Origin of the sequence: Pseudomonas shirazensis (assembly GCF_014268785.2) — a bacterium.
GTDB lineage: Bacteria > Pseudomonadota > Gammaproteobacteria > Pseudomonadales > Pseudomonadaceae > Aquipseudomonas > Aquipseudomonas shirazensis.
The window spans coordinates 840,563-897,363 of the sequence record NZ_JABWRD020000001.1; the positions used below are offsets into that span (position 1 = coordinate 840,563).

Annotated in this window: 49 protein-coding genes, 3 pseudogenes and 2 riboswitches (1 of these 54 cut by a window edge); of the genes and pseudogenes, 24 read left to right on the forward strand and 28 right to left on the reverse strand. The window is 62.5% G+C overall.

Translation table 11 applies throughout. The features are described 5' to 3' along the window. Positions 1-1,406, forward strand: partial view of a S8 family serine peptidase gene (locus HU736_RS03565; RefSeq protein ID WP_186698349.1) — the 3' portion only. 538 nt of this gene lie to the left of the window's left edge; only the last 1,406 of its 1,944 coding nucleotides appear in the window; its start codon lies beyond the left edge, outside the window; its stop codon occupies positions 1,404-1,406. A 50-nt stretch (positions 1,407-1,456) separates the two neighbouring features. Here the strand turns inward: HU736_RS03565 and HU736_RS22105 are convergent, their stop codons facing one another. After that, on the reverse strand, positions 1,457-2,212 hold the full coding sequence (locus tag HU736_RS22105; protein ID WP_371411609.1) for a methyl-accepting chemotaxis protein: 756 nt from the start codon (positions 2,210-2,212) through the stop codon (positions 1,457-1,459). Between the two features lie 102 nt (positions 2,213-2,314). Further along, positions 2,315-3,703, reverse strand: a pseudogene (locus HU736_RS22110) (methyl-accepting chemotaxis protein); the annotation flags it as partial. Positions 3,704-3,827: 124 nt separating this feature from the next. Between HU736_RS22110 and HU736_RS03575 the strand changes: the two are divergent. Then, positions 3,828-5,147 (forward strand): Na+/H+ antiporter family protein, encoded by a 1,320-nt coding sequence (locus HU736_RS03575; protein WP_186698346.1) that lies wholly within the window; start codon positions 3,828-3,830, stop codon positions 5,145-5,147. A 9-nt stretch (positions 5,148-5,156) separates the two neighbouring features. Here the strand turns inward: HU736_RS03575 and HU736_RS03580 are convergent, their stop codons facing one another. Next, entirely contained in the window at positions 5,157-6,164 is a 1,008-nt protein-coding gene (locus tag HU736_RS03580; RefSeq protein WP_186698344.1) for a FecR family protein, read from the reverse strand. Between the two features lie 141 nt (positions 6,165-6,305). Beyond that, a complete protein-coding gene (gene xthA / locus HU736_RS03585) occupies positions 6,306-7,118 on the reverse strand; it encodes an exodeoxyribonuclease III (protein ID WP_186698342.1) in 813 nt (270 codons plus the stop codon). A gap of 161 nt (positions 7,119-7,279) precedes the next feature. Here xthA and HU736_RS03590 point away from each other — a divergent pair, with 161 nt between their 5' ends. Genes HU736_RS03590 through HU736_RS03600 form a run of 3 tightly spaced genes read left to right on the forward strand, consistent with a single transcriptional unit; the run spans position 7,280 to position 13,396 of the window. Beyond that, positions 7,280-7,942, forward strand: coding sequence for a GNAT family N-acetyltransferase (locus HU736_RS03590; RefSeq protein WP_103437172.1), 663 nt, complete (start codon positions 7,280-7,282; stop codon positions 7,940-7,942). Between the two features lie 40 nt (positions 7,943-7,982). Continuing rightward, positions 7,983-9,725 (forward strand): autotransporter assembly complex protein TamA, encoded by a 1,743-nt coding sequence (locus HU736_RS03595; RefSeq protein WP_186698529.1) that lies wholly within the window; start codon positions 7,983-7,985, stop codon positions 9,723-9,725. Beyond that, positions 9,722-13,396, forward strand: a complete 3,675-nt coding sequence (locus HU736_RS03600; RefSeq protein WP_186698340.1) for a translocation/assembly module TamB domain-containing protein — start codon at positions 9,722-9,724, stop codon at positions 13,394-13,396. The genes HU736_RS03595 and HU736_RS03600 overlap by 4 nt, the downstream gene beginning before the upstream one ends. Positions 13,397-13,405: 9 nt before the next feature. On the opposite strand, the gene HU736_RS03605 is transcribed toward HU736_RS03600, so the two are convergent. From HU736_RS03605 to HU736_RS03620, 4 genes are all read right to left on the reverse strand, one after another. Continuing rightward, positions 13,406-13,945: a DUF2589 domain-containing protein gene (locus HU736_RS03605; protein WP_103438763.1), complete on the reverse strand. Its 540-nt coding sequence runs from the start codon at positions 13,943-13,945 to the stop codon at positions 13,406-13,408. A gap of 100 nt (positions 13,946-14,045) precedes the next feature. Beyond that, positions 14,046-14,675: a DUF2589 domain-containing protein gene (locus tag HU736_RS03610; protein ID WP_103437174.1), complete on the reverse strand. Its 630-nt coding sequence runs from the start codon at positions 14,673-14,675 to the stop codon at positions 14,046-14,048. A gap of 21 nt (positions 14,676-14,696) precedes the next feature. Beyond that, positions 14,697-15,086 carry a Mor transcription activator family protein gene (locus tag HU736_RS03615; RefSeq protein WP_103437175.1) on the reverse strand — a complete coding sequence of 130 codons (390 nt, stop codon included), beginning with the start codon at positions 15,084-15,086 and terminating at the stop codon, positions 14,697-14,699. Between the two features lie 271 nt (positions 15,087-15,357). Continuing rightward, complete coding sequence (locus tag HU736_RS03620; RefSeq protein ID WP_186698338.1) at positions 15,358-15,819, reverse strand: hypothetical protein; 462 nt, start codon at positions 15,817-15,819, stop codon at positions 15,358-15,360. 149 nt (positions 15,820-15,968) lie between these two features. Between HU736_RS03620 and HU736_RS03625 the strand changes: the two genes are divergently transcribed. Beyond that, positions 15,969-16,157: a hypothetical protein gene (locus tag HU736_RS03625; protein WP_101318997.1), complete on the forward strand. Its 189-nt coding sequence runs from the start codon at positions 15,969-15,971 to the stop codon at positions 16,155-16,157. Positions 16,158-16,192: 35 nt separating this feature from the next. Here the strand turns inward: HU736_RS03625 and HU736_RS03630 are convergent, their stop codons facing one another. Further along, entirely contained in the window at positions 16,193-16,567 is a 375-nt protein-coding gene (locus HU736_RS03630; RefSeq protein ID WP_186698336.1) for a fe2+ zn2+ uptake regulation protein, read from the reverse strand. A 235-nt stretch (positions 16,568-16,802) separates the two neighbouring features. On the opposite strand from HU736_RS03630, the gene pvdQ reads away from it, so the two are divergent. Continuing rightward, the gene (gene pvdQ, locus HU736_RS03635) at positions 16,803-19,082 is read left to right on the forward strand and encodes a bifunctional acylase PvdQ (RefSeq protein WP_367615288.1); all 2,280 of its coding nucleotides are present in this window, start codon (positions 16,803-16,805) and stop codon (positions 19,080-19,082) included. 78 nt (positions 19,083-19,160) lie between these two features. On the opposite strand, the gene HU736_RS03640 is transcribed toward pvdQ, so the two are convergent. Then, entirely contained in the window at positions 19,161-19,883 is a 723-nt protein-coding gene (locus HU736_RS03640; RefSeq protein ID WP_186698331.1) for a UDP-2,3-diacylglucosamine diphosphatase, read from the reverse strand. Next, a complete protein-coding gene (locus HU736_RS03645) occupies positions 19,880-20,383 on the reverse strand; it encodes a peptidylprolyl isomerase (protein ID WP_103437179.1) in 504 nt (167 codons plus the stop codon). The genes HU736_RS03640 and HU736_RS03645 overlap by 4 nt, the downstream gene beginning before the upstream one ends. 234 nt (positions 20,384-20,617) lie before the next feature. Between HU736_RS03645 and HU736_RS03650 the strand changes: the two genes are divergently transcribed. After that, the gene (locus HU736_RS03650) at positions 20,618-22,321 is read left to right on the forward strand and encodes a glutamine--tRNA ligase/YqeY domain fusion protein (RefSeq protein WP_103437180.1); all 1,704 of its coding nucleotides are present in this window, start codon (positions 20,618-20,620) and stop codon (positions 22,319-22,321) included. A gap of 9 nt (positions 22,322-22,330) precedes the next feature. Continuing rightward, positions 22,331-23,713: a cysteine--tRNA ligase gene (gene cysS, locus HU736_RS03655; RefSeq protein WP_186698329.1), complete on the forward strand. Its 1,383-nt coding sequence runs from the start codon at positions 22,331-22,333 to the stop codon at positions 23,711-23,713. A 36-nt stretch (positions 23,714-23,749) separates the two neighbouring features. On the opposite strand, the gene HU736_RS03660 is transcribed toward cysS, so the two are convergent. The 5 genes from HU736_RS03660 to HU736_RS03680 all read right to left on the reverse strand — a co-directional run bounded on the left by HU736_RS03660 (position 23,750) and on the right by HU736_RS03680 (position 29,219). Next, a complete protein-coding gene (locus tag HU736_RS03660; RefSeq protein ID WP_103437182.1) occupies positions 23,750-25,132 on the reverse strand; it encodes a sensor histidine kinase in 1,383 nt (460 codons plus the stop codon). After that, entirely contained in the window at positions 25,110-25,790 is a 681-nt protein-coding gene (locus HU736_RS03665; RefSeq protein WP_101319013.1) for a response regulator transcription factor, read from the reverse strand. The genes HU736_RS03660 and HU736_RS03665 overlap by 23 nt, the downstream gene beginning before the upstream one ends. A gap of 167 nt (positions 25,791-25,957) precedes the next feature. Next, positions 25,958-26,977, reverse strand: coding sequence for a branched-chain amino acid aminotransferase (locus HU736_RS03670; RefSeq protein ID WP_186698327.1), 1,020 nt, complete (start codon positions 26,975-26,977; stop codon positions 25,958-25,960). 107 nt (positions 26,978-27,084) lie between these two features. Further along, on the reverse strand, positions 27,085-28,665 hold the full coding sequence (locus HU736_RS03675) for an ABC-F family ATP-binding cassette domain-containing protein (protein WP_186698325.1): 1,581 nt from the start codon (positions 28,663-28,665) through the stop codon (positions 27,085-27,087). Positions 28,666-28,853: 188 nt separating this feature from the next. Next, positions 28,854-29,219, reverse strand: a complete 366-nt coding sequence (locus tag HU736_RS03680) for a glyoxalase superfamily protein (RefSeq protein ID WP_101319019.1) — start codon at positions 29,217-29,219, stop codon at positions 28,854-28,856. Positions 29,220-29,501: 282 nt separating this feature from the next. Here HU736_RS03680 and HU736_RS03685 point away from each other — a divergent pair, with 282 nt between their 5' ends. Genes HU736_RS03685 through ureG form a run of 8 tightly spaced genes read left to right on the forward strand, consistent with a single transcriptional unit; the run spans position 29,502 to position 35,051 of the window. Further along, on the forward strand, positions 29,502-30,335 hold the full coding sequence (locus HU736_RS03685; RefSeq protein ID WP_103438765.1) for an urease accessory protein UreD: 834 nt from the start codon (positions 29,502-29,504) through the stop codon (positions 30,333-30,335). A 10-nt stretch (positions 30,336-30,345) separates the two neighbouring features. Beyond that, positions 30,346-30,648, forward strand: coding sequence for an urease subunit gamma (locus tag HU736_RS03690; protein ID WP_101319021.1), 303 nt, complete (start codon positions 30,346-30,348; stop codon positions 30,646-30,648). Between the two features lie 10 nt (positions 30,649-30,658). After that, complete coding sequence (locus HU736_RS03695) at positions 30,659-30,976, forward strand: urease subunit beta (RefSeq protein WP_103437185.1); 318 nt, start codon at positions 30,659-30,661, stop codon at positions 30,974-30,976. After that, complete coding sequence (gene ureC / locus HU736_RS03700; protein WP_150569384.1) at positions 30,973-32,676, forward strand: urease subunit alpha; 1,704 nt, start codon at positions 30,973-30,975, stop codon at positions 32,674-32,676. Before HU736_RS03695 ends, ureC begins: the two co-directional genes overlap by 4 nt. Positions 32,677-32,686: 10 nt before the next feature. Further along, positions 32,687-33,184, forward strand: coding sequence for an urease accessory protein UreE (ureE, locus tag HU736_RS03705; protein WP_150571947.1), 498 nt, complete (start codon positions 32,687-32,689; stop codon positions 33,182-33,184). 12 nt (positions 33,185-33,196) lie between these two features. Then, on the forward strand, positions 33,197-33,742 hold the full coding sequence (locus HU736_RS03710; RefSeq protein WP_101319029.1) for a HupE/UreJ family protein: 546 nt from the start codon (positions 33,197-33,199) through the stop codon (positions 33,740-33,742). After that, positions 33,742-34,416, forward strand: coding sequence for an urease accessory protein UreF (locus HU736_RS03715; RefSeq protein WP_186698323.1), 675 nt, complete (start codon positions 33,742-33,744; stop codon positions 34,414-34,416). Before HU736_RS03710 ends, HU736_RS03715 begins: the two co-directional genes overlap by 1 nt. A gap of 11 nt (positions 34,417-34,427) precedes the next feature. Beyond that, positions 34,428-35,051, forward strand: a complete 624-nt coding sequence (gene ureG, locus HU736_RS03720; protein WP_101319033.1) for an urease accessory protein UreG — start codon at positions 34,428-34,430, stop codon at positions 35,049-35,051. A 96-nt stretch (positions 35,052-35,147) separates the two neighbouring features. Here the strand turns inward: ureG and HU736_RS03725 are convergent, their stop codons facing one another. The 5 genes from HU736_RS03725 to HU736_RS03745 all read right to left on the reverse strand — a co-directional run bounded on the left by HU736_RS03725 (position 35,148) and on the right by HU736_RS03745 (position 40,351). Continuing rightward, positions 35,148-36,929, reverse strand: coding sequence for a coiled-coil domain-containing protein (locus tag HU736_RS03725; protein WP_186698321.1), 1,782 nt, complete (start codon positions 36,927-36,929; stop codon positions 35,148-35,150). After that, on the reverse strand, positions 36,926-37,624 hold the full coding sequence (locus HU736_RS03730) for a hypothetical protein (protein WP_186698319.1): 699 nt from the start codon (positions 37,622-37,624) through the stop codon (positions 36,926-36,928). Before HU736_RS03730 ends, HU736_RS03725 begins: the two co-directional genes overlap by 4 nt. A gap of 303 nt (positions 37,625-37,927) precedes the next feature. Continuing rightward, positions 37,928-38,224, reverse strand: a complete 297-nt coding sequence (locus tag HU736_RS03735; RefSeq protein WP_186698317.1) for a hypothetical protein — start codon at positions 38,222-38,224, stop codon at positions 37,928-37,930. A 125-nt stretch (positions 38,225-38,349) separates the two neighbouring features. Next, entirely contained in the window at positions 38,350-39,702 is a 1,353-nt protein-coding gene (locus HU736_RS03740) for a GntP family permease (RefSeq protein ID WP_103437193.1), read from the reverse strand. A 109-nt stretch (positions 39,703-39,811) separates the two neighbouring features. Beyond that, positions 39,812-40,351, reverse strand: coding sequence for a gluconokinase (locus HU736_RS03745; protein WP_186698315.1), 540 nt, complete (start codon positions 40,349-40,351; stop codon positions 39,812-39,814). A 206-nt stretch (positions 40,352-40,557) separates the two neighbouring features. Between HU736_RS03745 and gntR the strand changes: the two genes are divergently transcribed. The 3 genes and pseudogenes from gntR to HU736_RS22120 form a co-directional block, all read left to right on the forward strand. After that, positions 40,558-41,577, forward strand: coding sequence for an HTH-type transcriptional regulator GntR (gene gntR / locus HU736_RS03750; protein ID WP_186698313.1), 1,020 nt, complete (start codon positions 40,558-40,560; stop codon positions 41,575-41,577). A 159-nt stretch (positions 41,578-41,736) separates the two neighbouring features. After that, positions 41,737-42,453: pseudogene (locus tag HU736_RS22115) on the forward strand (PAS domain-containing protein); the annotation flags it as partial. Between the two features lie 108 nt (positions 42,454-42,561). After that, a pseudogene (locus HU736_RS22120) lies at positions 42,562-42,990 on the forward strand (methyl-accepting chemotaxis protein); the annotation flags it as partial. On the opposite strand, the gene HU736_RS03760 reads toward HU736_RS22120, so the two are convergent. The 7 genes from HU736_RS03760 to HU736_RS03790 all read right to left on the reverse strand — a co-directional run bounded on the left by HU736_RS03760 (position 42,965) and on the right by HU736_RS03790 (position 49,455). Beyond that, positions 42,965-46,222 carry a transporter substrate-binding domain-containing protein gene (locus HU736_RS03760; protein WP_186698308.1) on the reverse strand — a complete coding sequence of 1,086 codons (3,258 nt, stop codon included), beginning with the start codon at positions 46,220-46,222 and terminating at the stop codon, positions 42,965-42,967. The pseudogene HU736_RS22120 and the gene HU736_RS03760 overlap by 26 nt on opposite strands. A gap of 11 nt (positions 46,223-46,233) precedes the next feature. Then, on the reverse strand, positions 46,234-46,848 hold the full coding sequence (locus HU736_RS03765) for a response regulator transcription factor (protein WP_103437197.1): 615 nt from the start codon (positions 46,846-46,848) through the stop codon (positions 46,234-46,236). A gap of 227 nt (positions 46,849-47,075) precedes the next feature. Then, positions 47,076-47,318, reverse strand: coding sequence for a DUF1272 domain-containing protein (locus tag HU736_RS03770; protein WP_103437198.1), 243 nt, complete (start codon positions 47,316-47,318; stop codon positions 47,076-47,078). A 61-nt stretch (positions 47,319-47,379) separates the two neighbouring features. Beyond that, complete coding sequence (cobM, locus tag HU736_RS03775) at positions 47,380-48,135, reverse strand: precorrin-4 C(11)-methyltransferase (protein ID WP_186698306.1); 756 nt, start codon at positions 48,133-48,135, stop codon at positions 47,380-47,382. Positions 48,136-48,165: 30 nt separating this feature from the next. Then, positions 48,166-48,570 (reverse strand): cobalamin biosynthesis protein, encoded by a 405-nt coding sequence (locus HU736_RS03780; protein ID WP_103437200.1) that lies wholly within the window; start codon positions 48,568-48,570, stop codon positions 48,166-48,168. Further along, a complete protein-coding gene (locus HU736_RS03785; protein WP_186698304.1) occupies positions 48,570-49,259 on the reverse strand; it encodes a CbtA family protein in 690 nt (229 codons plus the stop codon). The genes HU736_RS03780 and HU736_RS03785 overlap by 1 nt, the downstream gene beginning before the upstream one ends. Before the next feature lie 10 nt (positions 49,260-49,269). Continuing rightward, positions 49,270-49,455 (reverse strand): CbtB domain-containing protein, encoded by a 186-nt coding sequence (locus tag HU736_RS03790; RefSeq protein WP_186698302.1) that lies wholly within the window; start codon positions 49,453-49,455, stop codon positions 49,270-49,272. A gap of 99 nt (positions 49,456-49,554) precedes the next feature. Beyond that, positions 49,555-49,778: riboswitch (cobalamin riboswitch) on the reverse strand. Positions 49,779-49,895: 117 nt separating this feature from the next. After that, a riboswitch (cobalamin riboswitch) is annotated at positions 49,896-50,092 on the forward strand. A 102-nt stretch (positions 50,093-50,194) separates the two neighbouring features. Here HU736_RS03790 and cobW point away from each other — a divergent pair. From cobW to HU736_RS03810, 4 genes are read left to right on the forward strand one after another with little or no spacing between them, the layout of a single operon-like run. Beyond that, entirely contained in the window at positions 50,195-51,262 is a 1,068-nt protein-coding gene (cobW, locus tag HU736_RS03795; RefSeq protein ID WP_186698300.1) for a cobalamin biosynthesis protein CobW, read from the forward strand. Positions 51,263-51,265: 3 nt separating this feature from the next. Further along, on the forward strand, positions 51,266-55,027 hold the full coding sequence (gene cobN / locus HU736_RS03800; RefSeq protein WP_186698298.1) for a cobaltochelatase subunit CobN: 3,762 nt from the start codon (positions 51,266-51,268) through the stop codon (positions 55,025-55,027). A 1-nt stretch (position 55,028) separates the two neighbouring features. After that, positions 55,029-56,045: a magnesium chelatase ATPase subunit I gene (locus tag HU736_RS03805; RefSeq protein ID WP_186698296.1), complete on the forward strand. Its 1,017-nt coding sequence runs from the start codon at positions 55,029-55,031 to the stop codon at positions 56,043-56,045. Between the two features lie 53 nt (positions 56,046-56,098). Next, positions 56,099-56,713 (forward strand): vWA domain-containing protein, encoded by a 615-nt coding sequence (locus HU736_RS03810; protein WP_103438766.1) that lies wholly within the window; start codon positions 56,099-56,101, stop codon positions 56,711-56,713. Positions 56,714-56,801 lie beyond the last annotated feature (88 nt).

Genomic DNA, 56,801 nt, shown 5'->3' on the forward strand with positions numbered 1-56,801 from the left:
GCAAGGACGGTTTTGCCTCCTTCGTTGCCGATCTTGAGCCGGACAGCCGCTCGAGGCTGGTCCGTCTGTGGCCGAACCTCAAGCAGGTCATCCAGCTGCAGCCGGTGCTGAGCGCTGAAGAGCATGACGACGACGCGCTTGCAGTGCTGCGCGATTACTACCTGCTCGCACAGCCAGCAAGCATGTTCAACGATACCTTCATCGCGCTGCTACGAACCCTGGCGGCGCTGGACTACGTCGAGTCGCTATCCTTCCCGCCCGCCGAGCAGGAACCCGGCAACCTCATTGCCGCGGCGCTCGCTGCGCTAGTGGCGACACTGATCACGGGTGCGGCGGTGAGAGCGGGTGATGACGCTCACGACGATTCGCAACCGACGCCGGACTTCGATGCGCTGCAGACTTACCTGGATGCACCGACCGCCTCGCACAAGGGGATGAACATCCGCAGCGTCTGGAGCAAACAGGTGACCGGCAAGGGCACCCGCGTGCACTTTTCCGATGGGGGCTTGTTCGCCAGACATGAGGACCTGCGCGGGACTGATCGGCTACGCGTGATCAGCGACCAACCCAACGCAGACCCGGCCCACGGTACCGCATCGGTGGGCCTGCTGTTTGCCCAGGCCAATTCGTTCGGCATGAACGGGATCTGCCATGATTGTGAGCTATACCTGTACGACAATCGGGCCATCGACCACCGCAAATACCCCCGCACGCCCGCAGACCTGCTGCGCCAGGTACGCGCAGGCGACATCGTCGCCATCAACAGGCAAAGCGCCAGCATCCATGTACTCAGCACCTTTTTGCCGTCGCTGCACGAGCGCGACTGGTGGGATGTGTGCGAGGCGCTGACCGCGCGCGGCGCGGTCGTGGTCAATGCCGCCGCCAATGGCAGCAATCAGTCGCTGGCGGACAAGGGTACGGCGCTGGGGCACGGTGTCGATCTTGGCCAATGGCCTTACTTCGACGACCATGGCGATGCCTCGACCATTTTGGTAGGGGCCTGCCAGTCGTGGGACGGCAAGCCTCATCAGTACTCCAATTACGGTTACCGCTATCGAATGCTCAACGCGTGGGGTGATAGTGTCGCCACGCTGGGCTACGGCAAGCTACAGGACAAAAAGGGTGACGACCGAGACTACACCAACAGCTACGGTGGCACCTCCAGCGCAACCCCTTTGGTAACGGGTGCCCTGAGCCTGATTCAGTCCTACGCCATGCGCCAGCATCATGTCTATCTGAATGCCGACCAGATGCATTTGCTGGTGATGGCGACAGGTTATCAAGACGCGACCTTGCCTCTGACCGACGTCCTGCCGATGGGCAGAAGGCCGAACGTGGAAGCCGCGTTGGCGTTGCTCGACCGCCTGCTCGGCGGCGGCAGCTTCAGCGCCCACGACGAGCTGTAGCGGTTCGGATCAGCTACGGTCCGGGCTGCGTGATGGGCCAGACGCAGCAGTCAGACTCTGAACTGGTCCATCAATGCTTGCTGCTGGTTGGCCAGTTGATTTAGCGACTGGCTGACCCGCGCCGACTCGTTGGCCTGGCTTGACAGTGACTCGGTTACATCGCGAATGGTCGCGACGTTACTGTTTATCTCTTCCGCCACTGCGCTCTGCTCTTCGGCAGCGGATGCAATCTGCAGGTTCATGTCGGTGATCACCGTGACTGCCTGGCCGATCCGTTGCAGCGCAGTGACCGCCTGACCGACTTGCTCGACGCCGCCCTGGGCCTGGCGGTGGCTACTGTCCATGGCGTCGACTACTTCACGCGTGCCAGCTTGCAGCGCCTCGATCACCTGGCGAGTTTCTTCGACCGATTCCTGTGTGCGCCGGGCCAGATTGCGCACTTCATCAGCGACGACGGCGAAGCCGCGCCCGGCTTCGCCGGCGCGGGCTGCTTCGATCGCCGCGTTTAGGGCGAGCAAGTTGGTCTGTTCGGCGATCGAACGAATCACCTCGAGCACCGAGCCGATTTTTTCGCTGTTGCCGGCCAGCCCTTCGACCTGGGCCATGGCACTGCTCATGTTGGCCGCCAGGCTGTCGATGCTGTCGGTAGTCTGGCCGATCACGGCCAGGCCTTCCCGGGTGGCCAGGTCAGCTTCGCGGGCGGCCTGAGCAGCTTGCGCTGCGCTGCGCGCGACGTCCTGCGCGGTAGCACTCATCTCATGCGAGGCCGTGGCGGCCTGGTCGACCTGGCGGTACTGCTGCTCCATACCGGCGCTGGTCTGGCTGGCGATCGCAGCAGACTGGTCAGCTGTGCCCCGGGCGGCCTGCACCGAACGTTTGACGTCGGCGATGGTTGGCTGCAGCTTGTCGAGGAAGCGGTTGAACCAGCCCGCCAGCTCACCGAGTTCGTCGCGCTTGTCGTACTGCAGGCGGCGGGTCAGGTCACCTTCACCGCTGGCGATATCCTTGAGCATCGCCGCCACGCCCAGAATCGGCCGGGTGACGCCTCGCGCCATCAGCCAGACCAAGAGCAAGCCGGCCAACGCAGCGCCCAGGCCCAGCCCCAGCTCAAGCAAGGTGCCGCTGGTATTGAGTGCGTCGAGCTCGTTCTTCAGCGCTTCGGCAGGGCCGGTCAGGGCGCTTTGCGGCACGTCGAGCAATACGCCCCACGGCTTGCTGCCGGGAATCGGCTGAAACGCTGCCAGCACTTTCAAACGCTGCTCGGCGTGAACAATCTGCAATTTGCCGTCCGCCAGCTTGCGCACCAACTCGGCGCCTTGCGCGGTATCGAGCTGGTCGAAGCGCTGGGCCAGCTTGCTTGAGTCGGCGCTGTAGCCTGCGAGCAGGCCGACCGGGCTGAGGATGCCGACCGTGGTCTGGCCTTGATAAAGGCCGCGGCTGGCTTCTTCGCTCATGGCCTGCAAGCTGCTCAGGTTGATGTCGACCGACAGCGTGGCAATCACCTTGCCCTTGACCGACAGCGGGAAGACGATGCTCGTCATCAACACCTGTTGGCCGTCGATGGCGTAGAAATACGGCTCGACCACGCAGACCTTGCCGGTGCTGCGCGGGCATACCCACCAGGTGTTGGCCGGCTGCCCGCTGGGGCCGGTTTCGATGTTGGCCATGTCCAGTTCAGGCAAGGCCATCGAGGTCAGTTTGCCGGCCTGCGGTTGCGACCAATACAAGGCGAAACGGCCAGTTTCGTTGCTGCCCAACTCGTGCTGATTGGTGAACAGGCTGTCCTTGCCATCCAGCGCATCAGGCTCGAACACCAGCGACAGGCCGAGCAGCTCAGGGTTGGCCAGCAGGGCGCTGCGCACCTGTGCGGTCATGTCTTCGCGCAGGTCGAAGGCATCCAGATAGCGTTTTTCCGCTTGCTCGCGCAAGAACAGCACCTGCCGGGCAAAACCTGCGCCGTACTGGTAGGCATCCATGAACTGGCGACGAATGTTCAGCGCCTGCACTTCACCCTGCGATTCGATGCGCGCTTGAGCTGAATCGGAGAGCATCGTCATGCTGCTGGCCTTTACCAGGTCGGAGCTGTGGTCCATGCGGTACAAGGACAGACCGACCAGTAGCGTGACGATGGCGGCCAGGCACAAGCCGGCGAGCAGGGTGATCTTCCACTGGATGGACAGTTGTCGCAGAGGCATTTTGGGAAAGTCCCTTGTAATAGGTCTGCACTCTGTGTCGGCGACCACAGGATTTTCTTTATTCAAACGTTCAATTGAATTCGGCCTTGGCCGATTTGACATCTGTCGACTCGCCCTTCAGAGTGTGCGCCCTTCGCATTGCACCCCTCTGGACCGGCCGCTGCCTGTGTGCAGCCTGACGCCGGTGCCAATGCCTTCCGTCTGTCGTAACGAGGTAGTCCACACCATGAATGCAGTCATTGCCGCGGTCGGCATCATGCTGATATTGAGCCTGTCCCGCGTGCATGTGGTGATCGCATTGATCATCGGTGCGCTGACCGGCGGCCTGGTCGGCGGCCTGGGTATCGAGGGCACGTTGAAGGCCTTCAATGGTGGGCTGGGCGGCGGCGCTACGGTCGCGTTGTCCTACGCGCTGCTTGGCGCGTTTGCCGTAGCCATTGCCAAATCGGGCCTGGCTCACGCGCTGGCAGATCGGGCCTTGAACATGATCGAGCGCCAGGGCCATAGCGAGGGTGGCAAGGTCAAATGGTTGCTGATCGGCCTGATGCTGGTGGTGGCCGTGTCGTCGCAGAACATTCTGCCCATTCACATTGCCTTCATCCCCCTGTTGGTGCCCCCGCTGTTGTATGTGCTGACCCGACTGCGCATCGATCGGCGGCTGATTGCCTGCGTGATCACCTTTGGCCTGATCACGCCGTACATGTTCCTGCCGGTTGGCTTTGGCAACATCTTCCTCAATCAAATCCTGCTGGCCAATGTCAGCCGCGCCGGGGTCGACGTCAGCGCGGTCAACGTTACCCAGGCGATGGCCATTCCTGCGGCCGGCATGCTCGCCGGGCTGCTCCTGGCAGTGTTCGTCAGCTACCGCAAGAAACGTGACTATGACCTGGCGAAAATCGAACAGGTCGAGCAGGTCAGTGTCAGCTACAACCCCTTGACGCTGATGGTCGCTGGCCTGGCGATCGCGTCAGCGTTCATCATTCAGCTGTGGCTGGATTCGATGATCATCGGCGCCATGGTCGGTTTTCTGATCTTTTCGCTGTCGGGCATCGTGCGCTGGAAAGACACTGATGATCTGTTTACCGAAGGCATGAAGATGATGGCAATGATCGGCTTCATCATGATTGCCGCCTCGGGCTTTGCCGACGTGATGAAGGCAACCGGCGAGGTCAACAGCCTGGTCCAGGCCTCTGCGCAGTGGATCAGCCACAGTAAGGGCGTTGGTGCCTTGCTGATGTTGCTGGTGGGCTTGCTGGTGACTATGGGCATCGGCTCGTCGTTCTCTACCGTTCCCATTCTTGCCGCGATCTTCGTGCCGCTGTGTGTGCAACTGGGCTTCGATCCAGTGGCTACAGTGTGCATCGTCGGCACAGCGGGTGCGTTGGGTGACGCCGGGTCGCCAGCATCGGATTCGACCCTGGGGCCTACTTCGGGCTTGAATGTGGACGGCCAGCATCACCACATCTGGGACACCGTGGTGCCGACCTTCCTCCATTACAACCTGCCACTGCTGGCCTTTGGCTGGCTTGCGGCGATGGTGCTCTGACGCCCTGCGTCAGCCCTTGTTGGTCAACGGTGTGATGCGGTTGAGGACGGTGCTGCCGTCCTTGCTGCGAGTCAGGTAGACCGGCAGCACCTTGGGCAGGTTATCGACCATGCGCTTGACTTCGCGGGTGTTGTACACGCCGCTGACGCGGATTGCGCCGGTGCTGTCATCGGCCAACAGCAGCGGGCGCTCCAGGTAGCGGTTGATCACCGGCAGGGCCTGGGCCAGGCTGAGGTTGTCCAGCACCAGCTTGCCACTGCGCCAGGCCAGGCTGTTGTCGGCGTCATCAGTCTGCGCCAGGGTCGGCTCGAAATCGCCGGCGTGATAACTGGCTTGCATGCCCGGGCCCAGTCGATAGCCGCCATCGTCACCGTGGCTGCTGACCAGTACCGAGCCTTCAACCAGCGTCACCTTGACCTCGTCGTTGTACTTCCAGACGTTGAACTGGGTCCCGGTTACTCGCGTCTGGCCGTTGCCGGCGCGCACGATGAACGGGTGGGCGGTGTCGTGGGTAACCTTGAAAAACGCCTCGCCGCGGGTAAGCGTGACCTGGCGTTGATCTTTGTAGTTGAAGAAGCGCAGTTCGCTGTGCAGGTTGAGCTCGATCTGGCTGCCATCGCTCAGTTGCACCTGGCGCACCTGATCGGTAGCTTCGAAATGCTGGTAGCGATTGGGTAGCCAGCCTTGCTCCCAACCGACCCAGCCAGCCAGCGGCAGGGCCAGCAGGGCAATGGCTGCAGCCGAAGCGAATGGCCGCCAGTGGCGTGGCTGCGCCTTGCGTACAGGGCGGGCGCCGATCTCGACGACAGCCGTGCGGCGTGGCAACAGGTCAGCGGTCTGCCAGATTTCCTGCATTGCGCGGTATTCATCAAAGTGCCGCAGGTCGGCCGCCAGCCACAGATCAAATGCCTCGCGCTCGGCCGCCGTGCAGTCATCGGCATGCAGGCGCATGCACCAATGCGCCGCAGCGTCGGTGATGGCATCGTCCTGGTTGGGGGTCAAGCGGTCCTGATTCATTACGGCTCCCGGTTTTGCGCATTCTACCCCTGCCAAGGGGGTCCCGAGAACCGAGATAATGGCGAATGACTATCAGATACGCGATATTTCGTCAGCTTTGCCTATCTGCGGACGCTGTTCAGCGTCCGCAGCGCTGATTTATCAGGCCAGCTCTAGCCAGATCGGCGCGTGATCGGAAGGTTTTTCCATGCCGCGCAGGTCATAGTCAACACCAGCGTCCTTGAGTCGTGGCAGCAAGCCACTCGAAGCCATGATCAGATCAATGCGCAGACCGCGCTTGGGCTGGTCTTCAAAGCCGCGGCTGCGGTAGTCGAACCAGCTGAAACGGTCGCTGACCTGCGGGTTCAGGTAGCGGAAGCTGTCGACCAGGCCCCAGTCCTTAAGACGCTGCATCCACTCACGCTCCTCTGGCAGGAAACTGCATTTGCCAGTCTTCAGCCAGCGCTTGGCGTTGTCAGCGCCGATGCCAATGTCGCAATCTTCAGGCGAGATGTTGACGTCGCCCATCACGATCAGCGGCTGCTGATTATCGAACTGGCCTTTGAGCAGCACCTGCAGGTCGCTGTAGAAGCGCTGCTTGGCGGGGAACTTGGTGGGATGGTCGCGGCTTTCTCCCTGCGGGAAGTAGCCGTTCATGATGGTGATCGGGGTGCCGTTGGCGTCGGCGAAGGTGCCCCAGATGAAGCGCCGTTGGGCGTCCTCTTCGTCAGTGGCAAAACCTTTGTGCAGTGCCAGCGGCGCCTGGCGCGAGAGCAAGGCGACGCCATAGTGGCCCTTCTGGCCGTGGTAATGGACGTGGTAGCCCAAGGCTTGCACGTCAGCCAAGGGGAACTGCTCGTCACTGACTTTGGTTTCCTGCAGGCCGATAACGTCTGGCTGATGCTTCTCGATCAGCGCCGCCAGCTGATGCGGACGGGCGCGCAGGCCGTTGATGTTGAACGAGACGATCTTCATGGCGAGGCAACCCTGGTAAAACTGCGGATGCTATCGAACATCGGCGCTCATCGCCAGCATGGTGGCGCTGCCTCAGGCCTGTTGACCTGCGCGCAGCGGTGAACCAACCCGCGCTGCCTCGCCTCCAAGGTGTACGTTCACTCCATGAAGGTTTAACTGCAATGCCCGACGATATCCGCGCAACCGCTCGCACCTGTTTGCTCGACAAGGGCTACCGCCGCGAGGTGCGCGCAGTACTGTACGAAGTCTATCGGCAAGAGCCGACCGTTGCCTATCTGTTCGAGGCGCAGCGCCCTGGCTATGAACGGCGCCTGCGCGCCATGATTCGGGCATGGGTCCGCCAGCACTTCTACCTGCAGCTACCGGCAGTGGGCCTGATGGTCGAAGACCGTCTGGCCGGGGTGGCGCTGATCGTGCCGCCACTGCGGCGCCTTGGCGTGGCTGACAGTTGGATGTGGCGCTTGCGCATGATCATCGGCACCGGCCTGCGCTGCACCCGCCGCTACCTGGATTATCAGGCAGCGTTGGTAGGGAGCTTGCCGTCAGATCAGGTACATATGCTGCCACTGCTGGGCGTGCACCCTGACTTCAGGAGTCAGCAGCACGCTGAGCAATTGTTACAGGCTGTTCATGACTGGTGCGCCGAGGAGCCAGGCAGCCATGGTGTGGTGCTGGATACCGGCAATGCGCGTTATCTGGCGTTTTACAAGCTTCAGGGGTATCAGGAGATTGGCGAAATAGCTATAGGTCCAGTCACTGAGCGGGTGTTCTTTCATCCCAATCCTTTGTCATCCAGATCAGTAACAGCGGGACCTGCCAGGTAGACGGCTCCTTTGCGCGCCAAGCTCTGGTAGCATGCGCGGCATGACGTATTCAGGAAGATTGACCTGGGGCCTGATCATCCTGGCCGCCAGCAGCACAGTATGGGCCCAGAGCGAACTGCTGGTGCGGGTCAAACCCGCCAACAAGGCGCTCAAGGCGAATGTCGAAGGCTATATTGGCAGCCTGGGAGACCGTGACGAGGACGCGTTGCTGCGTTTCAGTCGCGGTGCCGAAGAGCAGGCGCGCAAAGCCGCGCAGGCACTTGGCTACTATCAGGCCCAGATCGACACCGAGGTCAAAGCGCCGACCGGGCCTGACCAGCATCCGCAATTGATCATTCGCATTGACCCCGGTGAGCCGGTGCGCTTGCGCAATGTCACTGTGCGCATCGAGGGCCCGGCCACCGAGCTGAAGAGTTTTCGTGTGCCTGATAGCGCCGCGCTGCGCCCAGGCGAACGCCTCAATCATGGTCTGTATGAAGACGCCAAGCGCCTGATCCAGAATCAGGCTTCGCGTTACGGTTTTTTCAAAGGGCGCTTTACCAGCCAGCGCCTGGCCGTAGATCCGCAGGCCGGCGTTGCCGACATCGAACTGGTGTATCAAAGCGGGCCACGCTTCCAGCTTGGCGCCGTGCACTTTGCCGGCGACACGCCGCTGGATCAGGACCTGCTCCAGCGCATGGTGCCGTTCAAGGCCGGTACGCCCTATGATTCCGAGCTCATCGCCGAACTCAACAACGACCTGCAATCAAGCGGCTATTTCGAAGGCGTGCGGGTCGATGCGGCGCCCACCGCTGCGGTGGGCGAACAGATCCCGGTCGAGGTCAGCCTGGATACCCGCAAACCACGCACCATGGGCCTGGGCCTGGGCTTCTCGACCGACGTTGGCCCGCGCGGCAAGGCCAACTGGACACGCCATTGGGTCAACCCGCAGGGTCACAGCTATGGTTGGGAAACCGAACTGTCGGCGCCGCGGCAGAACGTCGGCCTGTGGTATGACATACCGCTGGATCCGCCACTGACCGACAAACTGCGCTTCGCCGGTGGCTACCAGAATGAAGAGATCGCAGGCACCGATACCCTCAGCAAGCTGCTCACCGTTGGCCCTGAATGGCACAGCAAGCTGCCCAGCGGCTGGCAGCGGGTGGTGTCGCTCAAGTATCAGCGCGAAGAGTACAAGCTGGGGGATGACTCCGGTTTGAGCAAGCTGCTGATGCCTGGGGTAAGTTACTCGTACCTGCGCAGTGACAACCGCATCGACCCGCACAATGGTTACCGTCTGCAGTTCGATGTGCAGGTGGCCAAGGAAGGGCTGATGTCTGACACCAACCTGCTACACGGCAACGTCCTGCTCAAGGGCCTGACTACCCTGGGCCAGAATCACCGGCTGCTCGGCCGGCTGCAATTCGGTGGCAGCGCCACCAACAGCTATCAGAGCAAGATTCCACCCTCGTTGCGCTTCTTCGCCGGTGGCGACCAAAGCGTGCGTGGTTACGACTATCAGACCCTGTCTCCGAAAAACAGCGACGGCGACCGTATTGGTGGCCGCTACATGGTGGCCGGTAGCGCCGAATACCAGTATTCGGTGGCCGAGAAGTGGCGTATCGCGACCTTTGTCGATCAAGGCAACTCGTTCAACTCGCTGGATCTGCCCAGCCTGAAAACCGGCGTCGGTGTCGGCGTACGTTGGGTGTCGCCGGTCGGGCCATTGCGCCTGGACCTGGCCAAGGCACTGGACGACGACGGCGGCATCCGCCTGCACTTCTCGATGGGGCCTGAGCTGTGACGCGTGCTTTGAAGTACATATTAATCAGTCTGCTGGGCTTTGCGCTGCTGATCGCACTGAGTCTGAGCCTGCTATTGGGCACGCAAGTCGGTAGCCGCTGGGCGCTGGGCCTGGTGCCAGGGCTGGCGGTCGACGACTTCCAGGGCCAGCTTGGCAGTAACTGGCAGGCCAGTCGCTTGAGTTGGGACGACGGCGCCAGCCGGGTCGAGGTGCAGGCACCGCAGTTGAGCTGGTCGCCGCTGTGCCTGCTGCGGGCCACTCTGTGTATCAAGCGCCTGCAGGCTGAGCGCATCGACATGGCATTTGCCGCCAGTGAAACCGTAGCCGACAACAACCCGCTGCAGTTGCCGACGCTGCGCCTGCCAGTGGCTATCGAACTGGGCGAAGTGAAACTTGGCCAACTGCGCCTGGATGGCAGTGACCTGCTGGGTGACCTGCAGCTTGCGGCGCACTGGAGCAACAATGGCCTGCGCATCGATACCTTGCAGTTGCAACGCGATGACCTGCATGTGAGCGTGCAGGGCGACGTGCAGCCTGAGGGCGACTGGCCAGTGCAACTGACTGGCAGCGTGCAGCTGCCGCCGGTAGAGGGGCAGGCCTGGCAACTGGCGCTGAATGCCACCGGCGAGCTGCAGAAGACACTCAATCTGGACGCAACCAGCACCGGCTACCTGAACGCCCGCCTTACCGGTGAACTCCAGGCTTTGGCGGAGCACCTGCCAGCCAGACTGCGGCTTGAGTCGGCCGCCTTCAAGCCGGTTGCGACGCTGCCGGATACCTTGCAGCTCGAGCAAATCAAGCTGGATGCCGTGGGCAATCTGGACAAGGGCTACCAGCTCTCCGGCTCGGCCAATCTGCCGGCCGAGCAGGGGCCTATAGGTCTGCTGTTGGCGGGCAAGGTCGACGCCAAAGGCGCCCGACTGGATGCTTTGGACCTGAACGCCAGCGACAGCCAACGGCTCAAACTGCAAGCCAATGCCGACTGGCAGCAGGGGCTGATTGCCGATGCCAAAGTCGATTGGCAGGACTTCCCGTGGCTGCGTCTGTATCCGCTTGAAGAAGCGCCGCAAGTGGTGCTCAAACGGTTGACTGCGGATGTACAGTACCGCGATGGCAACTATCAAGGTTCGTTCAAGGGTGATCTGGACGGCCCGGCCGGTGCATTCAATTTGAGTAGCCCGTTCGAGGGCGACTTGAGCCAGGTACGCCTGCCGCAATTACTGCTCAGCGCAGGGCAGGGCAAAGCTGCCGGCAGCGTCATCGTCGGTTTTGCCGAGAAGATCAGTTGGGACGTCGACCTGCAGCTTTCAGCGCTCGATCCAGCCTACTGGCTTGCCGAGCTGCCAGGCACGCTCGCCGGGCCTCTGCGCAGCAAGGGCGAACTGCACAACGAGCGCCTGCAACTGAGCGCCTTGCTCGACCTCAAAGGCCGCTTGCGCGGTCAACCAGCAGTGCTCAAGGCCGAGGCCGAGGGGGCCGGCGACAGCTGGACACTTGGCGCCCTGGCCATCCAATTGGGCGACAACCGCATCAACGGCAGCGGTAGCCTGCAGCAGCGCCTGGCCGGCCGGATCGATCTGGATATGCCGCGCCTTGGCCAGCTGTGGCCCCGCTTGCAGGGCCAGGTCAAAGGTCGCCTCGACCTCGCCGGCACCCTGCAAGCGCCGCAGGGCACTTTGAGTGTGCAGGGGCAGCAACTGGCTCAGGCAGACAACCGTGTACAACGACTTGATCTCGATGCCCGGCTGGACAGCGCCCAGCGCGGCCAACTCACCCTCAAAGCGGGCAATATTCGTCTGGGCGAGACTTCGCTTGGCGATCTGAACATTGCCGGCAAAGGCGATATTCGCCAGCAGGCCGTGACGCTGGCGCTGGCGGGCCCGCAGCTCAAGCTCGACCTGGCTGCCGACGGCCAACTGGCCAAGGGTGACTGGCGTGGTCGTCTTGCCAGCGGTCGGATTCAAGCTGGCGGGCAGGACTGGCAGTTGCAGGCGCCGGCCCGTTTGCAGCGCTTGGCCAACGGTCAGCTGGATTTCGGTGCCCATTGCTGGCGCTCGGGCCAGGCCAGTCTGTGTGGCGAAGACCAGCGCCTGGCGCCGGAGCCGCGACTGCGTTACCACCTCAAGCAGTTCCCGATCGAGAGCCTGGCACAGTGGATGCCAAAGGACTTCGCCTGGCAGGGGCAGCTCAATGCCGATATCAATCTGGATATTCCTGCCGCCGGACCCAAAGGCACGATACGTGTGGATGCCAGTGGCGGCACCTTGCGCGTGCGCGATGGTCAGCGGTGGCTGGATTTCCCGTACCAGGTCCTGCGCCTGGACAGTACGCTCAATCCGCGTCGCATCGACACGGTGCTGAACTTCCGCGGCGAGCGCCTTGGCGAGCTCGCGCTGACAACCCGTCTCGACCCGTTGGGCAAGGACAAGCCGCTGTCTGGCGATTTTCGTCTGAGCGGGCTCGACCTGGCGATCGCGCGGCCATTCGTGCCAATGGTCGAGCGCCTTGCCGGGCAGCTCAACGGCAGCGGCCGTTTGTCTGGCTCTTTGCTTGCACCGCAAGTCAATGGCACTCTGGCCCTCACTGGCGGCGAAGTCAGCGGTGCGCAGCTGCCGGTCAGCCTGCAGGATCTGTCGGTGCAGGCGCTGATTGCAGGGGAACAGGTTCAGTTGCAAGGAGGCTGGCGCAGCGGTACAGCCGGTCGCGCTCAGCTCAGCGGCAACCTGACCTGGGGCCAGGCGCTGGCGATGCAACTGCGCTTGCAGGGTCAGCAACTGCCAGTCACGGTCGAGCCTTATGCCACGTTGGAAGTAGCCCCTGACCTGACCATAAGCCTTGAAGGCGAACAGCTTGCGGTCAAGGGCAAGGTATTGGTACCCAAGGGTGCAATCACCGTACGTGAGCTTCCACCCTCCACGGTCAAAGTGTCCGACGATACGGTCATTATCGGCAATCAGACCGAACAGGGCACGCCGCCAATGGCCATCGCCATGGACGTCAATGTTGAGGTCGGCCAGGACAAACTGTCGTTCAATGGTTTTGGTCTGACGGCCAACTTGCGCGGGCACGTGCACATTGGTGACAACATGGATACCCGTGGCGAACTGAGCCTGGCCGATGGCCGGTATCGCGCCTACGGCCAGCGCCTGACAATCCGCCGTGCACGGCTGTTGTTCGCAGGTCCTATCGATCAGCCCTACCTGGATATCGAAGCGATTCGTCAGGTTGACGATGTGATTGCCGGTATTCGTCTGAGTGGCAGCGCTGAGCAGCCGACCACCCAGGTGTTCGCCGAGCCAGCGATGAGCCAGGAGCAGGCCTTGTCTTATCTGGTACTGGGGCGGCCGCTGGGTGGCTCCGGCGAAGACAACAACATGCTCGCCGAAGCAGCCCTGGGTCTGGGCCTTGCCGGCAGCGCCGGGCTCACTGGCAGCCTGGCGTCCAACCTGGGCATCGAGGACTTCCAGCTCGATACCGAAGGCTCGGGCAACACCACCAGCGTGGTCGCCAGTGGCAATCTGACCGAGCGCCTGAGCCTGCGTTATGGGGTGGGTGTATTCGAGCCGGCCAACACCATCGCTCTGCGGTACAAGCTGAGCAAGAAGGTATATCTGGAGGCGGCCAGTGGCTTGGCCAGCTCGTTGGATATCTTCTACAAACGCGACTTCTGATCGAGAGGGTCAGCGTACGCTGGCCGCCTCGACATATTCGTTGCTGTCTGCTCCAGGTGGCTGCGGGTTGTCGCGCGGCGTGGGTACGATGAGGTTGGTGTATTGCTCGATCAGACGATTGAGCGCCTCAGGCGGCTCGCATGCCTGGAACTGCATGCGGATCTGCACTTCGTCCGGGTCGCGGCCATCGCCGCGGCGTGCTTGTGCTCCAATGCTGACCTTGAAGCGAGCGCACGCATGCGCATCGGCCGCTTCGGCCAGCGCAGTTTTTATCTCTGTGCTCCTTACCCGGACCGAAAGGTCCACCTGCATACGCTCCAGGGCCAGGCCCTTGGGCGCCACCAAGGTAATCAGCGGCACCCTGATCATGTGCTGACCATCCATGGCTACCTCGACCATTTTGGCTTTCATCGGTGCGCCGAGGGCGTCGGGGTCATGATCGAAAAACTGATCGAACAGGGTGATGTACTGCTGGGCGATCAAGCTGTTGGTGGCGGCAGCGGCTTCCTGCAGGCCGCGGGTGATGTCGCGCAGGTCACTGCAGAGCATGGGCGCGGGCGGGGTAGGGGTGTCATCCAAGTTCATCGCTCCTCTAGGCGGCAAGCCCGCCATCAAGGCCGGGCTCTGGATTCACGGCAGGGCGTTGCAGTCATGCCTGCTCGACAGGCGGCAGGGTGTCGTCCTGGGAGATGTCGCCAGGGTTGCGTGCGTTTGCCGAAGGCAGAAGGCTCGGCCTGGTCGCTGCTTCGGTCAAAAAGTCGATCACCCGCATCATCGCCTCCGGTGGATCCTGGCGGCGGACGGTTGTGTTGAACGCGTAGCGGGCGCGGGTATCGGTCTTGCGTACCTGAGTCGACTTCTGGCTGACGCTACCTTTGACTTCAAGCTTGAACGGGCCCCAGCCGAGGCTACCAGTGAGGCTGGCGTCGCGCTCGGTGGAGGTGCTCAGTTCAGCCATCTGGCTGATGGTGATCTCGAACTCGACCCGACCTTCTTCGATAACGATGTTGGGGTGGGTGACGGCGGCCAGCAACGGCACTTTCAGGCTCTTTTGCACTACGCCCTGGTATTCACCGTCTGCGCCGACCAGCGTTTCGTCGTAGTCGATCTGGATCGCGACCGCCTTGCCATTCTGAATGCATACACCCATCAGGAAGTCTGCGTAGGCTTTGCTGGCGCTGATCTGGGCCTGGATCATCGCCTGTAATGGTGCGGAAATCATGCGGTCCATGGGCAGGGCGTTGATGACCGAGCCGACCAGTGTGGGATCAATAGACATTATCAAGCTCCTTGGCTAGCACTAGGGGTGCTCAGCGGGCGTGGTTTCTTGACGGCGAATGTTGCCGATTTGGCGCAGGCTCAACCCGTACTTGTCGGCCAGCAGGCTGCGCGAGAGGCCATCGGCGCTCTCTTGCTGAATCTGCAAGTTGCGCAGTTGGCGCAGGAAGTGGTCGGCCTTGGGAATCTCCAGGGCAACCCCGGCGAAGCGCTTTATCAACGCGTCCAGGGCTGCGCCTGGAAGCACTTCTGCAAGCTTGGTGCGGTCGCGATGCTTGGGAATGTACTTGGGGCGCCCACCATAGGCGCAGGTCAGGTTGTAGGCATTTTCGATGCCGATACACTCAATGAGCGACTGAAGTGAGTGCGGCAGCAAGGCGATATCGATACGGCTGAAGTCTGGCGTTTGCATGTGTGTGGCTCCCTCGTGGGGTAATGGATTGCGCTGTGCGTGACCATGACTGGGTAGAACATGCCGGGGTTTTTGCCCCGTGGCGTGATTCGATTGTCGATGACCCGTGCAGGCAGTCCTAGGCGTCAAGCGAACCGATGTGTGTAGTTCCTGGGTGCGCTTGACGCAGGGATCGAGAGATTGGGGTGTAGGACTATGCAACAGGGCCCGCCTGTACGCCTTGAAACTTCTTGCTCCGCTGCCAGAACAGTTGCCATGGGTAGGGTTGCCCTCAGTCACAGGGATAGCTACTCAGCAGGCTCACGCCAGCCAGGTAGGCGTGGGGCGCGTCGACCATGCTTGCTGGGAGTGCTCGGTAGTCGACCAGCAAACACAGGGCGGTCATTGGATGATCGTTGATGCGTCCTGTCACGGTCGGCGCAAAGTCTTTTCGGTATAACGCTTGCGCGTGTCCGCGCAGGCCTGTCTGGTCGGCGTGGGCCAGCGTTTCCCGGGCGAGGCGGGGAAGCTCGCGTTGCTCCACCAGAAAATGCAGCTGGTCAGCCTCGGGGTTCAGGTAACCGGCGTTGCGCACGCGTTGCCACAGTTGTTGCCACTGGCTTGAGCCGGCACTTTGGGCGAGTTGCCTACCCAGTTGATGCAGGCGATCATCGGACAGCGCTGGCCGCTCGACGGCCAGGGCCGACGCTGCGGCAAACCAGAGAGTGAGGATGCGTAGACAAGTATTCAGCATGGGGGCACCTATGGGCTGGGTTGAACCCCTATGCTTTCAGGAGACGCGGATGTGGCTCAGCAGGAAATACACGCCTGCGCCTGATGCCGTTGTATCATTGCCTCGGCTCCATGTGAGCCCAATGTCTCTGATGTCGCAAGGAACTCCCGATGACACACGTGCAGCGCCTGAAATACTCGATCCTGATCATCCTGGTGGTACTGGGCATGATGCTGGGGCTTTCCTACCTGCAAAAGCAGGGAACGATCACCGAGCAGACGTTCCAGTACTGCGCCATTGCCATTGCAGTGATCGTAGTGGTGATCAACGGTTTGTTGCGGCGCAAGGTCAAACCCTGAATCCAGCGGGCCGGCCATCCTGGCCGGCCGGCGGCTCAGCGTATTTGAGCCGACTCGAGTACGGCGCGTGCCTCTGGGTTGAGGCTGTAGCACTTGTCGCCGCCCAGGCTGATCACGCCCTCGGCGCAAAGTCGCTTGAGCACTTCGCGCACGCTCAGAAACGACAACGGGATGTCGAGCTGTTCAAGCTGCGCATGGATGCCGCGCACACCGACACTGCGACCGTTACGATCAGCGGCATGCAAGGCATCGATCACTTTCAGTCGGATCAGGCTGGTGCGCAGGCCATATGCGCGCAGCAGCTCGCGAATCAGCTCATTGCCAATCCGCTCTTCACTATCGGCAAGTTGCCCAGCGCCGGCATTGGCTGCGCCGTTCGGCTTGGCTGTGGCCTGTTGTGGCTGATACATGTGAATGCTCCTTTTCGTGGGCTGTCCCGAAATCATGGTTCCTCATTGATAAAGACGAACGAGATTGGAAAAACTGCAGTTTTGCCGGAAAAATAAACGGCTGATTCTGTTCAATACGTGTCAGCACGGCTGCAATGCGTAAAATTTTCGTCCAGCTATTCGTCTCAACGGGATGACCTCAGATACTCAAGGAACGCCCGTGAACCTATATTTGCGCCGCCCCGCTCAGTTGAGCGTGGTTGTTGCGTTGGCAGTATTCGGCCTGCTGGCCCAGCCCCGTGAAAGCGCTGCTGCTGCCAGCGCCGAAATCCGTCGCACCAGCTTTGGCGTGCCGCACATCCTGGCCAGCGACGAGCGGGGGCTTGGCTACGGTATCGGCTACGCCTATGCGCAGGACAACCTGTGCCTGCTGGCCAATGAGGTGCTGACGGTCAACGGCGAACGCTCGCGTTATTTCGGCGGCCAAGGCAAAACCGTTGAGCAGCGCAACAACCTCGACAGTGATCTGTTCTTCACCTGGCTCAACACGCCCGCTGCAGTCAGTGCTTTTCTACAGGCTCAGCCGGTGGAGGTGCGCAACCTGCTCGAAGGCTATGCCAGCGGCTTCAATCGCGCGCTTGGCGAGCGGCGGGCGCAAGGCTTGCCGGCGGAGTGCGGCGCGGGTGAGTGGGTGCGACCGTTGACCAGCCTGGATCTGGTCAAGCTGACCCGGCGCTTGTTGGCCGAGGGCGGCGCCGGGCAGTTCGTCGAAGCGCTGGTTGGCGCATCACCACCCAAGCTCGCTGCGCAGCATCAGGCCGCTGACTTCAGGCTGGCGCTCGAGCGCCAGGCACTGTTCGCCATGCAGCGTGGCAGTAACGCGGTAGCGGTGGGCTCGGAGCGCTCCAGCAATGGTCGCGGACTGCTGCTGGCCAATCCGCATTTCCCGTGGATGGGCGGTATGCGTTTTTATCAGATGCAGCTGACCATTCCAGGTCGGTTGAATGTGATGGGGGCGGCGCTGCCGGGCCTGCCTCTGATCAATATCGGCTTCAATCAACATCTGGCCTGGACGCATACGGTCGATACCTCCAAGCACTTCACGCTCTACCGGCTGCAACTGGACCCCAAGGATGCAACCCGTTATTTGCTCGATGGCAAGTCGCTGCCACTGGCGCGGCAATCCCTGCGGGTAACGGTCAAGGGCGAGGATGGCTCACTGCGCGAGGTCGAGCGGCACGTCTACACATCGGAGTTCGGCCCGGTTGTGCAGTGGCCAGGCAAGCTTGACTGGGACAACCGCTACGCCTATAGCCTGCGCGATGCCAATCTGGACAACAGCCGCGTGCTGCAGCAGTGGTATCGGATCAACCGCGCCGACAGCCTTGACGCCCTGAGGGGCTCTGTTGCTGAACTGCAAGGGATTCCTTGGGTCAACACGCTGGCAGTCGATGCCGGCGGGCGGTCGTTGTACCTCAATCAATCGGTTGTACCCTATGTCGATCAGCAGACGCTGGCGCAGTGCAGCGACCCGGCAGCCGGCACCAAGCTGGTGGTACTGGATGGCTCGCGCAGTACGTGCCAGTGGCAAAGCGACCCACAGGCGGCGCAGTCAGGTATCGTTCCGGCGCGACTGTTGCCGAGCCTTGAACGGCGCGACTTTGTGCAGAACTCCAATGACCCGGCGCGGATGAGCAATCCGGCGCAGCCGTTGCTGGGCTTTTCGCCGCTGGTCAGCCGCGATGATCAGCCCCTGAGCATGCGCGGCCGCTTCGCCCTGCAGCGGCTGCAAGGCCGTGGCAAGCTCGGCGTCGCTGAACTGCAAGGCATGGTGTTTGATGATGAGGTCTATCTGGCCAGCCTGCTGCTGCCGGAGCTGCTTGATTGGTGCAGGGGGGGCGGGGCTGACGTAGCCCAGCTGTGCCAAGGCCTCAAAGCCTGGAATGGCAAGGCTGACGTGGATGCCGGCGTGGGTCTGCTGTATTTCGAGCATATCGCCGAAGCGATGGCCGAGCATCCGCAGAGCTGGCGCGTGGCCTATGATCCGGCCGACCCAGAGCACACACCGCGTGGGTTGGCCGTCGAGCAGGCCGCTGTACGCAAGCTGCTGCACCAGGTGGCGCTGGCCGCGCAAGACCAGGTAAACCAAGCCGGGATAAGCGCAGACAGCCGCTGGGGGCAAATCCAACAGGCGGCGGATGGCACCCCGGTGCCAGGCGGACCGCAGGAGCTGGGGGTCTACAACGCCATGTACAGTGTGCCAGTGGGGCAGGGCAAGCGTCTGGTCGTCAGCGGCACCAGTTACCTGCAAATCGTCAGCTTCACCGAGCAAGGGCCGCAGGCTCAGGGCTTGCTGGCGTTTTCGCAGTCCAGCGAAGCGGCCTCGGCGCACCATGCCGACCAAACTCATGCGTTTGCTGCCAAGCAGCTGGCACCGCTTGCGTTCACTGAAGCGCAGATCAAGGCTGACCCGCAGTATCGGCGGTCGGTCATCAGTGAGCGCGACAAGGCTGCGCCGGTCAGCAGCGCAGATTAAGCGATGGGATAGACAAGGCCGCTGTCGCAGATCCCTGCAACAGCGGCCTTGGTGAGTGCTGCAGCCGACGTCGACGACTCAGGTGAAGTCGAACGGCGCCAGCTGGAAACCCTGATCATCTACCTGCAGAGCCCAGCCGCGACGGTCCCAGTCGCCCAGAACAATCCTGCGCGCCGGGCTGCCATCGACCAGCAACTTGTGGATCGCCGGCCGGTGGGTATGCCCGTGGACCAGCGTGCGCACGCCGTGCGCAGCCATCACCCGCGGGACTTCATCGGGTGTGACATCGACAATCTCGGTGTTTTTCATGCGGGTCTGGGTCTTGCTTTCGCTGCGCAGCTTGCGTGCCAGCTTGAGCCGCACGGACAGCGGCAGGTGGCGCAGCACCCACAGCGTCAGCGGGCTACGCAGATAGCGGCGCAGCTTCATGTAGCCGACGTCGCGGGTGCACAGCGTGTCGCCGTGCATCAGCAGTACCGGCTCGCCGCCCAGATCGACCACACTGGGATCGGCGAGCAAGGTGCAGCCAGCGGCAGCACAGAAATCCTCGCCCAAGAGAAAATCGCGGTTGCCGTGCATCAGGTAAATAGCGGTACCGCTGTCGCTCAAGTTACGCAATGCCTGGCAGATCGACTGCTGATACGGGGTCATCGCGTCATCGCCGATCCATGCCTCGAAAAAATCACCGAGGATGTACAGCGCTCTGGCGTGGCGCGCGCGACCTTCGAGCAGGTCAACAAACGCCCGGGTGATCTCCGGGCGTTCTTCTTGCAGGTGCAGATCAGAGATCAGCAGAATCACCCAATGATCTCGGCTTTCTCGATGATCACGTCTTCTTTCGGCACGTCCTGGTGGCCGGCTTTGGAGCCGGTGGCAACGGCTTCGATCTTGTCGACCACGTCCTTGCCTTCGATGACTGCGCCAAATACCGCGTAGCCCCAGCCTTGGGTGTTCTTGCCGCTGTGATTAAGGAAACCGTTGTCGGAGGCGTTGATGAAGAACTGCGCCGAGGCCGAGTGCGGTTCCATGGTGCGGGCCATGGCGATGGTGTACTTGTCGTTCTTCAGGCCGTTGTCGGCTTCGTTCTGAATGCTTGGGCGCTTGTCTTTCTTCTCGCTCATGCCAGGTTCAAAACCGCCGCCCTGGATCATGAAACCTTTGATCACACGGTGGAAAACGGTATTGCTGTAGTGACCGGCTTCGACGTAGGCGAGGAAGTTTGCAACGGTCAGCGGCGCCTTCTCGGCGTTCAGTTCCAGGACGATGTCGCCGTGGTTGGTGGTCAGTTTGACTTGGGACATGCTCAAATTCACTCTTCAAGGCATACAGAAATTGGCTGCGCGCAGCACGCGTACATCAGCTGACGCAGGATTGGCTTGCCGCGACACAGCGCGCGCGGCGCCATTTTGCCCGGGTTGCGATAAATCGCGCCACTTTGTCGGCGCCCGGCTGTCAGCAGCTTGACTGCTTCGGCTATGATAGGCCCTTTGATTCAATCGGCCTACCCGGGCTGAACACCAGCATTCAAGGATCCTATGAGCAAGCCCACTGCCGACAACGCGCCCAACGCCGCTGCCAAAGGCGCTCCCGCCGTCCCTGCAAACTTCCTGCGGCCGATCGTTCAGGCTGACCTGGACTCGGGCAAGCACACGCAGATAGTCACCCGCTTCCCGCCGGAGCCCAACGGTTACCTGCACATTGGCCACGCCAAGTCGATCTGCGTCAACTTCGGCCTGGCCGAAGAGTTCGGCGGTGCCTGTCACCTGCGCTTCGACGACACCAACCCGGCCAAGGAAGACCAGGAGTACATCGACGCGATCCAGAGCGACGTCAAGTGGCTGGGCTTCAACTGGACCGGTCCGGTGCGCTATGCCTCGCAGTACTTCGACCAGTTGCACGACTGGGCGGTCGAGCTGATCAAGTCGGGCAACGCCTATGTTTGCGACCTGACTCCGGAGCAAGCCAAGGAATACCGCGGCAACCTCACCGAGCCTGGCAAGAACAGCCCGTTCCGTGAGCGCAGCGTTGAAGAAAACCTCGACCTGTTCGCGCGCATGAAAGCCGGCGAGTTCGCTGATGGCGAGCGCGTGCTGCGGGCCAAGATCGACATGGCCTCGCCGAACATGAACCTGCGTGACCCGATCCTCTACCGGATCCGCCATGCCCACCATCACCAGACCGGTGACAAGTGGTGCATCTACCCCAACTACGACTTCACCCACGGCCAGTCGGACGCGATCGAGGGCATCACCCACTCGATCTGCACCCTGGAGTTCGAAGGTCATCGCCCGTTGTACGAGTGGTTCCTCGACAACCTGCCAGTGCCGGCGCACCCGCGTCAGTACGAGTTCAGCCGGCTCAATCTGAACTACACCATCACCTCCAAGCGCAAGCTCAAGCAGCTGGTCGACGAGAAACACGTGCAGGGTTGGGATGACCCGCGCATGTCGACCCTGTCGGGCTTCCGTCGTCGTGGTTACACCCCGGCCTCGATCCGCAACTTCTGCGACATGATCGGCACCAACCGCTCGGACGGAGTGGTCGACATGAACATGCTCGAGTTCAGCATCCGCGATGACCTCGACCGCACCGCGCCGCGCGCCATGTGTGTACTGCGGCCGTTGAAGGTAGTGATCACCAACTACCCGCAAGGCCAGGTCGAAAACCTCGAGCTGCCACGCCACCCGAAAGAAGACATGGGCGTGCGCGCGTTGCCCTTCGCCCGTGAGCTTTACATCGACCGTGACGATTTCATGGAAGAGCCGCCAAAAGGCTACAAACGCCTGGAGCCGAACGGCGAAGTGCGTCTGCGCGGCAGCTACGTGATCCGTGCCGACGAAGCGATCAAGGACGCCGATGGCAACATCGTCGAACTGCGCTGCTCGTACGATCCGGACACCCTTGGCAAGAACCCTGAGGGGCGCAAAGTCAAGGGCGTTATTCACTGGGTCCCGGCAGCGGCCAGCGTCGAGTGCGAAGTACGCCTGTACGACCGTCTGTTCCGTTCGCCGAACCCGGAGAAAACCGAAGAGGGCGGCAGCTTCCTGGACAACATCAACCCCGATTCGCTGCAGGTGCTGAGCGGCTGTCGTGCGGAACCTTCGCTGGCCAACGCCCAGCCTGAAGACCGTTTCCAGTTCGAGCGCGAGGGTTACTTCTGCGCCGACCTGAAAGACACCCAGCCGGGCCGCCCGGTGTTCAACCGCACTGTCACCCTGCGTGACTCCTGGGGCAGCTAAGGAATCGCCGTGCTTAACATCTACAACACGCTGAGCAAGACCAAGGAAGCCTTCAAGCCGCTGGATGGCAACAAGGTGCGCATGTATGTCTGCGGCATGACCGTGTACGACTACTGCCACCTCGGCCACGGCCGCAGCATGGTGGCCTTCGACCTGGTCACTCGCTGGCTGCGCAAGAGTGGCTACGAGCTGACTTACGTGCGCAACATTACCGACATCGATGACAAGATCATCAACCGGGCCAATGAAAACGGCGAGACCTTCGATGCGCTGACCGCACGCATGATCGATGCAATGCACGAAGACGAGCGCCGCCTGAACATCTTGCCGCCGGATCAGGAGCCGCGTGCCACCGAGCACATCGCTGGCATGCACGCGATGATCCAGACCCTGATCGACAAGGGTTATGCCTACGCACCGGGTAATGGCGATGTGTACTACCGGGTGGGCAAGTTCGTCGGTTACGGCAAGCTGTCGCGCAAGAAGATCGAAGACCTGCGCATCGGCGCCCGTATCGAAGTTGACGAGGCCAAGCAGGATCCACTCGACTTTGTCCTGTGGAAGGGCGTCAAGCCGGGCGAACCAAGCTGGGATTCGCCATGGGGCCCGGGCCGTCCGGGCTGGCATATCGAGTGCTCGGTGATGTCCACCTGCTGCCTGGGCGAGAGCTTCGACATTCACGGCGGCGGTAGCGACCTCGAGTTCCCGCACCACGAGAACGAGATCGCGCAGAGCGAAGCGGCCACTGGCAAGCAGTACGCCAATGCCTGGATGCACTGCGGCATGATCCGCATCAATGGCGAGAAGATGTCGAAGTCGTTGAACAACTTCTTCACCATCCGTGACGTGCTGGAAAAGTATCACCCGGAAGTGGTCCGCTACCTGTTGGTGGCTAGCCACTACCGCAGCGCGATCAACTACTCGGAAGACAGTCTGCGCGACGCCAAAGGTGCGCTTGAGCGCTTTTACCACGCACTGCGCGGCCTGCCACGGGTCGCTCCTGCGGGCGGTGAGGCATTTGTCGAGCGCTTCAGTGTAGCGATGAACGATGACTTCGGCACCCCCGAAGCCTGTGCCGTGCTATTCGATCTGGTACGCGAGATCAACCGCCTGCGCGACACAGACGTCGAGGCTGCCGCTGGGCTGGCTGCGCGCCTGCGCGAGTTGGGTGAGGTGCTCGGTGTGCTGCAACTGGAGGCTGATGACTTCCTGCGGGCTGGCGCCGAGGGCAAGGTCGACGCCGCTGAAGTGGAGGCGCTGATTCAGGCGCGTCTGCAGGCTCGGACTGACAAGAACTGGGCCGAGTCCGACCGTATCCGTGATCAGCTCACGGCGATGGGTGTGGTGCTTGAGGACAGCAAAGGCGCCACCACCTGGCGCCTGGCTGACTGACCGCAGTGCCGGGGCCGCGCAATGCGGCCCCGGTGTTCAGCTGGCGAGCGGGCAGTGCAGGACCAGCCTGGCGCCGCCCCATTGGCTTTCACCGATTTCCAGGGTGAAGCCGTGCAAGTCAACGATCGCTGCAACTATCGACAGCCCGAGGCCGAAGCCAGGATGGCGATGACCTTCCTCACTCCGATAGAAACGCTTGAGTACGGCGGTGCGTTCCTGTTCCGGGATGCCTGGGCCGCTGTCTTCGATCGCTACATGCACGCCGCTGGCATCCTGACTGGCAGCAATGCGCACCTGGCCACCTTCAGGGGTGAACTTGATCGCGTTGCCGACCAGATTGGCCAGCGCCTCGAACAGCAGCTCGCGATCGCCGTGCAGCACCGACAACTGCGCTGGCTGCTCCAGTTGCAGCTCGATAGTGCGGTCCTCGGCCAGCGGCAGGTAGAAGTCATGCAGCTCGACCAGCAGCGCCTGTGGATCAAGCTGGACGAAGCCGGCGCGGCGCTGGCGGTCCTCCAGTTCACTGATCCGCAACAATCCGCGAAACCGCGCCATCAACGTGTCAGTCTCGCCGATGGCCTGATCCAGCGCCTCGGCCTGGGCAGAATCCTCGCTGCTCTGCTGGCGAATCCGATACAGCTGCGCACGTAGCCGCGTCAGGGGCGTGCGCAGGTCATGGGCAATGTTGTCGCAGACGCCTTTGACTTCATGCATCAGCCGCTCGATGCGGTCGAGCATGGCGTTGACGATGGCCGCCAGCATGTCCAGTTCATCGCGCCGGGCCGACAGTGGCAGGCGGTGGGTCAGGTCGCCGGCAACGATCAGTTCGGCGCTGGCCTGCACCGCGCGGATCCGCTTGAGCGGCCGTCTGCGCAGCAGGTACCAACCGGCAAAGCCTGGTATCAGGGTCAGGGAGATACCCCACAGCAACGCATCCAGGATGATTCGCGTGACCACGAACAACGAACCGTTGTCGCGGAACAGTACCAGCCAGCGACCGTCCTGCACCTTGATCGCAACCGCGTCGCAGGTTTCGTGGATCATGCCCGGGTCGGCGCTGTCCAGGCAGTGCTTGAGCTCATGCACCTTGCCGTCCAGGCGCAGCTCCTTGGGGATGGCGCGGATACGCCCGCCCAGTGGATTGAGCTGTGCGTCGAACAGGCCATAGGCGTCGAAACTGCGCTCTTCGAAAGCCTGGCTGGCGATCAGGGCGTCGTCCAGCTGCTTGCCGCTCATGTGCGCAAACAGATGCTGACGCTGCAGCATGGAATGACGGGTGAGCTTGTTCAGGTAGCTAGAAACCTCGAAATACAGCACCCCCATGAGGATGCTGCTCCAGGCCACGAAGAGAAAGCTGTACAGCGCCAGCAGGCGACTGGTGGACGAGCTCCAGCCTTTAGACGGGTTCAGCAATGGCATAGCCCGAGCCCCGCACGGTTCGAATCAGTGCGCACTGGCCGGGAGCGTCGATCTTCTTGCGCAAGCGGCCGATGTGCACGTCGATCAGGTTGGTACCTGGGTCGAAGTGATAGCCCCACACCTCCTCGAAAATCATCATCCGGGTGATTACCTGGCCGGCGTGGCGCATCAGGTATTCGAGCAGCTTGTATTCGGTGGGCAGCAGGTTCAGCGTTTGCTCGCCGCGACGGGCTTCATGGCTGATCAGGTCCAGCTCGAGGTCCGCCACCTGCAGGCGGGTCTGGGTCATCGGCACGCTGTTACGGCGCAGCAGCACTTCGACCCTGGCAGCCATTTCATCGGAGGCAAACGGCTTGGTCAGGTAATCGTCGCCGCCGGCACGCAAGCCGCGCACGCGTTCGTCAACGTCGGAAAGGGCGCTGATCATCAGGATCGGCGTGGCAATCTTCAGGCTGCGCAGGGTGGTGACGATGGTCAGGCCATCGACTTCGGGCAACATGCGGTCCACGGTGATCAGGTCGTAGCCACCGGCAATGGCCTTGGCCAGGCCTTCGCGGCCATTGTCTGCCCACTCTACATCCAGGCCGTGGCTGGTCAGTTCAGCGACGATTTCCTGGCCGGTGACGGCGTCGTCTTCGATGGTCAGTACGCGGGGCATGCTGGTTCCTGGGCGGCGAATTAAGGTTCGATTGTGCCAAAGAATAGCCAAACGGCGATTTAAGAAAAATTCATCTGGCTAAAAAGCACTACGGGGCAAGCCCACTCTCACCCAACCGCACGCGGTAGTGAGAGCAGACTTGCCCCGCAAGGACCTGGCGTTATCGCTTACGCGACCTTGACGATCCAGCCAGCCGGCGCTTCGACGTCGCCGCTCTGGATGCCGGTCAGCTCGTTGTACAGCTTGGTGGTGACCGGGCCGACTTCGGTTTCACTGTGGAACACATGCAGCTTGCCGTTGTACTGGATGCCACCAATTGGCGTGATCACTGCCGCGGTGCCACAGGCACCGGCCTCGACGAAGCGCTCGAGGTTGTTGATCTGTACGTCGCCTTCGACGACCTTCAGGCCTAGACGCGATTCGGCCAGCTCCATCAGCGACAGGCGGGTGATGCCGGGCAGTACCGAAGCCGACTTCGGCGTGACGAACTCGTTGTTGGCAGTGATGCCAAAGAAGTTGGCCGAACCGACTTCTTCGATCTTCGAGTGGGTCAGCGGGTCGAGGTAGATGCAATCGACGAAGCCGGCTTTCTTCGCCTCATAGCCCGGCTGCAGGCTAGCCGCGTAGTTGCCACCGACTTTGGCGGCACCGGTGCCCTGCGGCGCGGCGCGGTCGAAATCGGAGATCAGGAACTTGTGCGGGGTCATGCCGCCCTTGAAGTACGAACCGACCGGGATCGCGAATACCGAGAAAATAAACTCAGGTGCAGTACGCACGCCGATATTGTCACCGGTACCGATGACGAACGGACGCAGGTACAGAGCGCCCTTGCCGTGTGGCGGCACGAACCGGTCGTTGGCCTTGACTACCTGTTTGCAGGCTTCGATGAACTGCTCGGTCGGCACCCGCGGCATCAGCAGGCGGTCGCAGCTGCGCTGCATACGCAGGGCGTTCTGATCCGGGCGGAACAGGTTGACGGTGCCATCCTTGCAGCGATAGGCCTTGAGGCCCTCAAAACATTGCTGGCCGTAGTGCAGGGCGGTCGAGCCTTCGCTGATGTGCAGCACGTTGTCATCGGTCAGGGTGCCCTTGTCCCACTCGCCATCGCGGAACACGGACAGGAAGCGCTTGTCAGTCTTGATGTAGTCGAAGCCCAGCTTGTCCCAGTTAATGCTCTCGTTACTCATGACACCCTCGATTGTCTTGCAGATGCCCGATCACTCGGGCTGCTGTTATTTGCGCACCACGCCACGATAATACATCCGCCGCAGATCGGAAACGTCCAGTCTCAGATTCATCCAAGCCGTAGCGAATCGTGCAGTTGCAGACGTTGTAGAAAAGCCTGGTCATGGGAGACCACCAGTAGACCACCGCAGAACTGATCGAGCATCCGTTCCAGCGCCAGCAGCGACGGCAGGTCGAGGTGATTGCTCGGTTCGTCCAACAGCAGCAGGTCGACCGACCGCTGGCGGTAGATGAGCGCGGCCAGGGCGGCCTTGAGCCGTTCGCCGCCGCTGAGCAGGGCAGTGGGCATCTCCACCCTTGCCGCGTCCAGGCCCAACTGCGCCAGGCGGGTCCGCACCTCGCTGTGGGCCAGCCCTGGGTTGGCCAGGCGCAGGAAGGCGAGGGCGCTCAGTTCGGCGGGCAGCAGGCTGTAATATTGGTCGAGCAGGGCGACCTCACCGTATACCTGAAAGCCACCTGCGCTGGCCTGGAGCTGGCCCGCCAGCACTTTCAACAGTGTCGATTTGCCGGTCCCGTTGGCGCCGATCACAGCCATGTGCTCACCGCTGCGCAGATGTAGATCGAGCGGCGCCTGGCTGCCCCGGGGCAACTGCAAGCCGCTGACGCTCAGCACCGATTTGCCTTGGCTGCGGCCAGCGTCCGGCACGTGCATGACGATGGGGCGGTTGCGTTCGACCTGCTCGTTGGCCTGGCGCAGTTGCGCGCGCAGCTTGGCCTCGGCTGCCTGGTGTTCGCGCTGCTGTCTACCGGCAGTGGCCTGGCTGCGCTGCTGCTGACGGCCGATAAGGATTTTTGCTTGATTGGCTTTTCTGGCCTGGCGCCCCGCGTCGGCTTGCCGCCGCTCGAGGCTCTCGCGTTGCTGTTGCAGCGCCTGCGTCTGACGGCGCCGTTCGTGCTTGAGGCGATCAAGGGTGTGCAGGGCACACGCCTGCTCATGCGCTTTGGCGTGCTCATAGTGCCGGTAGTCACCGGCGTAGCTGCGCAGGCCTTGCGGGGTCAGCTCGACAATCCGCTGCATGTGCCCAAGCAGGGTGCGATCGTGGCTGATTACCAGCAGGCCTTTGTCCCAGCCCAGCAGCATCTGGTGCAGTTGCTCGCGAGCATCCACGTCGAGGTGGTTGCTCGGCTCATCAAGGATCAGATAATCGGCCTGGCTAACCAGCGCGCCGATCAGCGCCACACGCATCGCCTGGCCCCCGCTCAAGCTCGCTGCATCGCGCTCCAGCTCAAGCTGGCCGAGCCCATGGCGGTCCAGCTGGGCTTGCACTCGCTCGCGGATATCCCAGCGTTCAGCCACTACGTCGAAATCTACCGGGTCAGCGCTGCCTGCTTCTATACGCTGCAGCGCAGCAACGACCGAACCCACCTGCGCCAGCTCTGCCACTGTGCTGCACTGGCTTACAAAATGTTGATGAAGGTAATGCACCCGGCCGCTGCGCAGGCAGCGACCCTCGCTGGGTGCCAGCGAGCCGGCGAGTATCTGCCCGAGCAGGCTCTTGCCCACGCCATTGACACCGACCAGGCCGGTGCGGCGTTGGTCGAAGGATTCACTGATCGGGGCAAACAGCTGCCTGCCATCCGGCAAGGCCAAGGTGACGCCGTCCAGCGTCAGGATCGAGGTATTGGTCATGCACAACTCCACTCATGCCGCGACATCCCCAGTCGAGAGCTGAGGGCTGAAGGCTGGCCGTCGAGGTGACGGCGGCATCAATGGCGCATTGGACCAATACCTGTTTGAAGGGATGAAGGCCAAGCCTAGCGGATGCCCTGGCATGGGTAAAGCCTGAACCCGCCAGGCCGGCTGGCCGAGGGCAACCGTTAGTCTTCGCTCTGCTGGCAGAAGCGCAGGCGGTTGCCGAACGGATCCCAGATCTGCATCTGCAAGCCCCAATCGACGGTTTCGGCCTCGGGGCGGGCATAGCCGTACTGTTTGTCCTGCAGTTCACGCTCCAGCGCGCGCAGGTCGTCGATGCGGGCAAAGATGGTAGAGCCGGGCGAGGCGTCACCGTGGTGTTCCGACAGATGCAGGATCAGCCCATCGCGACGGATTTGTGCGTACAGCGGCAGATCCGGGCTGAACCGGTGCTCCCAATCGAGCGTGAACCCGAGAAAATCGAGATAGAACTCTTTGGCCTTGTCGACCGAGAAGATCCGCAGGATCGGGATGGCAGGGGCTAATTGCATGGTGACTTCCTTGGTCAGCTGAAGGCGCTACTGTAACCCGCTTCGCGTCCTCCAGCACCAAGCTGGCAGCACTGAAACGGGGCCGGGCGACGCCCTCTAAGTGTGCGGCATGCCCCCCGGTGCCCCTTGCCAGAGCGGTTTATGCCTCGCGCCAGGGCTAAGTTGGCCCGCAATCTGCAAAGCATCCCCAAAGCAAAATTGATCGACTGGTCAGACGCGGCGCGCAATGGCGCCACGCTGATCGGCTCAGGGCCGCAGGGCCGTGATTTTCAGGGGGCCAGGATGTCTTTGGCGCAACAGATCGAGCAGCAAGACGACGACAGCGGGTGGAGCGCCTACCTGCAACTGCGCTTTGTGCAACGCGACGGCGTGACCCGCCTTGGTGCGCGCAAGCATTTCGGACCTCTTTTGGTGCAACGACCGTTTTATCCGGAAGGCAGCCCATGCCACGTATACATCCTGCACCCGCCAGGCGGCATCGTCGCCGGCGACCGGCTTGAGCTGGACATCCAGCTGGAAGCCGGCAGCCACGCACTGCTGACCATGCCCGGTGCGAGCAAGTTCTACCGCAGCATCGGCCCGACCGCACGCCTGCATCAGCACTTTCACCTGCAGGCCGGGAGCACCCTGGAATGGCTGCCTCAGGACAGCATCTTCTTTTCCGGCGCCAGGGCGAGCCTGGACAGCCGCTTCACTCTGGAGCCGGGTGCGCGTTTGCTCGCCTGGGAAACGCTATGCCTGGGCCGTCCGGTAATGAACGAGCGCTTCGAGCAAGGCGCGCTGGACAGCCGCCTGCGCGTCGAACTGCCGGGTGATCCGGGCCTGCACGAGCGCCTGCGCATCGAGGGCGGGCGCCTGGACAAGGTCGGCGGGTATCCACTGCTGGCGACCTTTTGCGCCGCGCCCGCTGGTCAGGCGTTGCTGGAGCAGGTCCGCGAGTTGCTCGACAGCCTTGGCAACCCGGTCGGGGCAACCCTGCTGGGCGAGCTGCTGGTGATCCGCCTGCTCGATCACGACAACCAACATCTGCAACACACCCTGCAGCGCCTTTGGCATGTGCTGCGCCCGGCCGTTCTCGGCCTGGCGCCATGCTCGCCGCGCATCTGGGCTACCTGAGAGAGACGCCGTGGAACTGACCCCCAGAGAGAAAGACAAGCTGCTGCTGTTCACTGCCGCATTGCTGGCCGAGCGCCGCCTGGGCCGTGGCCTGAAGCTCAACTACCCGGAAGCCCTGGCGTTGATCAGCGCCGCGGTGATGGAGGGTGCCCGCGATGGCCGTACCGTCGCCGAACTGATGAGCCTTGGCCGTGAGGTGCTGCGGCGCGATCAGGTCATGCCCGGCGTACCGGAAATGATCCATGACGTGCAGGTCGAGGCAACCTTTCCTGACGGCACCAAATTGGTGACCGTTCATGATCCTATCGTCTGAGGAGGCCGGCATGATTCCGGGTGAAATCCAGGTCGCCGCTGGCGACATCGAGCTCAACGTGGGCCGGGCAACGGTCAGCGTCAAGGTTGCCAATCACGGTGACCGGCCGGTACAGGTCGGCTCGCATTACCACTTCTATGAAGTCAACGACGCGCTGGTGTTCGAGCGTGAGCCGACCCTGGGCTTTCGCCTGGATATCCCGGCCGGCACCGCGGTGCGCTTCGAGCCCGGCCAGGCGCGTACCGTGCAGTTGGTGGCCTACGCCGGCAAGCGCGAGATATATGGTTTTCAGGGCAAGGTGATGGGCCCATTGGAGGGCAGGCCATGAGCCGGCTGTCGCGTCGCGCCTATGCCGACATGTTCGGTCCGACCGTGGGCGACCGGGTGCGCCTGGCGGACACGGCGCTGTGGGTCGAGGTCGAGAAAGACTTCACCATCTATGGTGAAGAGGTCAAGTTCGGCGGCGGCAAGGTCATCCGTGACGGCATGGGTCAGGGCCAAATGTTGGCGGCCGAGGCGATGGACCTGGTCCTGACCAACGCACTGATCATCGACCACTGGGGCATCGTCAAGGCAGACATCGGCATCAAACACGGGCGGATTGCCATGATCGGCAAGGCCGGCAACCCGGATGTGCAGCCTGGCGTCACCGTACCGGTCGGCCCTGGCACCGAGGTCATCGCCGCCGAGGGCAAGATCGTCACCGCGGGCGGCATCGACTCGCATATCCACTTCATCTGCCCACAGCAGGTCGAAGAGGCCCTCACCAGTGGCGTCACCACGTTTATCGGCGGCGGGACCGGGCCGGCCACTGGCACCAACGCCACTACCTGCACACCTGGCCCTTGGTACATGGCGCGCATGCTGCAAGCGGCCGACAGCCTGCCGATCAATATCGGCCTGCTCGGCAAGGGCAATGCCTCGCGCCCTGAAGCGCTGCGCGAGCAGATCGCTGCTGGCGCAGTCGGGCTCAAGCTGCATGAAGACTGGGGATCGACTCCGGCTGCGATCGACTGCTGCCTGAGCGTGGCCGAAGAGATGGACATCCAGGTCGCGATCCACACCGACACACTCAATGAGTCGGGCTGTATCGAAGACACTCTTGCCGCCATCGGCGACCGCACCATTCATACCTTCCACACCGAAGGCGCCGGCGGCGGCCATGCCCCGGACATCATCCGCGCAGCAGGGCAGGCCAACGTGCTGCCTTCGTCGACCAATCCGACCTTGCCGTACACCGTCAATACCGTCGACGAACACCTCGACATGCTGATGGTTTGCCATCACCTCGACCCAAGCATTGCCGAAGACGTAGCGTTTGCCGAGTCGCGCATACGCCGTGAGACGATTGCCGCCGAGGACATCCTCCATGACATGGGCGCATTTGCCATGACCTCGTCCGATTCGCAGGCCATGGGCCGAGTTGGCGAAGTGGTCATTCGCACCTGGCAAGTAGCCCATCAGATGAAGCTGCGCCGCGGCCCGCTGGCACCCGACAGCGACTACAGTGACAACTTCCGGGTCAAGCGCTACATCGCCAAGTACACCATCAACCCGGCAGTGACCCACGGCATCGCCCATGAAGTCGGCTCGCTGGAAGTCGGCAAGCTGGCTGACCTGGTGCTTTGGAAGCCTGCGTTCTTCGCGGTCAAACCGGCCTTGGTGATCAAGGGTGGGATGATCGTCACCGCGCCGATGGGCGATATCAACGGCTCGATTCCAACGCCGCAGCCTGTGCACTACCGGCCGATGTTCGGCGCATTGGGCGCCGCTCGCCATGCCACACGCATGACTTTCGTGTCGCAGGCAGCGCTCGATCAGGGCGTGGTCGAGCAGCTCAACCTGCAGAGCCTGATCGGCGTGGCCAAGGGCTGCCGCCAGGTGCGCAAGCGCGACATGGTCCTGAACACGCTGCAACCGCAGATCGAAGTCGATGCACAAACCTATCAGGTGCGTGCCGACGGCGAGCTGTTGGTGTGTGAGCCAGCCAGCGAACTGCCGTTGGCGCAGCGCTATTTTCTGTTTTGAAGGAGCACCCATGATTGTTCTCAACCGGCGCATCAGCGCCGCCGACAGTGCCGAGCAGACGATTACCGGCACCGTGACCCTGAGTGTCGATAGCCGGATCAAGAGCCGCCTGCGGGTTACCCTGGACGATGGCCGTGATGCCGGCCTGATGCTTGAGCGTGGCCACCTGCTGCGTGGCGGCGAGCTACTCGGCGATGCCGACGGCGTGCACCTGGTGCGCGTGCTGGCTGCTGCAGAGTCGGTCTCGACCGTGCGCTGCAGCGACCCGTTGCTGCTGGCGCGGGCAGCCTATCATCTGGGCAACCGCCACGTGCCGTTGCAGATCGATGCCGGCCTGCTGCGTTATCAGCATGACTATGTGCTGGACGACATGGTCCGTGGCCTTGGCCTGCAGGTCACGGTCGAGCAGGCACCGTTCGAGCCTGAAGCCGGCGCTTACCAGAGCGCGCCACACAGCCATGCCCACGGCAATGATCACCCCTTCGTGCGTATGCCCGCTGCCCACTAATAAGGAACCCAGATGAAAAAGACACTCGCCCTTGCCCTACTGTTGGTGGCCGTACCGGCCTTCGCGCACCCCGGTCATGACAGCAGCCCGCTGCACGATGGCCTGCTGCATCCGTTGACCGGCCTTGATCACTTGCTGATGTTGCTCGGTACCGGCGTGCTGGCGGCCTTGACCCGGCGCAACCTGCTGTTGCCGCTGGCAACCCTGGCAGCGATGTTTGCCGGTGCTGTGTTTGGCCATCTGTTCGGTGGTGTGCTGGGCATGGAAAGCATGATCGTCGGCTCGCTATTGGTGGCAGCAGCGGCGTTGCTGGTACCTGGCCGGCAAGTGTTGCTGGCCCTGGCAATGCCGCTGTTCGCGCTGTTCCACGGCTGGGCACATGGCGTTGAAGCAACCCCAAGCGCCTTCTGGCTGTTCAGTGCCGGGTTCGTTACCGTCAGCGGTTTGCTGCTCGCCGCGGGCTTTACCGTCGGTTGCCTGCTACGCCGCCACGCCAAGCTGCAGAAAGCCTGTGGCGGCGGCCTGCTGGCGTCGGCCGCTGTCATGCTGGTCGGCTGATGAGCAGCGACCTGGCGTTGCTGCGTTTACTGCAGCTGGCCAGCCCGGGCTTGCCGGTGGGCGGCTTCACCTACTCGCAAGGCCTGGAATGGGCGGTCGAGGCCGGCTGGGTAAGCACCACCGAAGGTTTCTGCAACTGGCAGCGTGAGCAGTTGCACGACACCCTCGGTTATCTCGACTGGCCGCTGCTGGCCCGCCTGTACCGCGCGTGCGAGCGCGCTGACGTCGAGGCTTTCGGGCGCTGGAGTCAGTTTCTCCTGGCTAATCGCGAGACCGCCGAGCTGCGCCTTGAAGAGCGCCAGCGGGGTTACGCGCTGGCGCGCATTCTTGACGGCTGGCAGCTCGGGCAAGACCTTGCCTGGCGGCCGCAGCTTGAACTCACCCAGCTAGGCGCGATGGCATGGCTCGCCGTGCACTGGGCAATTCCTTTACGCCAGCTGGCGCTGGGGCTCGGCTTTGCCTGGCTGGAAGGCGCGGTCATGGCGGGCGTCAAGCTGGTGCCGTTTGGCCAGCAGGCGGCGCAGACCGTACTGCGCGACCTGGCCGCCGAACTGCCGGCGGTGCTGGACATGGCGCTGGAGCTGGAAGACGAGCAGTTGGGCGGCGGCCTGCCGCTGCTGGCCATCGCCTCGTCGCGTCACGAAACCCAATACACCCGTTTGTTCCGTTCTTGAGGACTGCCAACATGCAAAGCTATCAGCAACCCCTGCGCATCGGTGTCGGTGGCCCGGTCGGCTCCGGCAAGACTGCGCTGCTCGAGGCCCTGTGCAAGGCCATGCGTGATCACTACCAGATCGCCGTGGTCACCAATGACATCTATACCAAGGAAGATCAACGCATTCTTACCGAAGCCGGCGCCCTGGAGCCCGAGCGGATTGTTGGCGTGGAGACCGGCGGCTGTCCGCATACGGCGATCCGCGAAGACGCCTCTATGAACCTGGCTGCGGTGGAGGCACTGGCGCGCAAGTTCGGTAACCTTGAGGTTATCTTCGTCGAGAGCGGCGGTGACAACCTCAGCGCTACTTTCAGCCCCGAGCTGGCCGACCTGACCATTTACGTCATCGATGTTGCCGAGGGCGAGAAGATTCCGCGCAAGGGCGGCCCAGGGATTACCAAATCGGATTTGTTGGTGATCAACAAGACTGACCTGGCGCCCTATGTCGGCGCATCGCTTGAGGTCATGGAGCGTGATACCAATCGCATGCGTCCAGAGCGGCCCTGGACGTTCAGCAACCTGAAAAAGGGCGAAGGGCTGCAAGCGGTGATCGACTTTATCGTCGAGCGCGGCATGCTTGGTGTCAGGGCGTAAGGCACAAGCGACATCAGTCATGGCTGCAGCAACTGGTCGGCCCTCGAGGGGCCGACCAGTAGGGTTGGTTACCAGCGGGCTATCAGCGCTGCGGGATCAAGCGCTCAATTCGTCGCGGTAGCTGGCCAGGTAGGTCAAGCGTTGATGACTGGCCTTCTCACGGTCGTCGATGATCATTTTCAGGGTGAAAGATGCCTGGTCCAGATACGCTGGCAGCTCCTGGCCAGTAATGTACGTGCCTGACAGTTTGTTGAGTTTGCTCCAGCCATCCTTGAAGGTCTGGGCAAATCGGTCCGATACCACGCCAACCGCCAGCCACTGTCCTGCCTGGCTGATAAAGAATTCGTCGGTAGAGCGGACCAACTGGGCCAGGCGATTGGCACGCAGCCGTGCGCTATTGCCGGCGCTCTCATAGCTGGAAACCTGATCCGTCGCCTGGTCGAGGATGACCTGCATGAAATCGGAGAACGATTTGAAAAAGAAGGCCATTTCTTCAACGATTTCCTTGGTCCGTTTGAGCGCGCTCACGCTCAGGTTCAACGATCGAACGGCAAGTTCGATGTTCTGTTTCTCGTTGCGCTGGCCGGCAAGCAGGGCAGTGAGGTTAACCAGCTCGGAAGCTTGCTCACGGCGGGTATTTTCGTATTCCTCGGCTTTACTGAGCATCTGCATCTGCATGTCGCGCAAATTGCCTGCTTGTTTGCGTTGCTCCGCACTCAGCGATGCGGCATGTTCGCCGATGGCTTTGAGCGCCGCCTCCAGTTGTGACAGCTCCTGGCTGAGTTCGCCTTGCCGTGCTGCTACCTTTTCAAGGTCGGCCTGGACATCGCTGATACGGCCATCGAGGGTACCCTTGGCCGGATCAGCGGCGTCGGCGTTGCGCTTGCTCAAGTCATCCAGGTTGGACTTCAACTTGTCACGCTGCTCGTTGAGCAGCGTTTGCTCTGCACGCAGCTCGGAGCGCGCTTTTTTCATCTGGATACCTTTGTGCAGGTCATCGGCCTGGTTCTGCTGGCCAAGCCCCGCTGCGGCCGCCATCGAGGCGCCGCCAATCACGGCCGATGCGCCGCCGGTAGCTCCCATGGCTACCATGGGCAGCAGCGCCCCCAGCATCTGTGCGCCAGTCTTCAAAAGCGACGCCCAGAACGATTTTTGCTCGGCGGTCTTCGCCTGTGAACCGTATTCCTGCGCCAGCTTTTCATAGCGGGCAACCTGTTGCTGCAAGTCGGCGACCAGACCCTCGAGCATCTCGCGCCGAGCATTAGCGATGACGAGTTCGCTCTGCAGCTTGCTATCTGCCTGAATGGTATCGCTTAGCGCGACTTCGCTGCGTGCGGTCGCGTCGGCGGTGTTACGGATGATGACATCGTATCTGTCCGCGATCGTGGTAAGGCTGTCGCGCACGGTAATTGCCGCTTGGGTGACTTCGTTGGCCATGGCCAGCAAATCAGCGGTGACGAATTCCTTGATTTCCTCCGGGTCACCGCCTTCCTTCACGTCAAGCCAGTCGGGTAGGCAGTTGCGCAAGGTAGTGCCGATTCTATTGGCGACGCGAATAGCACTCTTGATGCTTCGCTCACTCTCCTGCTGAGCGGTGATCAAGTCATTCATGATCGAGCCGATCCTGACGCGGATGTCTCCCTGCTCCTGGGGCGTGGTGTTGTAGGCGATGTAGAGCAGGTCGATGGCATGGTCGGTATCGTGCTTGGCCCGACTGGTGTCATAGGTGCCTTCGATCTTCTCGACATAGTTGGCGACCAGCGCAGTCTGCTCGACAGGTAAGCGCAGCGGTGTGGCCCTGCTCAGCGCTTCGATATGGCTGCTTATAGCGCTATCGATACGAGCATTGCGGCTGATGAATGGAATGACTTCGCTCATGGGAATGGCCTTTTTGGTGGGTTATCGGGGCTGCAGTCCACTTCCCAGGAGGTCGGGAAGCGCACGCCTTGGTCGCGTAAAGGCGACCAGGCTTTTTCCAGAAGACGCCGGCCGGCGATCAGGTTGGCTTGAGCAGGCGGCTCAAGCAGGGCAAGGGCATCGGCTTGGCATTTGCGCGGATTGGCTGTGTTTCCAGCGCAGTCGTCGCCGGCAAACAGGAAATCGTCAACGTCGTGGGTAATGCTCTGCCTGGTTTCGCGTGACGAGGCCAACAGCGACTTGACTGCTGCGATCTGGCGCTCGGCCGAGCGGCCGATGGCAATGCTGTATTGGATAGCCGCTATCTCGTTACTGATGCCGCGCAGAGCCTGGTCGTGTTCAGGTCGCCACGGTAGGGATTGGTAGCGCTGGCGTTCCTGTTGCAGCTGTCGCTCCAGACGCCCGCGTGCGGCTTCCAGCTCAGGCAGGCGCCTGATCTCGCCGCCGACACTGTTTTCGATGTGCTGAATACGGCTAATCATCAGTTTTTCCACGCTTTCCAGGTGTCCTGTGCAGACAGCCATGCGTGCCTCCAGCACGGGCTCCAGGCTGGCATGGGCTGCGTTGCCGTAAAGCACTGCACCCAGCGCGAGCAGCACGCACGGCTGAGCAAGCGATGAGTGCAACCTGTGGCACATTCGGAAAGTGATTTTCATTGGGCACCTCGCTACGAATTCCCTTGAACACCCGTCACGGACTGCTGCGAAAACGCGCGACGGTGGTCCTCAGGTGGTGCCGGGATTAAGCCCCGGGCGCCATCTGCGAATAAGCAGGAAAGGCTTTACTTGGAGCTGAGCGCTGAGTTAAGTGAGGAAGCTCAAGCGTGGAGACGAGCCCGAGAGAGCGGAGGAGGGCGGAGGAGGGGTAACGCTTGAGGCCAAGCGTTACCAGGCGAGGGTCATCAGTTGCCTACGATCTTGCCAGCATTCGCCGCTAGCCATCGTCGGGCAAGCGTCATTTCAAGGCTGAGGGTTACTGCTACCAGATCCCTGGCCCTTGCCCACGGGCGCGTCGGGAGTACCCATGCCCGGCAGCTTGTGATCATTGCTCTGGCTGGCAGGAGGACTGTCTGGATCATTGCCTTTCAGGCGAGGGTCAGTGTTGCGTGGCATGGGTGTTTCGATAGGATTGAGTGTGCTGTCTGCACCAGGCTTGGGCGCGCTGTTATGCGGGTCGTCCGGGTAGGTCGGGCCAGTACCCGCGGCCATGGCCAAAGGCGTTGCGAGCACGGCGGCAAGCAGCAGGAAGCGTTTCATGGGCAAGCTCCTTTGCGTGGATAAAGTGCCAGCCTTGCCGCTGAACAGAAGCTGATCACACGGCAAGGCCCTTATCTCACTTGAGCCTGACACCCCACGCTAGGTGCCAGTATCCCGACCAACGGTCAGACGAACTGCGCCAGCAACATGATGAAGATGATGCCGACCACCGACAGGATGGTCTCCATCATGCTCCAGGTCTTGAACGTTTCTGCTACGGTCATGTTGAAGTACTGCTTGACCAGCCAGAAACCGGCGTCGTTGACGTGGGACAGAATCAGCGAACCGGCGCCGGTGGCCAGCACCAGCAGCTCACGGTTGACCCCTGGTACCAACGCGATCACCGGTGCAACGATACCGGCGCCGGTGATGGTCGCTACCGTTGCCGAGCCTGTGGCGATCCGGATGACCGCCGCCACCAACCAGGCCAGCATGATTGGCGATATCTGCGCTTGCACCGCCATCTGGCCGATGACGTTGCCTACGCCAGTGTCCACCAGCATCTGCTTGAAGCCGCCGCCAGCGCCGACAATCAACACGATGGCAGCGGTGGGGGCCAGGCTCTGGTCAAGCATCTTCATGATCTGCTGACGGTTGAAGCCGCGCGCCGCGCCGAAGGTGTAGAACGCCAGCAGCAGCGCCGCGAGCAGGGCGGTGATCGGGTGGCCGATCAGGTCCATCCACTGGCGCACGATGTTTTCAGCGGGCAGCACCACATCAGCAAACGTCTTCAGCAACATCAGCACTACCGGCAACAGCACGGTGATCAGGGTGATGCTGAAGCTTGGCAGGTTGCGCTGGTCGGACTCGCGAGCAATCTGGTCCATCAGCTCTTGCGACGGGTTGCCTGGGATGTAACGCGAGATGAAATTGCCGTACAGCGGGCCGGCGATGATTGCCGTCGGCAGCGCTACCAGCAAACCGTAGAAAATGGTCTTGCCGATGTCGGCGTTGAAAATGCCGATCGCCAGCAGCGGGCCTGGATGCGGCGGGACCAGTCCATGCACGACGGACAGGCCTGCCAACAGCGGAATACCGATCTTGACCAAGGACACCCCGGTGCGCCGAGCTACGATGAACACCAGCGGGATCAGCAGCACAAAGCCGATTTCGAAGAACAGCGGGATGCCCACCAGAAATGCGGCGAACATCATGGCCCAGTGCACCTTCTGTTTGCCGAAGGCGCGGATCAGGGTCTGCGCGATCTGGTCAGCGCCGCCGGAGTCGGCCATCAGCTTGCCGAGCATGGTGCCCAGTGCAAGCACGATGCCGACAAAGCCAAGCACGCCGCCAAAGCCGTCCTGAAACGACTTCATGACCTTGGCAACGGGCATGCCCGAGGTCAGGCCGAGAAAGCCCGCAGCCAGGGTCAGGGCAACAAAAGGATGCACCTTGAAGTGGGTGATCAGCAGGATGAGCCCGATGATGGTCACCAGGGCATCGAGTAGCAGGAACGTATCGGTAGCCAGTCCGAACATGATTAATGAGCCTCGGTTTTGTCTTTGTTGTTAGGCGTAGCGTTATGGAACTTCTGGTGCTTTTTGACGTCGAGACAGCGCTGTCTTTGGTGAGCTGGTAAACCGCCGCTCAGGCGATTCGCGCCAATGTCCGCTCACCGCAGGGCTTTAACCAGTCGTGTACGCTTTCGGCCAGCGCGGCTACTGGCCGGGTAGCGTCCAGCGCCAGGGTGAGTGGCTCGCCACGAGGGGATTCGAGGGCGGCAAACTGGCTTTCGATAAGGCTGGCAGGCATGAAGTGGCCAGGACGGGCCAGCACGCGCTTCTCGGCCTCGGCAGGGGTCAGTTCGAGGAACACGAAGCCCAGCTCAGGCACGGCTTCACGCAATGCATCGCGATAGCGGCGCTTCAACGCAGAGCAGGTCAGGATTGGTCGTTCGCCGGCCTTGAGCGTGGTCTGTAGTTCCTGGCCGAGCAGCACCAGCCAACCGGCACGGTCGGCATCATCGAGCGGCACGCCAGCGCTCATTTTTTCGATATTGGCAGCGGGGTGAAAAGCATCGCCTTCGATCAGCCGACCGCCACTGCGGGCGGCAATGGCAGCGCCGATGCAGCTTTTGCCGCAGCCTGCTACACCCATCACCACGATCGCGGACAGGGGAGAGTTCATCAGTACCTCCTGCAGGTAAGATAGCGCTGTCTCGACATGGACGTCGATGTGTGGGCGCCACCCTCCCGGATGTTATTGGTCTTGTCTAACGCAGTATGATCGCTCGACGCAGGGCAATTGATAAAGATTACATTGCCTGTGTCCTGGGACAGCGCTACCTTAGTGGCCGTTCCCCACCCTTGGCAAGTAGTAAAATTACAACACCCATGTCACGCACCGGCTCCCGCACTACTGGTCGTCCCACCCTGGCAGAAGTTGCCAGGCTCTCCGGCGTTTCACCGATAACGGCCTCGCGGGCGTTGCGCGGGGTCGCCACCGTTGCCCCTGAACTGGCCGAAAAAGTCCTCGCTGCGGCGGCCACCCTGGGTTACATCGCCAACCCGGCAGCCCGCGCGCTGGCCTCGGCGCGCAGCCATTCGGTGGTGGTATTGATCCCATCGCTGTCCAACCAGCTGTTCATCGATACCCTCGAAGCGATCCACGCAGTGATGCGTCCGCGCGGTCTCGAAGTGCTCATCGGCAACTATCACTACGACGTTGATGAAGAAGAGAACCTGATCCGCAACTACCTCGCCTATCAGCCCTGTGGCGTACTGTTGACCGGCTTTGATCGCACCGAAGGTTCGCGCCATTTGCTGGCTGCCAGCCGAGTGCCCTGTGTGCACATGATGGAGCTGGGTGAGCAGGCAGATGCGGTGTCTGTAGGGTTCTCTCAGCAGCAGGCAGGCTACGCTGCCGCCCGCCATTTGATCGAGCGGGGTCGACGGCGGCTGGCGTTCATTGCCGCGCAGCTCGACCCGCGGGTAATGCAGCGCGCCGCAGGCTTTCGCCAGGCGTTGCTTGAGGCCGGATTGCAAGCGCCCGAACTGGAGCTGCTGGCCGCACAGCCCTCGTCAATTGGTCTTGGCGGCGAACTGTTCAGCCGCTTGTTGGCACAGGCGCCAGAGGTCGACGGGGTGTTCTTCTGTAACGATGACCTTGCTCAGGGCGCAGTCCTGCAGGCCCTGCGCCAAGGCATCGCAGTGCCGCAACGGGTGGCCATGGTCGGCTTCAACGACCTGCCAGGTTCTGCGCACATGGTGCCGCCGTTGACCTCGATCCGGACCCCGCGTGCTGCCGTTGGTCGGGCCGCGGCGCAAGCGCTGCTGGCGATGCTTGATGGCAAGCGGGTGAGCGCTACGCGTCAGGATCTGGGCTTTGAGCTGATGGTTCGGGAGAGTACCTGAAGCGGCTGATTGCAAGGTGATATCAGCGGCCTTGCGCCGTTTCGCCGGCGATCTATGCTGAGGGCACCCCGTCCACGCAAGGAGCCCGGCGTCATGTTCGATTACCATCGCAAATCCGATATCGTCGAAATCCAGCGCTGTCATCAGGCCTTGGTGGGGATGGAGGCCAGACTGGCCGCGATCAGTCGGTCGATGGCCATGATCGAGTTCACTGCCGACGGCACTATCATTGCCGCCAACGATAAATTCTGCCAGGCATTGGGCTATAGCGCCCAGGAGATCGCGGGCAAGCATCATCGCCTGTTCTGCGATCCGGAGTACGCCAAAAGCCCGGCTTACCAGCAATTGTGGCAAGCGCTGGGCAGAGGCGAGGCCATCAGCGGTACCTTCGAGCGCGTCGACAAGGCTGGCCGCGAGGTCTGGCTGCAAGCCAGTTACATGCCCGTGCTGGATGAGCAACAGCGCGTCACCAGTGTGATCAAGGTCGCCTCTGACATCACTCAGCGGATCCACGGCGAGCACGAAAGCGAAGCCCTGCTGCAGGCGATCAGCCGATCCATGGCAGTGATCGAATTCACACCACAGGGGAGGGTGCTGACTGCCAATGCCAACTTCTTGCAAACCATGGGCTACCGGCTCGAAGAAGTGGTGGGCCGTCATCATGGACTGTTTTGCCTCGCCCATGAGCGAGAGTCGGCCGAATACCGCGAGTTCTGGGCCTCACTTAACCGCGGTGAGTACCATTCGCACCGTTTCGAGCGAATCAACAAGCAAGGGCAGATTGTCTATCTGGAAGCTTCATACAACCCGATCTTCGATAACAAGGGCCGGTTGGTCAAAGTGGTCAAGTTCGCCAGCGACATCACCGCCCAAGTCAGCACTCAGCAAAGCGCTGCCGATGCCGCCCACGCCAGCTCCGTGCAGACTGACGCCTGCGCGCGTAAAGGCAGCGAGGTGGTGCAGCAGACCGTACAGGTGATCGAACAAATCTCTCAAGAGCTGAGCGACGCTGCGCGGACCATCGACGCTGTCAGCAAGCAGTCGGAGATCATCGGCCAGATTGTATTGACCATTCGCGGCATTGCCGACCAGACCAACCTGCTGGCACTCAACGCCGCAATCGAGGCGGCGCGCGCCGGTGAGCATGGCCGTGGTTTCGCTGTGGTAGCCGATGAAGTACGTAATCTCGCTGCACGCACCAGCAAGGCCACCCTGGAGATCGTCGATGTGGTCAGGCAGAACCATGACTTGTCACTGACTGCGGTCGCCAGCATGCAATCGAGCTTGTCGCACACAGGGCGCGGCGTGCAGTTGGTCAACGAGGCGGGCACGGTCATTCTGGAGATTCAGCAAGGCTCACGGCACGTTGTCGATGCAATCGGTCAGATCAGTTCGACGCTGCAATTGCATTGAGCCCAGCGCGCAGTTCACCTTGCAGGGTGTGCAGGCTTGCCTGCAATTGCTGGCGGGCGGCTGCGCTGGGTTGGTCCGAGGCCAAGACCTGCTCAAGTGTCTCGCAGTCGCGCACGACCCCGCGCACCTTGAGCATTTTCGCGCCGCCCTTGATGCGATGCGCAAGGTCGCGTAGCGCAGCGCTCGGCGGGTTTGCTCCCAATGCGTGCAGGGCGGCCAGGTCTTCAGCGGCAGTGCGTGCCAGTTGCTCGAGCAGACGTCTGATCAGTTGCTCGTCACCTTGGGTCAAATTACGCAACTGATCGATGTCGAATCCGCTTGGGCGCGGAGTCGGCGGATTCAATGCGTAGCGCGGCAAGTGCGCCTTGAGGGTATGCAGCCCGATCGGTTTGAACAGACAGTCGTTCATGCCGCTGTCCAGACAGCGGACGCGCTCCTCGGCCTGCGCGTTGGCAGTGACGCCAATGATGGTGCAGGCAGGCTGGCCACTTGCGCGTTCCAGCGCACGAATGCTGCGGCTGAGCTCATGACCATCCATGACCGGCATGCTGCAGTCGGTGATAACCAGATCGAACTCGCCCGCTTGCCAGCTGGTCAGGGCCAGTTGGCCGTTTTCAGCCAACGTCACCTGATGACCGAGGCTGTTCAGTTGTTTGTCGAGCAACAGCAGGTTGGCCGGGTAGTCGTCGACTACCAGAATGCGCAGAGGTTGACCGGGTTGCTGCTGGGTGGCCTCGCTCGTCTGCGGCTGCGATGCAGGCGTTGCGCTGGGCAGCGCCAGGCTGACCTCGACGCGTGTGCCAAGGCCCTCGACGCTTTGCAGCTGCAGCGTGCCGCCCATCAGTTGGGCCAGGCTGCGACTGATCACCAGACCCAGCCCTGCACCTTGCTGGGCGCGTGGGCCGTCGACCTGGGCAAAGCTGTTGAACAGGCGCGCCTGGTTGACGGGGTTGATACCCACGCCACTGTCTTGCACGCATAAGGTCAGTTGCAGCAGCTCTGCCGAGGCCGGCGCGCAGGTGAGGCTGACGAGGATCTCGCCGCGGTCGGTGAACTTGATCGCATTGCTCAGAAGATTGGCCAGGACCTGCTTGAAACGCAGCGGATCGACCAGCACCCAGAGTGGCTGCTCAGGCAGCTCGCTGCGCAGTTGCAGGCGTTTGATCCGGGCATTGCCGTCAAATACGCGCAAACTGGCACGGACCAGTTCGATCAGATCGGTCGGCACCGGGGTCAGGGTCATGTGGCCAGCTTCGATGCGCGAGATGTCGAGGATGTCGCCAATCAGCTCAAGCAGACCAATTGCCGAATCGTGGGCAGTCTGCAAGGTCAGTGGGTCGCTGCGAGTGCCATCTTCCAGGGCCAGCTCCAGCAAGCCGATAACCGCGTTCATCGGCGTGCGAATCTCGTGGCTCATGGTGGCCAGGAAGGTGCTTTTAGCCTGACTGGCCTGCTCGGCAGCGTCCTTGGCCTGGCGTAGCTGCTCAAGCAGGCCCCGACTGAGGAGCAGTTGCGCCTGCAACGCCCGTTGGGCCTCGGTGCGCTGCTGGATCAGCTTGCGCAGGTAGGTGTTCCAGAACACGACACCGGCCAGCAGCACGCCGCCGAGAACCAGCACCTGCAGGGCCAGGCTGCGATAATTGCGCCACGGGCTGTCACTGACCAGGGTGGTGTTGCGCCATCGGTTGACCAGTTGATCCAATTCGTCGGGCGGTATGCTCAGCAGCGCCTTGTCGACAATCGCATGCAGCTCCGGCTGATTGGCAGCCATGGCGAAGGCAGCCATCGCCGGTTCCTCGCCGAACAAGGCGGCAATGCGCAGGCGATTCTTGAACACATGATCTATGTAATAGCGCGCATTGATATGGCTGCTCAAGGCGACTTCTGCTTCACCGTTGGCCACCGCTTCCATCAGCCCCAGTGGTGAATCGACTTCCACCAGCTTGGCCTGTGGATGTTGGCGCTGCACCAGTGCACCCAGCGGAGAGCCACGTACTACTGCGATCCGGCGGTTGTCGATCAATGCCGCCGGAGTGCTGCCGGGGTTGCCGGCGCGGGTGACCAGCACCCGCGGACTGACCAGGTAGGGGCGAGTGAAGCGCAAGCGTGCCGCGCGCTCGCTGCCGTAACCGATCGCGCCGATCATTTGCGCCTCGCCCCGCAGCAGTTGATCAACCATCTCCTGGACGGCTTCCACTTCGCTGATCTGAAAATCCAGCCCGGTGCGCAAGCTGATCTGCTTGAGCAGATCGAGGGCGACCCCACTGGGGCGTTGCTCGGCGTCGTTGAAGGTCAGCGGCGCCAGGGACGGCGTGACCAGCACCCGGACGCTGCGGTTATGTTCGATCCATTGTTGTTCCGCAGGGGTCAGCGGGGTGTTCAGGCGCTGGAGCAGGAGGCTGGTATTGCCGCTGCTCCAGCGACGCAGAATGTTCAGCCGCTCGCTGTCGCTGATGCGGCTCAGGGCCTGGTTGAGCAACCTGAGCAGGCGCGAGTTGTCGCGGCGTGTCGCGAAGGCGAACGAGCCGCCGGGCAGCGCCGAGAAATGGTCGATGCGCACCTGGCCTTGGTAGCTCTTGCCGATCAGGTAGTCGGTGCTGATTGCGTCGCCCAGGTAGACGTCGGCGTCGCCCATGGCGACCGCAGACAAGCCGCTCAAGGTCGAGCGATAAAGTTGCAGCTGTGCCTGCGGATACTGGGCCTTGACCGTACTGGCCGGCAGGTAATGGTCGACCATCGCCAGCCGCAGCCCAGCCAGGTCATCGCCGTGGCGCAGGGTCTGGACCTGTCGAGCGACGATCACCGGCAGGTCGTCTGCATATGCCTGGCTCAAGGTAAGCTCGGCATTGCTGGCTTCGGTTGCGTTGGAACTGCCCAGCAGATCGATTTGCCCGTCCTGCAAGGCTTTGATGGCCTGTTCGCGGCTGTCAAAGCGCTGCACTTGAACGGCTATGCCCAACTGCTCGCCGATCAAACCGGCATAGTCAGCATTGAGCCCTTCATGATCGGCTGGGGTGATATTGATTTCAAAAGGCAGGTAATCCGGCCCTGAGCTGCCGAGTACCAGCACCTTGTGCTGGTCCAGCCACTCGCGGTCATCGTCGGCAAGGTCCAGTGGAGCAGCAGCGCTGCTCGAGCGTGCCAGCAACTGCCGTGGCTGACTGTCAGCGAGCACGGCCGCAGACACGCCGCTAAGGCTGATCAGGAGTAGCAGTGTGCGCAGGCCGGTCATGACGTAAAGCTTCAGTTGACGTTGTTGCGCTTGGCCAGATCGACCATTTCCACCAGCGACTCCGACTTGAGCTTCTCCATGATGCGTCCGCGGTAGGTGCTGATGGTCTTGGCGCTAAGGTTCATGGACTCGCCAATGGCCTTGTTGTTTTCGCCCCGAGCCAGCCTGCGCAGTACCTCCATTTCACGGTTGGACAAGCTGTCCAGTCGGGCGCTTTCAGACTCCAGCGAATTGCTGTTGACCGACATTTGCGGAAAGGTCGAGTAGCCCTTGATCAGTGCCTTGAGGGCGAATACCACCGACTCGATGTCTTCATTCTTGTTGACGAAAGCGCCAATCCCGGCGTCCAGGCAGCGCCTGACGTAGAGGTCGGCAGGCTGCCCGGTCAGGGCCATGATCTTGGGTGGTGGGTCCAGCAGCTGCAGGCGCTTGATCACCTCCATGCCGTCGAGTTCGGGTAGGCCGATGTCAACGATCACTACCTGGGGTGAGAGTTTGCGGGCCAGTTCCACGGCTTCCTTACCGTCTTCGGCGGTGCCAATGACTCGAAAACGTTCGCGCTCAAGCAGCATGCGTACAGCCGTTAGAACGATTGGGTGGTCATCGACCAGCAGCACGGTAGTCATTGCTAGCTCCTGTGGTGAAGAGGGTCCGTTGCCTGAATCACACAGGAACGTAGCTGAGGGTTGATCCGCAAACCTCAGGCAGCGCGCAAGATACGTCGATTCTCAGTCCATGGTAATGCCGAGTATAGGCGTGATGAACAAACCAGGTGATTCTGAGGAAAATTCCTACAAAAAAATACGGTAACAATCCGGATGTGGCAGGCCTTCCGGCCTGCCGGCGGTAGGAATCAGGGGCAGGGCGCGTGGTCTTTGATGACGCGCTTAGTGGAGGCGGGGTTGTTGCTCAGTGCGTTACCAACGCGGGTCGGCCGGCTTTGCAGCTGACCAGCGCAGTTCGGGCAGCGTCCGTGCAGACGTTGTTCGGCACAGCTACGGCAATACGTGCATTCGAACGAGCAGATCATTGCATCCGGGCTGTCGCCGGGCAGTTCGACGGCGCAGCATTCACAGTTGGGGCGTAGTTCCAGCATGGGCGTGGTTCCGATAGCAACAAGGTTGGTCGAGTCTGCTCTGCGCTGGCGGCGCTGGCAATCAGCCGTTGCCGGGGCGATACAGGTGAGCGTGGCCGGCGCGATACAGGGCTGATTCGGCGAACGGTGTATCCCCCAGGACGTGACCGACCAGGATCAGCGCGGTTCGCCGAAAATCCCGTGTACTGATCAGTTCGACGATGTCCGCCAGCGTGCCTCTGACCCAGTCCTGATCAGGCCAGGTGGCGCGATGGATGACCGCAACCGGGCAGTCAGCACCGTAATGTGGCAGCAGCTCTGCAACGATCCGTGGCAGGTGCTTGACGCCGAGGTGAATCGCCAGGGTGCTGCCATGCCGGGCCAAATCGCCGAGTTGTTCGCCGGCGGGCATCGGCGAGCTGTCGCCGTAACGGGTGAGGATGACCGTTTGGGCGATGCCCGGCAGGGTCAGTTCACAACCCAGCAGTGCGGCGCTGGCCGCCGTTGCCGTTACCCCAGGGATGATCTGGTAGTCGATGCCCCGCTCGCGCAAGTGACGGATCTGCTCGCCGATGGCGCCATACAGGCTCGGGTCACCGCTGTGCACCCGCGCCACATCGTGGCCTAGCGCATGCGCGCTGTGCATGGCGTCTATGATCTGCTCGAGGTGCAGTTCGGCGCTGTTGATGACCGTTTCGGCGCTGTGACCCTCGAGCACTGCGGCGGGGACCAGCGAGCCCGCGTAGATGATCACCGGGCAGTGCCGGATCAGGCGCTGGCCTTTGACCGTGATCAGTTCCGGATCGCCCGGGCCGGCGCCGATGAAGTAGACCGTCATGGCAAATCCTTGCAAATAAGATGGAGGCGATTATCCAGCACTGGCGAGGGCGAGGGTAGCGCCCGCCAACGTTTGCCGGGTGAGCACCAGCCGCGCGCTGCCGTGAGCATGCGCGGCAAAGGCCAGGGCGGTGCTTTCGGCTACGCCCCAGCAGCCGCTGTGGGCGAAGGCTGTAGCGGAGTGCTGGCTGAGCTGGGGGGCAAAACGCTGCAACTGCTCTGCGGGAAAAAACTCCAGCGCCAGTTGCAGGCGATCGGCCAGTTGATGCAGGCCAGCCTCGCTGACTTTCAGCTCGATACTGGCGATGCCCTGCACTGCATGCAGGGTTAAGCCAAGGCTGGCAAGACTCTGTAGCAGCAGCGCCTCAAGCAGGTCGGCGGGGCAGCCCTTGCGGCAGCCAACGCCGACATACACGGCGGGTCGCGGCTCAGACATCAAGCCTGCCGCGAACGGCGGAACAACCACGCACTGAGCAAGCCCAAGGCAATCCAGAAGGCGGCATTGGTCAGCCACGAGGCGATTTTGAACTGGGTTGCCAGGGCCTCAGGCGCAAGACTTTCATGCACGCTCGGCTGCGGCGCGCCGATCACGTGTGGCAGCGCCAACAGCAGTACGCCGACTACCTTCAGCAGCCAATGCTGGGCAAACACAATCAGGCCCAGGCCGACCGCAGTTGCGGCCGCAGTGCCGATCCACCAGGTCTGACGTTGGCCAAGGTTGGCTGCCGCCGTGCCCGGCAGCTCGGCCGGCAAGCCCAGGGTTGGCGCCAGGCAGAACACGGCAAAACCGGCCAGGCCCCACAGCGCTCCGGTGGCGACCCGGTTGGGTTCGCGCAGGCTGTACAGCGCTGCCAGCATCAGGGCAAAGCCGACCGCAACCACCAGGTTGCCGCCGGTGGTGGCCAGCACGCGCTGCCAGCCGTCTTCAGGCGCCCAGGCTTCGGCGCTGTGCTCGTGGGCAGCAACGGCGCTGTCATCATGCTCGTGCTGGCCAGCCGGCGCTGGGCTCTCGAAGGTTTCCGCTTCGAGGATCAACGGGCTGATCCAGAAGCTTTGCAGCAGGGTCAGCAGCAGGGCGGCGAGCAGGCCGCTGAACCCTGCAGTACGGGCAATGCGCGTGATCATGCGAGTCTACTCAGTGGCAGGGGAAGGCAGCGCTGTGGCGCGTATCGTGGGCTGCGTTGTGCACTGCCTCGATGTGCGAGAAACCGGCGAAGTACACCAGGCACATGCCAACCAGGCTGGCGCCGACGGCGATGACCAGGCGTTGACTGAGGCTGACGGGGGTGGCGATGCTGTGTTTGGCGCTGGTGATGGGCATGACGCAATCCTCTGCTTGTTATAGGCAGGGGGCAGGCGCACCGGCCCCGGGCGCGGATGGCCCAGGGCAATGCGACAGCGCCCGCCCACCGCGGGGTGTTGATATTCGACTACGCAGGCCGGTCTCCGGGCTCACGAGGAGGAGCAGGGCTCCTTGAAAAGCGTCACCTTCCCATGCCCTACAGCCTGGCACAGTGGTCAAGACACTTCGCTCGCTTACCGTTGCGGGGGCAGCACCGGAGTAGTCGGGCTCTCTATTGAGGCCAGCGACGCACCGGTTTCCCGTTTCACCCCATAGGGGGCACCTGAACGCAAGGCGCTAGCAAACCATGCCGCAGCGGCGCGCTGCAAGTGACAAGTTGCACGCCAGTGTGCATTCAGCCGCCTATATAAGGCAGATGACAGCCCCTAAAGCCGCTTGCAGCTTGCCGCCGGGGTGCGTAGCCTTGTCTGCTTCGAGGTTCTCCGGCGTGGCCGGAGCTAAGACGGGAACGCGGTCAAGCCGCGGCTGCCCCCGCAACTGTAAGCACTGATCAGGATCGACACAGCCACTGCGCCTTGCGCGGGAAGGCGTCATCCAACCGGCCCGGCGCCGGTGCGGTGCAAGCCAGGAGACCTGCCTCGAGACGACTTCGACTTTAATCCGGGCGGGGTGATCCGGAGGCGAACAAGCCCGGCTGTGACAGCCTGCGGCGCTCGTCCTGCATGCCCGCGCCATTCTGCCAAGGGCACACGCATCCATGAAAACACTGGCCAAACTCCCCGTCACCATCGTCACCGGCTTCCTCGGCTCGGGCAAAACCACGTTGCTGCGGCACATGCTCGACAACGCCCAGGGTAGGCGCATCGCGGTGATCGTCAACGAGTTCGGCGAGCTCGGTATCGACGGCGAAATCCTTAAACAATGCACCATCGGCTGTACCGAAGAAGAAGCCTACGGGCGTGTCTTCGAGCTGGCCAACGGCTGCTTGTGCTGCACCGTGCAGGAAGAGTTCTTCCCGGTCATGCGTGAACTGGTGGCACGTCGCGGCGATCTGGACCACATTCTGATCGAAACCAGCGGCCTGGCCTTGCCCAAACCGCTGGTGCAAGCCTTCCAGTGGCCAGAAATCCGCAACGCCTGCACGGTCGATGCGGTGATCACCGTGGTCGACAGCCCGGCAGTGGCTGCCGGCACCTTCGCAGCGTTCCCTGACCTGGTCGATGCCCAGCGCAAGCTCGACCCGAACCTGGATCATGAGTCGCCGCTGCACGAACTGTTTGCCGACCAGCTGGCCAGCGCTGACCTGGTGGTGCTGAACAAGGCTGACCTGATCGACGCCGCAGGCCTGGCCAAGGTTCGCGCCGAAGTCTGCGAAGAGCTGCCGCCGGCGGTCAAGGTCATCGAAGCCAGCAGCGGCCACCTGCCGCTGGATGTGCTGCTGGGCCTGGGTGCCGAATCGGAAGCGCACATTGATGGGCGCCGAACTCATCATGACAGCCACCATGACGACGATGATCATGACGATCACGACCATGATGCCTTCGACTCGATCTCGCTGGATTTGCCAGAGGCCGATGAGCGCTTGCTGCTGGCGGCCCTCAACCAGTTGGTAGTGGAGTTTGGCATCCTGCGCGTGAAAGGCTTTGCAGCCATCCCGGGCAAGCCGATGCGCCTGCTGATCCAGGGCGTAGGCACCCGCTTCGACAAGCATTTCGACCGGGCCTGGGGCGCTGACGAGGCGCGCACCACGCGCCTGGTACTGATTGGCCAGGAACTTGACGCCAGTCAGCTCGAAGCCCGTCTGCGTCAGGCTCTGGAAGCCTGAACCATGCACCTGTTGCGCACCCAGCCAGGTGGTTTTGTCCCAGAAGACAGTATTGCCGACCTCGGCCAGACTGCCGCCGAACTGGTCATTCTGTGCAGTGGTGACTCGCACCTGGCGCTGCTGGCCGAAACCGCGGAGCAGCTGCCTGGCGACTACCCCAGCGTGCGCCTGGCCAATCCCATGCAGGTGCAAAACCATGCCTCGGTCGACCTGTATGTCGACCAGGTGCTGCGCCATGCAAAGTTGATCCTGATATCACTGCACGGCGGCGTTGGCTACTGGCGCTACGGCATCGAGCAGTTGGTCGAGCTGGCGGCGCGCGGGGTTCAGGTGATCATGGTTCCGGGCGATGATCGGCCTGACCCCGAGCTCACCGGTTTGAGCACGGTCAGCAGCGACCAGGCCGAGCGCTTGTGGCACTACCTGCGCCAGGGCGGCAAGGCCAACGCGCTGAATCTGTTCAACTGCGTGGGCAACCTGTGGTTCCAGCGCGACTATGCCTGGCAGGAGCCGCAAGCGCTGGCCCGTACTGTGGTCTACCACCCAGCCAAGGCCAGTGCGCAGTTGCCGGACTGGTACGCCGACTGGGACCCTGCGCTGCCGGTGGCGCCGTTGCTGTTCTACCGCTCGCACCTGCAGGCGGCCAACACCGCGTTTATCGACGTGTTCTGTCAGCGTCTGCAGTTGGCGGGGCTCAACCCGTTGCCGATCGCTGTAGCCAGCCTTAAAGAGCGGGCCTGTCTCGATCAGGTTGAAGCGTGGATGGATGAGGCCGAGGCCGAGGTGGTGATCAACACCACTGGCTTTGCCTTGTCCAACCCCGAGCGCCCCAACGCGCGGCCCCTGCGCCGGGATGTACCGGTGTTGCAGGCGATCTGCGCGCAGGACAATCAATTGGGCTGGGAAACCAGCGAGCAGGGCCTCGGCGGCCGCGATCTGGCCATGCACATCGTGTTGCCGGAGCTGGACGGGCGGATCATCACCCGGCCGGTCAGCTTCAAGGACCTGGCCTGGCGCAGTGAACGCAGCCAGGCTGATGTGGTGTGCTATCGCGCCCACCCGGAACGCATGGACTTCGTCGCCGAGCTGGGCCGTCGCTGGGTCGCGCTGGCGCGCTTGCCGAATGAGCAAAAGCGTGTCGCGCTGATCCTCGCCAACTACCCGACCCGTGATGGCCGGATTGGTAACGGTGTCGGCCTGGACACGCCGGGTGCGGCCTTGAACATCCTTGAGGCGATGCGTGCTGCGGGTTATCCGCTGGACGAGCTGCCGGCCACCGGCACCGCGCTGATCCAGCACTTGCTCGGCGGCGTGACCAACGACCTCGACAATCTCGATCAGCGCCCGTGCGCGCAGAGCCTGAGCCTGGCCGACTACCAGGCCGCGTTCGCTCGGTTGCCGGCAGAAAACCAGGCGGCCGTGCTAGCCCGTTGGGGCGCCCCTGAAACGGACCCGATGTGCCGCAGCGGCCGCATGATGGTCGCGGGCCTGCGCTTTGGGCAGACCTTCGTCGGTATCCAACCGGCGCGCGGTTATCAGGTGGACCACAGTGCGGTGTACCACGACCCGGATCTGGTTCCGCCGCATGGCTACCTGGCCTTTCACTTCTGGCTGCGCCACGCTTATGCAGCGGACGCCGTCATTCATGTCGGCAAGCATGGCAACCTCGAGTGGTTGCCAGGCAAGGGCGTCGGTCTGTCGGCGCAGTGCTGGCCCGACGCGCTGCTGGGGCCGATGCCGAATATCTACCCGTTTATCGTCAACGACCCGGGCGAGGGCGCCCAGGCCAAACGCCGCACCCAGGCGGTGATCATCGACCACCTGATGCCGCCGCTGACCCGTGCCGAGAGCTACGGCCCGCTGCGTGATCTCGAACAGCTGGCCGACGAATACTACGAAGCCCAGCTGCTCGATCCGCGCCGTGCGCAAGAGCTGCAGCGCGACATTCTGGCGCTGGTCAAGGCCAACCATATCGACCGAGAGCTGCAGCTTGAAGGTCAGCTGGATGATGCTGCCGTGTGGCTGCCGCGCCTGGATACCTACTTGTGCGACTTGAAAGAGTCGCAGATTCGCGATGGTTTGCACGTGTTCGGCCAATCGCCGCAAGGCCGCCTGCGCAGCGATACGCTGCTGGCATTGCTGCGGGTCGAGCGCGGTGACGGCAAAGGCGGCAACGCCAGCCTGATTCGTGCTCTGGGCAAAGCCTTCGAGCTCGGCTTCGATCCGCTCGACTGCGACCTCGGTCAGCCTTGGCAAGGGCCACGGCCGGCCATGTTGCAGGTGCTGGACGACGCGGCCTGGCGCACCCACGGTGATACGCGCGAGCGCCTTGAACAACTGGCATTGACGTTGATTGAACAAACGCTGGCCGGCAGCCTGAAGCTGCCCACCGAAGAACAATGGCAGGGCGTGGCACAGGTACTTGAAGAGCTGCTCTCGGTTGTCGCGCCAAACCTCGACAGCTGTGGCGGCGCCGAGCTCGAGGGCCTGCTCGCGGCACTGGCTGGGCGCTTCGTCGCGGCAGGCCCCAGTGGCGCGCCGAGCCGCGGCCGGCTTGATGTGCTGCCAACTGGGCGCAATTTCTACACCGTCGATGTGCGCAACTTACCCACCACCACTGCGTGGCGACTGGGCTTCGCCTCGGCCAACCTGATTCTTGAGCGGCACCTGCAGGACCATGGCGATCATTTACGCCAACTCGGCCTTTCGGTCTGGGGCACCGCGACCATGCGTACCGGTGGCGACGACATTGCCCAAGCCATGGCCTTGATGGGCGTACGCCCGGTGTGGGCCACCGGCAGCCAGCGCGTCGACGACTTCGAGATCCTGCCGGTGAGTTTGCTCGACCGGCCACGGGTCGACGTCACCCTGCGTGTATCAGGCTTCTTCCGTGATGCGTTCGGTAACCTGATCCGCCTGTTCGACGCCGCCGTGCAGGCAGTCGCGGCACTGGACGAGCCAGATCACCTCAACCCGCTGGCGGCCCGCGTGCGGGCTGAGCGTCAGGCCCTGATCGAGCAAGGCATCGAAGCCGAGCAGGCTGCGCGCCAGGCTGGTTGGCGGGTGTTCGGCGCCAAGCCCGGTGCCTATGGAGCCGGGGTGCAGAACGCCATCGACGGCCGCCTGTGGCAGGACCGCAAGGACCTGGCGGAGGTCTACCTCAACTACGGCGGCTACGCTTACGGCGCCAGTGACGAGGGCACGCCCGCCCGTGCCCAGTTCGCCACGCGGCTGGGCCAGGTACAGGCAGTGCTGCAGAATCAGGACAACCACGAGCACGACCTGCTCGATTCCAACGATTATTACCAGTTCCAGGGCGGCATGCTGGCCGCTGCCGAAACCTTGCACGGCGAGGCGGTAGCGAGTTACCACGGCGATCACAGCCAGGTTGACCGACCACGCATCCGCACTCTCAAGGAAGAGCTCAACCGGGTTATCCGTGCGCGGGCGCTGAACCCAAAGTGGATCGACGGCGCCAAGCGCCACGGCTATAAAGGCGCGTTCGAACTGGCAGCGACGGTCGACAACCTGTTCGCCTTCGACGCTACCACGCACCTGATCGACGATCATCATTACCAGGCGCTGGCCGAGGCCTATGTGCTTGACCCGGCGACCCGTGAATTCATGCGCGAGCACAACCCCGAGGCCCTGCGCGACCTGACCGAGCGTTTGCTGGAGGCCCAGCAACGCGGCCTCTGGGAAGAACCCGGCAGTTACCGTGAAGCCCTTGAGGAGCAGTTGCTCGAAGGTGAGGAAGACCACTGAAATGATTGAACCGATGCAGTTTCCGCTGGCCGCTGTGGTCGGCGCCGAGGCGCTCAAGCTGGCGTTGTGCCTGACCGCAATCGACCCAAAGATCGGCGGGGTGCTGATCGAAGGCCCGCGCGGCATGGCCAAGAGCACCCTGGCCCGTGGCCTGGCAGACCTGCTCGGCAGCGCCGAGCAGCAGCCACCCTTTGTCACCTTGCCGCTGGGCGCGACCGAAGAGCGTCTGGTCGGCACGCTGGACCTCGACGCAGCGCTGGGCCAGGGCAAAGCGCAGTTTTCCCCTGGAGTGCTGGCCCACGCCGATGGCGGCGTGCTGTATGTCGACGAAGTCAACCTGCTGCCCGATCCGCTGGTTGACTTGTTGCTGGACGTTGCTGCCAGCGGCACCAACCGCATAGAACGCGACGGCATCTCCCATCGTCATTCGGCGCGGTTTGTCTTGATCGGCACGATGAACCCGGAGGAGGGCGAGCTGCGCCCGCAACTGCTTGATCGCTTCGGCCTGAACGTGTCGCTGGACGAATTGCCCGAGCCGCAGGCACGCCAGCAGATCATCCGCCGGCGCTTGGCCTTCGACAGCGATCCGCAAGGCTTCTGCGCCGAGTGGGCCGGTGCCCAGCAGGACCTGCGCGAGCGCTGCCAGGCAGCGCGCGCGCGCCTGGAACAGATTGCGCTGGATGACCAGGCCCTGGCCTGGATTACCGAACGCTGTTTTGCTGCCGGGGTCGATGGCCTGCGCGCAGATCTGGTCTGGCTGCGAGCTGCACGTGCTCACGCTGCCTGGCGCGGCAGCGAGCACATCGATGAAGAAGACGTCACCGCCGTAGCCGAGTTTGCCTTGCGCCATCGCCGCCGCGAAGCCCCAGCCCAGCAACCGCCAAGCCCGGCGACGGCGCAGTCGCCAGCCAGCAGCAAGGCCAGCGCGGGGCAGGGCGGCGACAGTGGTGCACTGCCAGCCCAACCGGTTGCAGCGGGGCCGCGGCGTGAGGTACCAAACTGGGCAAAAAAGCCCTGAGCATCCGTCAGCAAGGTTTGTCCGCGGCGGATGCCAAGCCCCGGCCAGGCAGCTTGCGCGGTGCTGCGCGTGGACAGGCGCGCAAGGCCGCTGCCGGGCGTGTCGCCTGGCCGGCGACCCTGCTCAAGGGCCGGCCAAAGCAGCGTGGCGATTTGTGCTGGCAGCAGCGTCAGGGGCAACCGGCAGAGCTGTGGCTGGTGATTGTCGACGCCTCGGCGTCAACCCGCCGACATCAGGCGCTTGCCCAGACCAAGGGCGTGCTTGCCGAGCTGTTCGATCAAGCCTATCGCCAACGCGCACGTCTGGCTCTGCTGACCGCTAGTGGCCGTTCGGCCCAGTGGCAGCGGCATGGGCTGAAAGCTTCGGCGGCGCTCCAGCCCTGGTTGCAGGCCCTCGGCGCGGGTGGCGGCACGCCGCTGATCAGCGCCTTGGAGCAAGCTCGGCAATGGCTGCAGGCACGACACCAGCGTCATCCGCAGGAGGTCCAGCGTTGCCTGGTGTTTACCGATGGTCGCCTGCAACGCTGGGGCGCGCTGCAGCCGATGCCCTGCACGACCTGGTTGATCGACATGGAATTGGCGCCAGTGCGGGTCGGTAAAGGCAGATTGCTAGCGCAGCAATTGCAGGCCGAGTATCAGCATATCGAGCACTTCAAGCAGCTGCGCTGATATGTAAGGACGTTACAAATGGCGGCTGCGACAGGATGTCGCGCTAACGAAAGAGTTGCCATCAAGGCACAGTGCGAGTTGCTAAAAG

Excerpts from the sequence above, each read along its gene's own strand:
- HU736_RS03710 (WP_101319029.1), top strand. The coding sequence starts at position 33,197 with ATGAAAAAGACACTCGCCCTTGCCCTACTGTTGGTGGCCGTACCGGCC.
- HU736_RS22105 (WP_371411609.1), bottom strand. The coding sequence starts at position 2,212 with ATGGAGCAGCAGTACCGCCAGGTCGACCAGGCCGCCACGGCCTCGCAT.
- ureC (WP_150569384.1), top strand. The coding sequence starts at position 30,973 with ATGAGCCGGCTGTCGCGTCGCGCCTATGCCGACATGTTCGGTCCGACC.
- HU736_RS03595 (WP_186698529.1), top strand. The coding sequence starts at position 7,983 with ATGACGTATTCAGGAAGATTGACCTGGGGCCTGATCATCCTGGCCGCC.
- HU736_RS03575 (WP_186698346.1), top strand. The coding sequence starts at position 3,828 with ATGAATGCAGTCATTGCCGCGGTCGGCATCATGCTGATATTGAGCCTG.
- HU736_RS03790 (WP_186698302.1), bottom strand. The coding sequence starts at position 49,455 with ATGCCCATCACCAGCGCCAAACACAGCATCGCCACCCCCGTCAGCCTC.
- HU736_RS03740 (WP_103437193.1), bottom strand. The coding sequence starts at position 39,702 with ATGTTCGGACTGGCTACCGATACGTTCCTGCTACTCGATGCCCTGGTG.
- HU736_RS03645 (WP_103437179.1), bottom strand. The coding sequence starts at position 20,383 with ATGTCCCAAGTCAAACTGACCACCAACCACGGCGACATCGTCCTGGAA.
- HU736_RS03730 (WP_186698319.1), bottom strand. The coding sequence starts at position 37,624 with ATGAAAATCACTTTCCGAATGTGCCACAGGTTGCACTCATCGCTTGCT.
- gntR (WP_186698313.1), top strand. The coding sequence starts at position 40,558 with ATGTCACGCACCGGCTCCCGCACTACTGGTCGTCCCACCCTGGCAGAA.
- cobM (WP_186698306.1), bottom strand. The coding sequence starts at position 48,135 with ATGACGGTCTACTTCATCGGCGCCGGCCCGGGCGATCCGGAACTGATC.
- cobN (WP_186698298.1), top strand. The coding sequence starts at position 51,266 with ATGCACCTGTTGCGCACCCAGCCAGGTGGTTTTGTCCCAGAAGACAGT.
- xthA (WP_186698342.1), bottom strand. The coding sequence starts at position 7,118 with ATGAAGATCGTCTCGTTCAACATCAACGGCCTGCGCGCCCGTCCGCAT.
- HU736_RS03770 (WP_103437198.1), bottom strand. The coding sequence starts at position 47,318 with ATGCTGGAACTACGCCCCAACTGTGAATGCTGCGCCGTCGAACTGCCC.
- HU736_RS03675 (WP_186698325.1), bottom strand. The coding sequence starts at position 28,665 with ATGACCAATACCTCGATCCTGACGCTGGACGGCGTCACCTTGGCCTTG.
- HU736_RS03785 (WP_186698304.1), bottom strand. The coding sequence starts at position 49,259 with ATGATCACGCGCATTGCCCGTACTGCAGGGTTCAGCGGCCTGCTCGCC.
- HU736_RS03580 (WP_186698344.1), bottom strand. The coding sequence starts at position 6,164 with ATGAATCAGGACCGCTTGACCCCCAACCAGGACGATGCCATCACCGAC.
- HU736_RS03780 (WP_103437200.1), bottom strand. The coding sequence starts at position 48,570 with ATGTCTGAGCCGCGACCCGCCGTGTATGTCGGCGTTGGCTGCCGCAAG.
- HU736_RS03620 (WP_186698338.1), bottom strand. The coding sequence starts at position 15,819 with ATGCTGAATACTTGTCTACGCATCCTCACTCTCTGGTTTGCCGCAGCG.
- HU736_RS03670 (WP_186698327.1), bottom strand. The coding sequence starts at position 26,977 with ATGAGTAACGAGAGCATTAACTGGGACAAGCTGGGCTTCGACTACATC.
- HU736_RS03765 (WP_103437197.1), bottom strand. The coding sequence starts at position 46,848 with ATGACTACCGTGCTGCTGGTCGATGACCACCCAATCGTTCTAACGGCT.
- HU736_RS03725 (WP_186698321.1), bottom strand. The coding sequence starts at position 36,929 with ATGAGCGAAGTCATTCCATTCATCAGCCGCAATGCTCGTATCGATAGC.
- HU736_RS03605 (WP_103438763.1), bottom strand. The coding sequence starts at position 13,945 with ATGCTCTGCAGTGACCTGCGCGACATCACCCGCGGCCTGCAGGAAGCC.
- ureG (WP_101319033.1), top strand. The coding sequence starts at position 34,428 with ATGCAAAGCTATCAGCAACCCCTGCGCATCGGTGTCGGTGGCCCGGTC.
- HU736_RS03590 (WP_103437172.1), top strand. The coding sequence starts at position 7,280 with ATGCCCGACGATATCCGCGCAACCGCTCGCACCTGTTTGCTCGACAAG.
- HU736_RS03760 (WP_186698308.1), bottom strand. The coding sequence starts at position 46,222 with ATGACCGGCCTGCGCACACTGCTACTCCTGATCAGCCTTAGCGGCGTG.
- HU736_RS03660 (WP_103437182.1), bottom strand. The coding sequence starts at position 25,132 with ATGCCATTGCTGAACCCGTCTAAAGGCTGGAGCTCGTCCACCAGTCGC.
- HU736_RS03735 (WP_186698317.1), bottom strand. The coding sequence starts at position 38,224 with ATGAAACGCTTCCTGCTGCTTGCCGCCGTGCTCGCAACGCCTTTGGCC.
- HU736_RS03685 (WP_103438765.1), top strand. The coding sequence starts at position 29,502 with ATGTCTTTGGCGCAACAGATCGAGCAGCAAGACGACGACAGCGGGTGG.
- HU736_RS03745 (WP_186698315.1), bottom strand. The coding sequence starts at position 40,351 with ATGAACTCTCCCCTGTCCGCGATCGTGGTGATGGGTGTAGCAGGCTGC.
- HU736_RS03715 (WP_186698323.1), top strand. The coding sequence starts at position 33,742 with ATGAGCAGCGACCTGGCGTTGCTGCGTTTACTGCAGCTGGCCAGCCCG.
- HU736_RS03630 (WP_186698336.1), bottom strand. The coding sequence starts at position 16,567 with ATGTATCAGCCACAACAGGCCACAGCCAAGCCGAACGGCGCAGCCAAT.
- HU736_RS03695 (WP_103437185.1), top strand. The coding sequence starts at position 30,659 with ATGATTCCGGGTGAAATCCAGGTCGCCGCTGGCGACATCGAGCTCAAC.
- HU736_RS03680 (WP_101319019.1), bottom strand. The coding sequence starts at position 29,219 with ATGCAATTAGCCCCTGCCATCCCGATCCTGCGGATCTTCTCGGTCGAC.
- HU736_RS03615 (WP_103437175.1), bottom strand. The coding sequence starts at position 15,086 with ATGCAAACGCCAGACTTCAGCCGTATCGATATCGCCTTGCTGCCGCAC.
- HU736_RS03650 (WP_103437180.1), top strand. The coding sequence starts at position 20,618 with ATGAGCAAGCCCACTGCCGACAACGCGCCCAACGCCGCTGCCAAAGGC.
- ureE (WP_150571947.1), top strand. The coding sequence starts at position 32,687 with ATGATTGTTCTCAACCGGCGCATCAGCGCCGCCGACAGTGCCGAGCAG.
- HU736_RS03805 (WP_186698296.1), top strand. The coding sequence starts at position 55,029 with ATGATTGAACCGATGCAGTTTCCGCTGGCCGCTGTGGTCGGCGCCGAG.
- HU736_RS03665 (WP_101319013.1), bottom strand. The coding sequence starts at position 25,790 with ATGCCCCGCGTACTGACCATCGAAGACGACGCCGTCACCGGCCAGGAA.
- HU736_RS03625 (WP_101318997.1), top strand. The coding sequence starts at position 15,969 with ATGACACACGTGCAGCGCCTGAAATACTCGATCCTGATCATCCTGGTG.
- HU736_RS03610 (WP_103437174.1), bottom strand. The coding sequence starts at position 14,675 with ATGTCTATTGATCCCACACTGGTCGGCTCGGTCATCAACGCCCTGCCC.
- cobW (WP_186698300.1), top strand. The coding sequence starts at position 50,195 with ATGAAAACACTGGCCAAACTCCCCGTCACCATCGTCACCGGCTTCCTC.